Source organism: Terasakiella brassicae (genome assembly GCF_014641495.1).
Lineage (GTDB): Bacteria > Pseudomonadota > Alphaproteobacteria > Rhodospirillales > Terasakiellaceae > Terasakiella > Terasakiella brassicae.
The window spans coordinates 114874-172251 of sequence record NZ_BMHV01000005.1 but is presented as its reverse complement, the minus strand read 5'-3'; the positions used below and the strand labels follow the sequence as shown (position 1 = coordinate 172251).

General features: G+C 47.8%; 53 protein-coding genes, 2 tRNA genes and 1 pseudogene (2 of these 56 cut by a window edge). 37 read left to right on the top strand and 19 right to left on the bottom strand.

Features of this window, described 5'->3' with window-relative positions; all coding sequences use genetic code 11:
- Together IEW74_RS05025 and IEW74_RS05020 are read left to right on the top strand one after the other, a co-directional pair.
- On the top strand, window positions 1–522 hold the 3' portion of the coding sequence (locus IEW74_RS05025) for an ABC transporter ATP-binding protein (RefSeq protein ID WP_188662287.1). The gene continues 198 nt to the left of window position 1, outside the view; only the last 522 of its 720 coding nucleotides appear in the window; its start codon lies off the left edge, out of view; it ends in the stop codon at window positions 520–522.
- Entirely contained in the window at window positions 506–1222 is a 717-nt protein-coding gene (locus tag IEW74_RS05020; protein ID WP_229734243.1) for an ABC transporter ATP-binding protein, read from the top strand. The genes IEW74_RS05025 and IEW74_RS05020 overlap by 17 nt, the downstream gene beginning before the upstream one ends.
- Before the next feature lie 112 nt (window positions 1223–1334).
- On the opposite strand, the gene IEW74_RS05015 is transcribed toward IEW74_RS05020, so the two are convergent.
- Both IEW74_RS05015 and IEW74_RS05010 read right to left on the bottom strand, forming a co-directional pair.
- The gene (locus IEW74_RS05015) at window positions 1335–1898 is read right to left on the bottom strand and encodes a transporter substrate-binding domain-containing protein (RefSeq protein WP_188662285.1); all 564 of its coding nucleotides are present in this window, start codon (window positions 1896–1898) and stop codon (window positions 1335–1337) included.
- A 184-nt stretch (window positions 1899–2082) separates the two neighbouring features.
- On the bottom strand, window positions 2083–2853 hold the full coding sequence (locus IEW74_RS05010; protein WP_188662283.1) for a FadR/GntR family transcriptional regulator: 771 nt from the start codon (window positions 2851–2853) through the stop codon (window positions 2083–2085).
- A gap of 318 nt (window positions 2854–3171) precedes the next feature.
- Between IEW74_RS05010 and IEW74_RS05005 the strand changes: the two genes are divergently transcribed.
- From IEW74_RS05005 to IEW74_RS04945, 13 genes are all read left to right on the top strand, one after another.
- On the top strand, window positions 3172–3915 hold the full coding sequence (locus IEW74_RS05005; protein WP_188662280.1) for a FadR/GntR family transcriptional regulator: 744 nt from the start codon (window positions 3172–3174) through the stop codon (window positions 3913–3915).
- A gap of 99 nt (window positions 3916–4014) precedes the next feature.
- Window positions 4015–4803 (top strand): ABC transporter ATP-binding protein, encoded by a 789-nt coding sequence (locus tag IEW74_RS05000; protein WP_229734242.1) that lies wholly within the window; start codon window positions 4015–4017, stop codon window positions 4801–4803.
- A 3-nt stretch (window positions 4804–4806) separates the two neighbouring features.
- Entirely contained in the window at window positions 4807–5685 is an 879-nt protein-coding gene (locus tag IEW74_RS04995; RefSeq protein ID WP_188662275.1) for a branched-chain amino acid ABC transporter permease, read from the top strand.
- Window positions 5686–5690: 5 nt separating this feature from the next.
- On the top strand, window positions 5691–6734 hold the full coding sequence (locus IEW74_RS04990) for a branched-chain amino acid ABC transporter permease (protein WP_188662273.1): 1044 nt from the start codon (window positions 5691–5693) through the stop codon (window positions 6732–6734).
- A 56-nt stretch (window positions 6735–6790) separates the two neighbouring features.
- Window positions 6791–7966 carry an ABC transporter substrate-binding protein gene (locus IEW74_RS04985; RefSeq protein ID WP_188662270.1) on the top strand — a complete coding sequence of 392 codons (1176 nt, stop codon included), beginning with the start codon at window positions 6791–6793 and terminating at the stop codon, window positions 7964–7966.
- A gap of 10 nt (window positions 7967–7976) precedes the next feature.
- Window positions 7977–8792, top strand: a complete 816-nt coding sequence (locus IEW74_RS04980; protein ID WP_188662268.1) for an ABC transporter ATP-binding protein — start codon at window positions 7977–7979, stop codon at window positions 8790–8792.
- Window positions 8793–8820: 28 nt separating this feature from the next.
- Window positions 8821–10632: an AMP-dependent synthetase/ligase gene (locus tag IEW74_RS04975; protein WP_188662266.1), complete on the top strand. Its 1812-nt coding sequence runs from the start codon at window positions 8821–8823 to the stop codon at window positions 10630–10632.
- Between the two features lie 21 nt (window positions 10633–10653).
- Window positions 10654–12432, top strand: coding sequence for an acyl-CoA dehydrogenase (locus IEW74_RS04970; protein WP_188662264.1), 1779 nt, complete (start codon window positions 10654–10656; stop codon window positions 12430–12432).
- Window positions 12433–12460: 28 nt separating this feature from the next.
- Window positions 12461–13648 carry a beta-ketothiolase BktB gene (gene bktB / locus IEW74_RS04965; RefSeq protein WP_188662262.1) on the top strand — a complete coding sequence of 396 codons (1188 nt, stop codon included), beginning with the start codon at window positions 12461–12463 and terminating at the stop codon, window positions 13646–13648.
- Window positions 13648–15918 carry a 3-hydroxyacyl-CoA dehydrogenase/enoyl-CoA hydratase family protein gene (locus tag IEW74_RS04960; protein WP_188662260.1) on the top strand — a complete coding sequence of 757 codons (2271 nt, stop codon included), beginning with the start codon at window positions 13648–13650 and terminating at the stop codon, window positions 15916–15918. Before bktB ends, IEW74_RS04960 begins: the two co-directional genes overlap by 1 nt.
- Before the next feature lie 71 nt (window positions 15919–15989).
- Window positions 15990–16982, top strand: a complete 993-nt coding sequence (locus IEW74_RS04955) for an NAD(P)H-dependent flavin oxidoreductase (RefSeq protein ID WP_188662257.1) — start codon at window positions 15990–15992, stop codon at window positions 16980–16982.
- Window positions 16983–16984: 2 nt separating this feature from the next.
- A complete protein-coding gene (locus IEW74_RS04950) occupies window positions 16985–17656 on the top strand; it encodes a crotonase/enoyl-CoA hydratase family protein (RefSeq protein ID WP_188662255.1) in 672 nt (223 codons plus the stop codon).
- A 3-nt stretch (window positions 17657–17659) separates the two neighbouring features.
- Complete coding sequence (locus IEW74_RS04945) at window positions 17660–18088, top strand: acyl-CoA thioesterase (protein ID WP_188662254.1); 429 nt, start codon at window positions 17660–17662, stop codon at window positions 18086–18088.
- A gap of 12 nt (window positions 18089–18100) precedes the next feature.
- On the opposite strand, the gene IEW74_RS04940 is transcribed toward IEW74_RS04945, so the two are convergent.
- On the bottom strand, window positions 18101–19816 hold the full coding sequence (locus tag IEW74_RS04940; protein WP_188662252.1) for a Na/Pi cotransporter family protein: 1716 nt from the start codon (window positions 19814–19816) through the stop codon (window positions 18101–18103).
- 176 nt (window positions 19817–19992) lie between these two features.
- Here IEW74_RS04940 and IEW74_RS04935 point away from each other — a divergent pair, with 176 nt between their 5' ends.
- The 3 genes from IEW74_RS04935 to IEW74_RS04925 all read left to right on the top strand — a co-directional run bounded on the left by IEW74_RS04935 (window position 19993) and on the right by IEW74_RS04925 (window position 23656).
- Window positions 19993–20829: a sulfite exporter TauE/SafE family protein gene (locus IEW74_RS04935; protein ID WP_229734241.1), complete on the top strand. Its 837-nt coding sequence runs from the start codon at window positions 19993–19995 to the stop codon at window positions 20827–20829.
- A 127-nt stretch (window positions 20830–20956) separates the two neighbouring features.
- The gene (locus IEW74_RS04930) at window positions 20957–21886 is read left to right on the top strand and encodes a DHH family phosphoesterase (RefSeq protein ID WP_188662248.1); all 930 of its coding nucleotides are present in this window, start codon (window positions 20957–20959) and stop codon (window positions 21884–21886) included.
- A 159-nt stretch (window positions 21887–22045) separates the two neighbouring features.
- Window positions 22046–23656, top strand: a complete 1611-nt coding sequence (locus tag IEW74_RS04925; RefSeq protein WP_188662246.1) for a S41 family peptidase — start codon at window positions 22046–22048, stop codon at window positions 23654–23656.
- 2 nt (window positions 23657–23658) lie between these two features.
- Here the strand turns inward: IEW74_RS04925 and IEW74_RS17495 are convergent, their stop codons facing one another.
- On the bottom strand, window positions 23659–26148 hold the full coding sequence (locus IEW74_RS17495; protein ID WP_188662243.1) for a FecR domain-containing protein: 2490 nt from the start codon (window positions 26146–26148) through the stop codon (window positions 23659–23661).
- A gap of 558 nt (window positions 26149–26706) precedes the next feature.
- Between IEW74_RS17495 and IEW74_RS04915 the strand changes: the two genes are divergently transcribed.
- From IEW74_RS04915 to IEW74_RS04900, 4 genes are all read left to right on the top strand, one after another.
- Window positions 26707–29727, top strand: coding sequence for an ATP-binding protein (locus tag IEW74_RS04915; RefSeq protein WP_188662241.1), 3021 nt, complete (start codon window positions 26707–26709; stop codon window positions 29725–29727).
- Between the two features lie 38 nt (window positions 29728–29765).
- Window positions 29766–30836, top strand: a complete 1071-nt coding sequence (locus IEW74_RS04910; RefSeq protein ID WP_188662239.1) for a response regulator transcription factor — start codon at window positions 29766–29768, stop codon at window positions 30834–30836.
- Entirely contained in the window at window positions 30826–31176 is a 351-nt protein-coding gene (locus IEW74_RS04905; RefSeq protein WP_229734240.1) for a TraR/DksA family transcriptional regulator, read from the top strand. Before IEW74_RS04910 ends, IEW74_RS04905 begins: the two co-directional genes overlap by 11 nt.
- A gap of 67 nt (window positions 31177–31243) precedes the next feature.
- Window positions 31244–32275, top strand: a complete 1032-nt coding sequence (locus IEW74_RS04900; protein ID WP_188662237.1) for an NUDIX hydrolase — start codon at window positions 31244–31246, stop codon at window positions 32273–32275.
- Window positions 32276–32277: 2 nt separating this feature from the next.
- Here the strand turns inward: IEW74_RS04900 and IEW74_RS04895 are convergent, their stop codons facing one another.
- The 3 genes from IEW74_RS04895 to IEW74_RS04885 all read right to left on the bottom strand — a co-directional run bounded on the left by IEW74_RS04895 (window position 32278) and on the right by IEW74_RS04885 (window position 34969).
- Window positions 32278–32886, bottom strand: coding sequence for a hypothetical protein (locus IEW74_RS04895; protein ID WP_188662236.1), 609 nt, complete (start codon window positions 32884–32886; stop codon window positions 32278–32280).
- Complete coding sequence (locus IEW74_RS04890) at window positions 32887–34407, bottom strand: sulfatase-like hydrolase/transferase (protein WP_188662233.1); 1521 nt, start codon at window positions 34405–34407, stop codon at window positions 32887–32889. It abuts the gene before it with no gap.
- Between the two features lie 67 nt (window positions 34408–34474).
- Window positions 34475–34969, bottom strand: a complete 495-nt coding sequence (locus IEW74_RS04885; protein ID WP_229734248.1) for a VanZ family protein — start codon at window positions 34967–34969, stop codon at window positions 34475–34477.
- Between IEW74_RS04885 and IEW74_RS17310 the strand changes: the two genes are divergently transcribed.
- Entirely contained in the window at window positions 34881–35168 is a 288-nt protein-coding gene (locus IEW74_RS17310; RefSeq protein WP_229734249.1) for a hypothetical protein, read from the top strand. The two genes, IEW74_RS04885 and IEW74_RS17310, sit on opposite strands and share 89 nt — an antisense overlap.
- Before the next feature lie 102 nt (window positions 35169–35270).
- On the opposite strand, the gene IEW74_RS04880 is transcribed toward IEW74_RS17310, so the two are convergent.
- Window positions 35271–36428, bottom strand: coding sequence for a glycosyltransferase family 4 protein (locus IEW74_RS04880; RefSeq protein WP_188662229.1), 1158 nt, complete (start codon window positions 36426–36428; stop codon window positions 35271–35273).
- 300 nt (window positions 36429–36728) lie between these two features.
- Between IEW74_RS04880 and nadA the strand changes: the two genes are divergently transcribed.
- The 4 genes from nadA (at window position 36729) to IEW74_RS04860 (ending at window position 40553) form a co-directional block, all read left to right on the top strand.
- Entirely contained in the window at window positions 36729–37748 is a 1020-nt protein-coding gene (gene nadA / locus IEW74_RS04875; RefSeq protein WP_188662227.1) for a quinolinate synthase NadA, read from the top strand.
- A 16-nt stretch (window positions 37749–37764) separates the two neighbouring features.
- Window positions 37765–39345 carry an L-aspartate oxidase gene (locus IEW74_RS04870; protein ID WP_188662225.1) on the top strand — a complete coding sequence of 527 codons (1581 nt, stop codon included), beginning with the start codon at window positions 37765–37767 and terminating at the stop codon, window positions 39343–39345.
- Window positions 39327–40187 (top strand): carboxylating nicotinate-nucleotide diphosphorylase, encoded by an 861-nt coding sequence (gene nadC / locus IEW74_RS04865; protein ID WP_188662223.1) that lies wholly within the window; start codon window positions 39327–39329, stop codon window positions 40185–40187. Before IEW74_RS04870 ends, nadC begins: the two co-directional genes overlap by 19 nt.
- Window positions 40188–40253: 66 nt before the next feature.
- Window positions 40254–40553 carry a rhodanese-like domain-containing protein gene (locus IEW74_RS04860; RefSeq protein WP_188662221.1) on the top strand — a complete coding sequence of 100 codons (300 nt, stop codon included), beginning with the start codon at window positions 40254–40256 and terminating at the stop codon, window positions 40551–40553.
- Here the strand turns inward: IEW74_RS04860 and IEW74_RS04855 are convergent, their stop codons facing one another.
- From IEW74_RS04855 to IEW74_RS04845, 3 genes are read right to left on the bottom strand one after another with little or no spacing between them, the layout of a single operon-like run.
- The gene (locus tag IEW74_RS04855; protein ID WP_188662219.1) at window positions 40554–41588 is read right to left on the bottom strand and encodes a threonine aldolase family protein; all 1035 of its coding nucleotides are present in this window, start codon (window positions 41586–41588) and stop codon (window positions 40554–40556) included.
- A 20-nt stretch (window positions 41589–41608) separates the two neighbouring features.
- Window positions 41609–42004: a M67 family metallopeptidase gene (locus IEW74_RS04850; RefSeq protein WP_188662217.1), complete on the bottom strand. Its 396-nt coding sequence runs from the start codon at window positions 42002–42004 to the stop codon at window positions 41609–41611.
- The gene (locus tag IEW74_RS04845; RefSeq protein WP_188662215.1) at window positions 42001–42426 is read right to left on the bottom strand and encodes a hypothetical protein; all 426 of its coding nucleotides are present in this window, start codon (window positions 42424–42426) and stop codon (window positions 42001–42003) included. The genes IEW74_RS04850 and IEW74_RS04845 overlap by 4 nt, the downstream gene beginning before the upstream one ends.
- Before the next feature lie 26 nt (window positions 42427–42452).
- On the opposite strand from IEW74_RS04845, the gene IEW74_RS04840 reads away from it, so the two are divergent.
- Together IEW74_RS04840 and rpoH are read left to right on the top strand one after the other, a co-directional pair.
- The gene (locus tag IEW74_RS04840; protein WP_188662213.1) at window positions 42453–43418 is read left to right on the top strand and encodes an RluA family pseudouridine synthase; all 966 of its coding nucleotides are present in this window, start codon (window positions 42453–42455) and stop codon (window positions 43416–43418) included.
- A 133-nt stretch (window positions 43419–43551) separates the two neighbouring features.
- Window positions 43552–44457 (top strand): RNA polymerase sigma factor RpoH, encoded by a 906-nt coding sequence (gene rpoH, locus IEW74_RS04835; protein WP_188662211.1) that lies wholly within the window; start codon window positions 43552–43554, stop codon window positions 44455–44457.
- A gap of 234 nt (window positions 44458–44691) precedes the next feature.
- Here rpoH and IEW74_RS04830 read toward each other — a convergent pair.
- The 4 genes and pseudogenes from IEW74_RS04830 to IEW74_RS04815 form a co-directional block, all read right to left on the bottom strand.
- Window positions 44692–44768: transfer RNA gene (locus tag IEW74_RS04830), tRNA-Arg, on the bottom strand.
- Between the two features lie 98 nt (window positions 44769–44866).
- A pseudogene (locus IEW74_RS04825) lies at window positions 44867–45777 on the bottom strand (IS110 family transposase).
- A gap of 478 nt (window positions 45778–46255) precedes the next feature.
- Complete coding sequence (locus tag IEW74_RS04820; RefSeq protein ID WP_188662209.1) at window positions 46256–47833, bottom strand: alkaline phosphatase; 1578 nt, start codon at window positions 47831–47833, stop codon at window positions 46256–46258.
- Between the two features lie 157 nt (window positions 47834–47990).
- A complete protein-coding gene (locus IEW74_RS04815; protein WP_188662207.1) occupies window positions 47991–48893 on the bottom strand; it encodes an N-formylglutamate amidohydrolase in 903 nt (300 codons plus the stop codon).
- Window positions 48894–49094: 201 nt separating this feature from the next.
- Here IEW74_RS04815 and IEW74_RS04810 point away from each other — a divergent pair.
- The 3 genes from IEW74_RS04810 to IEW74_RS04800 all read left to right on the top strand — a co-directional run bounded on the left by IEW74_RS04810 (window position 49095) and on the right by IEW74_RS04800 (window position 50494).
- Window positions 49095–49171: transfer RNA gene (locus IEW74_RS04810), tRNA-Val, on the top strand.
- Between the two features lie 109 nt (window positions 49172–49280).
- A complete protein-coding gene (gene ykgO, locus IEW74_RS04805) occupies window positions 49281–49406 on the top strand; it encodes a type B 50S ribosomal protein L36 (protein WP_069189558.1) in 126 nt (41 codons plus the stop codon).
- A gap of 152 nt (window positions 49407–49558) precedes the next feature.
- Window positions 49559–50494 carry a proline dehydrogenase family protein gene (locus IEW74_RS04800; RefSeq protein WP_188662205.1) on the top strand — a complete coding sequence of 312 codons (936 nt, stop codon included), beginning with the start codon at window positions 49559–49561 and terminating at the stop codon, window positions 50492–50494.
- Window positions 50495–50553: 59 nt separating this feature from the next.
- On the opposite strand, the gene IEW74_RS04795 is transcribed toward IEW74_RS04800, so the two are convergent.
- Window positions 50554–50799, bottom strand: coding sequence for a DUF2312 domain-containing protein (locus IEW74_RS04795; protein ID WP_188662202.1), 246 nt, complete (start codon window positions 50797–50799; stop codon window positions 50554–50556).
- A gap of 207 nt (window positions 50800–51006) precedes the next feature.
- Here IEW74_RS04795 and IEW74_RS04790 point away from each other — a divergent pair, with 207 nt between their 5' ends.
- From IEW74_RS04790 to IEW74_RS04780, 3 genes are all read left to right on the top strand, one after another.
- Window positions 51007–52092 carry a response regulator gene (locus tag IEW74_RS04790; protein WP_188662200.1) on the top strand — a complete coding sequence of 362 codons (1086 nt, stop codon included), beginning with the start codon at window positions 51007–51009 and terminating at the stop codon, window positions 52090–52092.
- A gap of 331 nt (window positions 52093–52423) precedes the next feature.
- On the top strand, window positions 52424–52906 hold the full coding sequence (locus tag IEW74_RS04785; RefSeq protein WP_188662198.1) for a carboxymuconolactone decarboxylase family protein: 483 nt from the start codon (window positions 52424–52426) through the stop codon (window positions 52904–52906).
- Between the two features lie 107 nt (window positions 52907–53013).
- Entirely contained in the window at window positions 53014–53496 is a 483-nt protein-coding gene (locus IEW74_RS04780; RefSeq protein WP_188662196.1) for an RrF2 family transcriptional regulator, read from the top strand.
- Window positions 53497–53503: 7 nt separating this feature from the next.
- Here the strand turns inward: IEW74_RS04780 and IEW74_RS04775 are convergent, their stop codons facing one another.
- Window positions 53504–54640 carry a carboxylate-amine ligase gene (locus IEW74_RS04775; protein ID WP_188662194.1) on the bottom strand — a complete coding sequence of 379 codons (1137 nt, stop codon included), beginning with the start codon at window positions 54638–54640 and terminating at the stop codon, window positions 53504–53506.
- A gap of 8 nt (window positions 54641–54648) precedes the next feature.
- Window positions 54649–55461: an N-formylglutamate amidohydrolase gene (locus tag IEW74_RS04770; RefSeq protein ID WP_188662190.1), complete on the bottom strand. Its 813-nt coding sequence runs from the start codon at window positions 55459–55461 to the stop codon at window positions 54649–54651.
- A gap of 126 nt (window positions 55462–55587) precedes the next feature.
- On the opposite strand from IEW74_RS04770, the gene IEW74_RS04765 reads away from it, so the two are divergent.
- Both IEW74_RS04765 and IEW74_RS04760 read left to right on the top strand, forming a co-directional pair.
- On the top strand, window positions 55588–56349 hold the full coding sequence (locus IEW74_RS04765) for a FadR/GntR family transcriptional regulator (RefSeq protein WP_188662188.1): 762 nt from the start codon (window positions 55588–55590) through the stop codon (window positions 56347–56349).
- A 181-nt stretch (window positions 56350–56530) separates the two neighbouring features.
- Entirely contained in the window at window positions 56531–56806 is a 276-nt protein-coding gene (locus IEW74_RS04760) for a hypothetical protein (protein ID WP_188662186.1), read from the top strand.
- Window positions 56807–56865: 59 nt separating this feature from the next.
- Here IEW74_RS04760 and IEW74_RS04755 read toward each other — a convergent pair whose 3' ends face one another.
- Window positions 56866–57378 carry the 3' portion of an SDR family NAD(P)-dependent oxidoreductase gene (locus IEW74_RS04755; RefSeq protein ID WP_188662184.1) on the bottom strand. It continues 198 nt past the right edge of the window, so the window shows 513 of its 711 coding nt (coding positions 199–711); its start codon lies beyond the right edge, outside the window — the gene reads right to left on this strand; its stop codon occupies window positions 56866–56868.

Here is a 57378-nt window from a genome sequence, read left to right as displayed (position 1 = left end):
AAGTCTTCCATGCATCAGCGGGTGACGTTCGGGATTGGGCGGACATTTCAAATTCCCCAACCCATGCATGAACTGAGCGTGCGTGAAAATCTTATTGTTGCCCAACGTTTTGGCCGTCCCGATGGCAAGGTCAAGCAAGAGCGAATTGATGAAATTTTGGAATCTGTCAATCTGCTGCATAAGGCAGAGGCAGACGCGGCAACTGAACTGGCCTTGACGGAGCGTAAAGCCCTTGAGGTTGCCAAGGCGTTGGCAACAGAACCGACTTTGTTAATGCTGGATGAAGTTTTGGCCGGTTTGGAGACGACCAGTAAAAAGCTGTTCATGCAAACCCTGAAGAACATTCGCGAGAAGTATTCCCTGTCCATGATTGTGATTGAACACGATATTGAAACAATTATGAATATGTGTGACCGCGTTGTGGTCTTTAACTTTGGCAAGGTTATTGCCGATGGCGATCCCGAAGAAACATTCCGCAACCCCGAAGTAGTAAGGAGTTACACCGGTGAAGTACCTGCTTGAGACTGAAAAATTAAGTGCCGGTTACGGGGCGATGGAAGTCTTTTGGGATTTGTCGCTGACGTTTGAGGCCGGACGGACCACAACAATTGTTGGTCCGAACGGTGCCGGGAAAAGTACGTTTTTGAAAACCCTGATGGGACTGATTGAACCGCGCGCAGGCGATATCCGTTTTAAGGGACAAAGCTACGTTAAAGAACCGACATGGAACCGGATTAACGATGGTTTGGTTATGATCCCGGAAGGGCGTTTGCTCTTTTCTGATTTAAGCGTGGAAGAAAACCTTATTATGGGGGCTTATCCGAAGAAAACACGCAAATCGATGGAAAAAAACCGTGATCATGTTTTCCAGTTGTTTCCACGTTTGAAAGAACGGCGTAATCAGGAAGCCGGAACCCTGTCAGGGGGCGAGGCGCAAATGCTGGCCATTGGCCGTGGATTGATGGAAGAACCTGAAATCTGTCTGGTTGATGAACCTTCGCTTGGCTTGTCCCCGGTGATGACCAATGAAATTTTTTCAATCTTTCGGGAGTTGAAAGAAGATAAGATGACAATTGTGTTGGTGGAACAAAACACCAATCAGGCTTTGAAAATTGCCGATCATGTTTATTTGATGCAGGCCGGTAAAGTTACTTTGTCCGAACCGCGTGAAGCTGTGGACTTACAGCGTCTTGAAGATCTGTATTTTGCAAGAACGGCATAAATTACGAACTTAGACCAAATAATCCCTAGATTTGGTTTAATGCCCTTATTTAATAAGGGATACTGGCTCTGTCATTTTTAATGATAGGGCCGTTTTTTTATGGAAAAGTCGATTAACGATTGGAAATGGATATATTGCGGCTGACGATCGCTACATTGCGGGATAGCTGGTCCCAAATGAGTGTCTTCTGTGGGGATTTTTTGCTAATACCGATGTAAAGCGGAATTTCATCAATGACGCTGATACTGAGGCCAGCGGTGTTGCGGTCTTCGATGAAATTGCCCGGCATGAGGGAATAATCGGCGCGGCCGTTTCGGATAATTTCCAAAATGTTGCGGATGTGTGAGGTTTCTGAAACACGCATGGATTTAGTCGTATAGTCTTTTATCAGAGACGTACCGCGTAAGAAAACCCCGTGGAAATCCTTGATGTTACCAAGGTGGATATCCTGCCCGTCTCGTCGAACAAGGATAACCGGCAGCATGGCAATCGGGCCATAAAGGTCCAGAAAGGTTTCGCGCTCAGGTGTTTTGAAGATGCAAGGGGTTATATCGGATTTGCCCAATTTCAGGGACTCAACAATCCGTTTCCACGGCATATCCTGCACAGATACATTATGAAGTGTTTCTTCAACCCGTTCCAGACAGCGCGCATTTTGAGGAAGGCCTTTTATCATTTCAAAAGATACCGCGACTTTCAGGGAAGAGTGATCTTCAGAAAATGCAGGATTGATATAGCCTCCAAGGATTGCAACCAGGCAACATATCAGTGTTCGTTTACTTGAGAGCACGGTGCTGTGGTTTCCTGTTTTAGTGAGTTTCTCGTTTCAAGAGAAGAATACCACAGAATACGTCCAGGTTTTAGAGATAAGTATCCAGGCTGAATAAATGTTCCAGATGCGGCTTGGCGATGGGGCCATCCAGATCGACACCGGTGCGTATCAGGCCTTTCACAAAATCCCGCACATGTTTATACATCCATGATTTAGCTTCTACCACATCATGCTTGCGCAGTGCATCAAGCATGATTTTATGGGCTTCCAGCAGGCGGGACGGGGCTTCGGGTACCGTTTCGAAAATATACTGGGTTGCCGGATAAATCAGCAAGCCGGAGGGTTCACGCGCCAGAATAAAGACGCGGTTTTGTGCGGCTTCGGCTATTATGCTGTGGAATTCGGTATCAAGGCGGGCGAGTTCGTTTTTATCGTTCAGTTTCTCTTCGGTTTCACGCACATTGCGTTCCAAACGGTCAAGCTGGTCATCGGTGATATGTTTTGCAGCCAATTCAATGGTTTTAGGTTCCAGAATTTCCAGTGATTCCACCAGTTCGCGAAAGGTAACTTTATGCAGGACCAAGGAACGGCTGATGCGTGTTGCCAGTTTGTCATACCCGGGAAGGGACACATAAAGGCGGCGTTTTTCACCCCGGCGCAACATACCGCTTTGTTCCAACAGGCGGATGCCCTCGCGAACCGTGGATCGGTTGACACCGAATTGTTCAACAAGGTCGGCTTCTGTACCGATGGGTTCTTCGGGTTTGATCAGGCCTTCCATGATTTGCTGTTCGATTGCATCGGCGACCTGACGATAGGCAGGTAAGATTTCAAGCTTTTCGAATTTTTGTTTTTTCATAAGAAGTACGAGAGTCCCGATTGAGCCTTTGAACAAAGGCGTGCTAATTCCCGCGAATATAGTGGAGATAGGCGGACTTGTCATTAGGGTTGTTACCTCGAATCTTTTATGCATTTGCTCTTCATTCTCATTCTTTACCGACTGAATGTGTCAGGCTGTGTAGTGCTTGACGCAGGGGATATAAGGCATCGCTGCACTGCACATAATAAAATTTCAAAAAATGCTTGATTGGCGAACATAATTTTATAAAGTCCTATTGTCCGACAATGCGAAGATCCAAAGATCATTTAAACCAATAATTATAAGGGAGGCTGTTGGATGTTTGAGAAATTGTCCCTTCAACCTGCCTTTAATCAGGTGGTTGAAGCGATTGAAATGAAAATCATGCGCGGGGAGCTTTCCCAAGGCGACCAAATTGGTACGGAAGCGGAATTGGAAAAACAATTCGGTGTCAGCCGTAACACCATTCGCGAAGGGGTGCGCGTTCTGGAATATCTGGGTTTGTTGACGCGTCGAAAAGGGCGCAGGCTGAGTGTGGATCGTCCCAAAAGCAATTTGATGAGCGCACAGATCAAGCGCACCCTTTTGATGCAGCGTGCGACCTACCGCGATCTTGTGGAATATCTCAGCTTTGTTGAAATGGCGTCCATTGAAAATGCCTTGCAGCATGATAACGCGGTGTTGTTTAGCGCGCTGCGTGAAAATTTGACGCAGACCCGTATGTCCATGACGGAGCCGGAAACGCTGGCGCGACTGGATATGGAATTTCACACCACATTGGCGCGTGCCACGGAAAATGCGGTGATGGTTATGGCTTATGAACCGGTTGGTCAGCTGATTTATGCTTCTACTCAGCAGATTTTTGAAAAGGCACCGATCGGGGCGCAACGTCTTTATGACGCGCACCGTATCTTACTGGAGGCGTTGGAAGCCGGTGATCGGGATAAGGCGCTGAGTTGGATGAAGAAACATATTCTCGATTTTGAAAAAGGCCTGCTGGGCGTGGGTGTCAATTTCGATGATCCGGTGACGTCGAAATACTGGATCGATAAAGAGCATTAACAGGGAAACTTCAAAAAGAAGAAAGCAATGCAGATGAGGCAAGTATCACAGAGCGCGCGGTCGATAGAACCTCCGCTCTTAAATCAGGAAATATTGGCGGTGGATCGTGTCAGCCTGTCATTTGGCGGGGTCAAAGCATTGTCCAACGTGTCTTTCAGTGTGAAAGAGGGATCGATTACATCCGTGATCGGGCCAAACGGGGCGGGAAAGACGTCTTTGTTTAATTCCATATCCGGTTTTTATAAACCGAGTGAAGGCGATGTGCGTTTCTTAGGCGAGAACGTGAATAAAATCACGGCGCCGGAGCGAGCTGAACGCGGCATGGCGCGAACCTTTCAAAATATTGCCCTGTTTAAAGGGATGACGGTTTTAGACAATATCAAACTGGGTCGTCACGCCCATTTGAAAACCAATGTTCTGGATGCCTTGTTTTATTTTGGGCGCGCCCGGCGTGAAGAATGTGAACTGCGCCGTGAAATCGAAGAACGTATCATTGATTTTTTGGAAATTGATCATATCCGTAATCAATCCGTTGCCAATCTGTCTTATGGGTTGCAAAAACGGGTGGAACTGGCGCGTGCCTTGGCCATGCAGCCGAAAATCCTGCTTCTGGATGAACCTGTCGCGGGCATGAACCGCGAAGAAACCGAAGATATGGCCCGTTTCATTCTGGATGTGAAAGAAGAATGGGGCGTGACGGTTTTAATGGTGGAACACGACATGGGACTGGTCATGGACCTGTCTGATCATGTGGTCTGTTTGAATTTTGGCAAAGTCATTACCGAAGGTTTGCCCGGTGATGTTCAGGCGCATCCCGATGTGATTTCCGCTTACTTGGGTTCCGGTGATGTTGCGGCCCTTCGCAAAAAATTCAAGGAGGGAAAATAAGCTATGGATTGGTTGTTTTTCAGCGAAATCGGATTAGCCGGGGTCGGCAGTGGCGGTCTTTATGCCCTGACCGGTTTGGCCCTTGTTCTGATTTATAAGGCGACCCGTGTTGTCAATATGGCAATCGGCGAGATATTGATGTTCGGTGCTTATGTTTTCATGGGGTTCAGCGCGGGACTAGCCTTGCCGATGTGGGCGGCCATTCCGTTGGCTATTCTCGTTACAGGCCTGATGGGTGGCGTGATTGAACGTTTGATCATTCGCCCGATGTTGGGTGAAAGCGCAATTTCCATCTTTATGGTCACCATCGGTTTAGGCAGCGTTCTGGTGGGTTTGGTCGAGATTATCTGGGGGGCAAACCCGCAGCGTCTGGTCGAATTTATGCCATCTGATCCGATCTTTATCGGGGAAGCTTATTTATCATCCAAAGTTGGTTATGCCTTTGCTATTGCAGCGGTTGTTCTGGGCCTGTTCCTGATTGTTTTTCGCACATGGCGCGGTGGTGTTGCCTTGCGCGCCACAGCAGGTGATCAAGCAGCGGCCTATTCAATGGGGATTAACGTTCCCGGGGTTTTTTCCAGCGTTTGGGTCATTACGGCGATGATTTCTGCCGGGGCAGGCATTCTGGTCGGGTCCATCGGCGGAATTTCACCCAACATGGGGGTGTACGGCCTGTCTGTTCTGGTCGTCGTGATTGTCGGCGGTTTGGACAGCTTGTTGGGTGCCCTGATTGCCGGGGTCTTGGTCGGCATAATCGAAACCTACGCCGGGGCTTATTTGGGTGGAGAATACAAGATGCTGGCGACCTTCTGTCTGCTGGTTCTGGTTCTCGTCGTTCGTCCTTATGGGCTTTTCGGTACACATGAAATTGAACGGTTGTAAGTGATATGCGTATTGGTACAGCAAAAGAAAATTATCTCCATGATGCAGCCCTGTTCGACACGAACGTGCAGCGCGCATGGATGGTAGCCTTGGCAGCAGCCTTGTTGGTTCTGCCGTTTATCAGCGGACAATATATCGGTTATCTGGTTTGTCTGGTTTTGATCAATATTGTCAGCACCACCGGATTGAACATTTTAACCGGATTTACTGGCCTGGTGAGTTTAGGCCAAGCTGCCTTTATGGGCGTTGGCGCCTATACGGTCGCAATCCTTGAAATCAACGCCGGGACACCGTTTTTGTTAAACTTGCTGATTGCAGGTGGAGCGGCCTCTTTGGTTGGTGTCGTCGTTGGATTACCGAGCTTGCGGGTTAAGGGCTTATATCTGGCGATTGCAACGATTGCTGCGTCTGTCATTTTGCATTTTGTTTTTGCAAACTGGACAAGCGTAACAGGCGGTGTGTCCGGTCTGACCATGCCGCCTGCGTCTATCTTCGGGTTTGAACTGGTGCAGCCCAATCAGGTTTATTGGATCATCATGCCGATCACCGTTGTCATGTTGTTTGGGGCGGCGAACCTGTTTCGCACCCGCATCGGGCGTGCCTTTATCGCCATTCGGGATCGGGACATTTCTGCCGAGGTTTTGGGTATCCGTCTGTTGCGTTATAAGTTGTTGAGCTTTGCGATCTCGTCTTTTTACGCTGGTGTTGCCGGGGGCTTATGGGCTTATTTCTTCCGTGTGATTACGCCGGAAAGCTTTCCCTTGATGATGTCGATCTTCTTTTTGGCGGCCATTATCGTTGGTGGCATGGGCTCAATCCTCGGCGGTATTTTGGGCGCAGTCTTTATGACGATGGTGCCGGAAATTCTGAAAATGATGGTGGGCGTGTTATCCCCGATTTGGCCGGATGCGGTTGCGGTGATGTCACCTGTACGGATCATCGTTTTTGGCGGGCTGATCATCTTTTTCCTTATCTTTGAACCGGACGGTTTGGCCGAAATTTGGCGCAATATCCGGCGGTTCTTCCATCTCTGGCCGTTTCGGACCTGAGACAATAAAAAACTGTCAAATTTTAACTTAAACACGATCCTAACAGGGAGTAATCAATGTCTATTTTTCACAAGATAGCAAAACGAGCCACAGCCGTTGCACTGGGTGCCGGTCTGATGGTTGGTGCAGCACATGCGGCTGATAAAAAGGATATCGTTCTCGGCGGTTCCATTCCGTTGACAGGTGTCTTTGCCTTTGCCGGTGTTGGTATTCATGCCGGTATTCAGGATGCGGTTAAAATCACCAACGACAATGGCGGTATTGAAGGTCACAAGCTGGTCTATGTACCGGAAGATACAGCTTACAAGGTGGATGCGTCCGTTGCGGCCTTTAACAAAATTACCAGCCAGCATGATGTAAACCTTTATTATGGGGATTCAACGGCTTTTTCCAAAACCATCGCACCGGAACTGGACCGTTCTGGAAAAATGTTGATGGCAGGTGCATCCTTTGCATCTGAGTTGGATGATCCGAAGAAATACCCGAATATCTTTATTCCGGGGCCGAGCTATACCGACATGGTTGGTATTTTGCTGGAATATATCGCCAAGGAAAAACCGGGTGCGAAAGTTGGGTTTGTACATTCTGATACAGAATTCGGTCGTGATCCGGTTGAAGGGGCCAAAGCAAGTGCCAAGGCACTCGGCCTTGATATGAACCTTGTGATTTCCACCGCACCGGGTGGTGTGGATGTATCTACCGAAGTTTTAAAAATGCGCCGTGCACGTCCTGATTTTGTAATCTTCCACGGTTATGTTTTGGCACCGATCCCGGAATTTATCACACAAGCACGTTCTATGGGCCTGAAGACCAAATTCATGGGTACATTCTGGTCTATGGACAATTCAATGGTTGGCAAAATGGGTGATGTTGCCGATGGGTTCATGGGCGTGATGCCGTATAACTATTATTACACCACGGCGGATAATGCACCGATGCTGGATAAGATCCGTTCCATGCGTAATACCTATCAAAGCAATGCCTATATGCAGGGTTTCTTCAGCACCATGATGATGGCGGAAGCGGCGCGCAATACGGTGAAAGCAGGCAAAGAACTGAACGGGGCGAACCTGAAAGCCGGCCTGCAAGCCATTAAAGATTTTGATACCGGCGGGGTGATCGGTGTGCCTGTTTCCGTGAAAGGGAACTCAGTCCCGGTTGGTCGGGTTTATCAGTACGATGCTGCGAAAAAACAAATGGTTGCAGCTTCCGACTGGATCAATCTGGACTAAGGAAAAACTTATGACAAGCGAGTCACCCATTTTGGATATCCGCAACATCGAAGTTGTTTACAACAACACTGTTCAGGTGTTGCGGGGCTTGTCACTGTCTGTGCCGAAGGGGGCGGTTGTCGCCCTCCTCGGTTCAAACGGGGCAGGGAAATCCACGACTTTAAAAGCCATTTCACGACTGTTGGAACTGGAAAAAGGCGAAGTTAAATCCGGCGAGATCATGTTTGATGGCAAGGCCGTTCGTGAAGATAGCCCACATGGTCTGGTGCGCCGTGGTTTGTTTCATGTCATGGAAGGTCGTCGTGTTTTTGAAGATTTAAGCGTTGAAGAAAACCTGACTGCCGCCACTTACGCCGATGATCTGAATAAGGCCAAAAAACGTTTTGAGCTGGTCTATGAATATTTCCCCCGCCTTTATGAACGCCGGGACGGTCTGGCAGGCTATCTATCCGGTGGGGAACAACAAATGCTGGCTATCGGGCGGGCCTTGATCGCCAATCCGAAAATCATCTTGCTGGATGAACCGTCCCTTGGTTTGTCTCCGCTGTTTACCGAAGAAATTTTCTCCATTATTGCGCGGATCAATAACGAGCAGGGAACCTCCATGCTGTTGGTGGAGCAAAATGCGGCAATGGCCTTTGCCGTTGCGGACTACGGCTACATCATGGAAACGGGCAAGATCGTTCTGGATGGTCCGACAGACGTGCTGACCAGCGATTCAGACGTTCAGGAATTCTATCTGGGCATGGGCGGGCACGGTGAAGGCGAAAGTAAATCCTTCCGTGACGTCAAACATTATAAACGCCGCAAACGCTGGCTTTCCTAAAAGAAAAAGAATACGGGACGTTTTAAGAATGAATGCAAACATATCCTTACCGGAATTGACCATCCCGCAAATGTTGCAGGCCCATGCCCGCGATATTCCCAACGAGGTTGCCTTGCGTCAAAAAGATCATGGTATCTGGCAACCGATTACGTGGCACGATTATTATATGCGCAGCTGTCATTTTGCGCTGGGTTTGCAAGAACTGGGACTGTGCAAAGGCAGTCACCTCGGCATTTTATCGGAAAATCGCTGGGAATGGGTGACATCCCAAATGGCTGCGAATATTTTAGGGGCCATTTCAGTCGGGGTTTATCCGACCAGCCCCGCCGAAGAGGTCGCCTACGTTCTGGAACACGGGGATGTGGAAGTTATTGTCTGTGAAGATCAGGAACAGACAGATAAAATTTTGGAAAGCTGGGACAGCCTGCCCAAAATGAAAAAGATCATCGTTTTGGAACATAAAGGTTTTCGTAGTTATCCGGCAGATAAGGTTCTTTTGTTTGATGATGTGGTCCAAGCTGGTGCCAAACGGGCAGAGGCTCATTTAAGCGCACTGGAAGAAGGGCTGGCACAACAGACGTTATCCGATATTGGTTTGATGGTTTACACATCCGGTTCGACCGGACGTCCCAAAGGCGCGATGCTGTCTTATAAAAACATGCGCGCAGAAGGCCATGCCGTGTTGGAAACATTGGGTGTTAAACAAGGCGAACGCTACCTTTCTTATTTACCCTTGTGCCATGTGGCAGAACAGCTTTTGACCGTATATGGCGCGATTTGCGGGGCTTATCAGGTGAATTTTGGGGAATCTATTCGCACCGTGCAGCAAGATGTACGCGAAGTGGCACCGCATTTGTTTTTGGGTGTGCCGCGCATTTGGGAAAAATTGCAATCTGCCATTCATATCAAAATGGTGGAAGCTGGCGGCTGGCGTTATGCCCTTTATCAAAAAATGCTGAAAATATGTGAACCGTTTAATCTGAAACCGGCCCATGAACGCACATTGGGCGAGAAATTGAAATTCCAGTTGGCTTATTGGCTGTTCTTTCGCGCGTTACAGAATTTTGTCGGTTTGCGTCGCGCCCATACGGTGATGAGTGGTGCGGCCCCGGTTTCGCCCTTTATCCTTAATTTCTTTCGCACAATCGGTTTGCCGTTTATCGAAGTGTATGGACAGACGGAAACCACCGGGATGGTTACGTCACAAACCCTGCAAGATATCCGGCTTGGTACAGTTGGCCCCGGTGTTTTCAATGCCGAACTACGCGCAGATGAAGAAACCGGCGAGTTGCTGGTGAAATCCGATTTGGTTTTTGCCGGATATTACAAAAATGAAGAAGCAACCAAACAGACCATCGTGGATGGTTGGCTGCACACAGGGGATGTGGTGCGCATCGAAGACGGGCATGTGCGCATTGTTGATCGTTTGAAAGATATTATGATCACCGCCGGGGGTAAAAACCTCAGCCCCACAGAAATTGAAAATACAATGAAGGCCAGCCCTTACATCAAGGAATGTATTGTGATTGGGGAAAAACGCAAATTTGTCTCTGCCTTGATCCAGATTGATCCTGAAACGGTTGGTCAATGGGCGGAAAGCCAGCAAATTCCTTATACAAATTTCAAAAATTTGGCAGAAAACCCCGCTGTTCGGGAATTGGTGGAAAACGAGATTAAGACTCAAAATGAGAAAATGGCAACGGTTGCCCATATCCGCAAATTCCACCTGCTGACCAAAGAACTGGACCATGACGATGGCGAAGTCACCGCAACCATGAAGATCAAGCGTGCAAGCATTACGCAGAAATATGAAACAGAAATTGAGGCCCTTTACGCCTGATCTGTGACAAGGAATAGAGAAATGACGACTTATAAAGCACCGTTGGACGACATTCGTTTTGTCGTGCGACATATGGCGAACTACGATCAAATTTTTGATAAAATCGGTAATGACGACCTGTCTTGGGATATGGTCGAGGCCGTTACTGAAGAAGCCGCAAAACTGGCGGAACAGGTTCTCGCCCCCTTAAATGAAACCGGGGACCAACAAGGATCAAAACTGATTGATGGCAAGGTCGTCACGCCAGAGGGCTGGCAAGCGGCCTATGATGCGGTGGCGCAAGGCGGCTGGGTCGGTCTGGGCAGTTCAACGGCTTATGGCGGGCAAGGCTTCCCCGAAGTTGTTGCAGGCAGTGTCGCTGAAATGTTTCAAAGTGCGAACCTTGCCTTTTCCCTTTGGCCTTTGTTGAACCAAGGGGCCGGGGATGCGATTTTACGCCATGCCAGTGATGCCTTAAAAGAACGCTACCTTCCCAAGCTGATCAGCGGGGAATGGACTGGCACCATGAACTTGACCGAACCGCAAGCTGGCTCGGATCTGGCCGCTGTTCGAACCAAGGCGGTACCAAATGGTGATCATTATCTGATTTCAGGTTCGAAGATCTTTATTTCTTATGGGGACCATGAACTTTCAGACAATATCGTTCATCTTGTTTTGGCACGCACACCGGACGCACCGGAAGGGGTCAAAGGGATTTCCCTGTTTATCGTCCCGAAATATCTGGTGAATGCAGACGGTAGTCTGGGGGCACGCAATGATCTGCGGGCGATTTCGCTGGAACATAAGTTGGGGATTCATGCCAGCCCGACATGCGTTATGTCTTATGGGGATGAAGACGGTGCGGTTGGTTATCTGATCGGCGAAGAAAATCGCGGGCTGGAATATATGTTCGTGATGATGAACCGTGCGCGTTTTGAAGTTGGTTTGCAAGGTGTATCCTTGGCGGAACGGGCCTATCAAAAGGCCGTGGCTTACGCCAAGGAACGGATACAAGGCGTACCGTTTAACGGACAACCCGGTGATACAATTATCAAACATCCCGATGTGCGGCGTCTGTTGATGCATATGAAAAGCCAGACCCAAGCCATGCGTGCCTTGACCTATTGGGGCGGGGCACAGCTTGATCTAGCGCATTATGAAGACAATAAAACGCGCCGTCAGTCTGTACAGGCGGATGCGGAATTTTTAACACCGATTATCAAAGCATGGTGTACCGAACGCGGGGTGGAGATGACCTCGCTTGGTCTTCAAGTTCACGGCGGTTTGGGCTTCATCGAAGAAACCGGGGCAGCACAATATTACCGCGATGCCCGTATCATTACGATTTACGAAGGCACAACGGCCATTCAAGCCAATGATTTTGTTTTTCGCAAGACATTGCGTGACGAAGGTGCGACCGCGCGCCGTTTGCTCGCGCAATGGAAAGAAGATGTCATCGGATATCAGGACGGGCGTTTGCAAGATGGGAAAGCCAAGGTTTTAAAATCACTGGATCATTGTGACGCGGCCTTGGATTTGATGTTGAAACGGGCCAAATCCGGCCCGGCAAACGTGGCGGCAACCGCTGTTGCTTATCTGGATGTCTGGGGATACGCCATTGGTGGTTATCTGATGTTGAAGGCGGCCTCTATTGCGATGGCGCAGCAGGGACAAAGTGATGCGAATACGGATTTTCTCAAAGGGAAAGTCGCCTGCGCTGATTTTTATATCACTCACATTTTACCGCAGGTTGAGGCCTGCCTCAGTATCGTTCTGGATGGCACGGATGCCGTTTGGGGACTGAGCGACGATCAATTCTAAGAAATTCAAAGAAAACGGAGAGACAAAAATGTCCAACCTTGAAAATGTAGTTATTGTTGATGGTGCAAGAACCGCGATCGGTGGTTTTGGTGGCAGCCTCAGTGGATTTAGTCCGGCGGACCTTGGCACCATTGCAGCCAAAGAAGCGATTTCAAAATCCGGCGTTCCGGCAGAAGATATCGAACATTCTGTCTTTGGGCATATTATCACGACCGGGGCGCAGGATGCTTATCTGTCGCGCCATATTGCCCTGAATGCCGGGATGAAAGAAAGCTCGGTTGCCTTTCATATGAACCGTCTGTGTGGATCATCCATTCAGTCTTTAATCTCAGCCGCGCAAATGTTGATGTTGGGTGATTGTAAACTGGCTTTGGCCGGTGGGGCTGAGGTCATGAGCCGGGGCGTTTATTATTTGGAAAGTGCACGTTTTGGTCAACGCATGGGTGATGGTCGTTTGTATGATATGACAACAGGTGTTCTGGCAGACCCGTTTGACAGTGGTCATATGGGCATGACAGCCGAACGCATTGCCGAACAATATGGCTTAAGCCGCGAAGAACTGGACGAATATGCGGTGGAAAGTCATCGTCGCGCCCAAAACGCAACGGAAAAAGGTTATTTCAAAAGCCAGATTGTTCCGGTTGAAGTTAAAAAAGGCCGCAAATCGTTTACCTTTGATACGGATGAACATATCCGCATGGATGCAACAGTTGAAGGCATGGCAAAATTACCGCCTGCCTTTAAAAAAGAGGGCATTGTCACGGCGGGGAATGCTTCCGGCATTAATGATGCGGCTTGTGCAATGGTTTTAACAACCGAAAGCGAAGCGGAAAAACGCGGCCTGAAACCTCGTGCGCGCATTGTATCATACGGTTTTGGTGGGGTTGCCCCCAATGTTATGGGCCTTGGCCCCATTTGTGCGGCACCTGCAGCCTTGCAACGTGCCGGGTTACGTGTTGCTGATATGGATGTGATTGAATCCAACGAAGCATTTGCAGCACAAGCAATGGCAGTTTCACGCGAACTTGATTTCGATCCGGCAAAAGTTAATCCCAACGGCAGCGGTATCAGTCTTGGTCATCCGGTTGGTGCGACAGGATCGATCATTACCTTGAAAACATTGTATGAATTAGAACGCATCAATGGACGTTATGGTTTGATGACCATGTGTATTGGTGGCGGTCAGGGTATCGCAATGATCGTGGAGAAACTGTAATGACGCAGGATATTAAAAAAGTTGGCGTCATTGGGGCCGGTGTTATGGGCGCAGGCATTGCCGCCCAAGCGGCCAATGGCGGGGCCGAAGTTGTCTTGCTGGATATTGTGCCCGATGGGGCAACGGACCGAAATGCCATTGCCCAAGGGGCGGTGGAGCGTTTTATCAAAGCCGGGGCCAATGGTGGGTTTATGGGGCAGGAGGCAGCCAAACGCCTGAGTGTCGGCAATATTGAAGACGATCTCAACCTTTTATCGGATTGTGACTGGATCGTTGAAGTTATTGTTGAAAAGCTTGATATCAAACAAGACTTATTTCAAAAGATCGAGGCGGTGCGCAAAGACGGATCGGTCGTATCGTCCAATACCTCGACCATTCCGTTGGCGACATTGATGCAAGGGATGCCTCAGCGTTTGCGCGAAGATTTTATCGTGACGCATTATTTCAATCCACCGCGCCATATGCGTCTGTTGGAAATTGTTAAAGGAGACGAGACCAAACAAAGTGCGGTTGACCGCGTTGCTTCTTTTAATGATATCCAGATGGGGAAAACGGTTATTCATTGTGCGGACCGCCCCGGTTTTATCGCCAACCGCCTCGGCGTGTTCTGGATGCAGGCAGCGGTTTATGAAGCTGTGCGCAATGGACTGAGCATTGAAGACGCGGACGCGATCATGTCCGGTCCTTGTGGATATCCGAGCACCGGGATTTTCGGCCTTTGGGATCTATGCGGGATCAATTTGATGCCGGATGTGACGGCCAGTTTGGGTGGGTTATTGCCTGAAACCGATGCGTTTGCGCCTTATCGGGATGTTTTGCCGCAAATCGTTGGCATGGTGGAACGGGGCTATCACGGCCGCAAAGGGCGGGTTTATCAGGGCTTTTATCGCCTGAGCCGTACCGATGACGGTAAAAAAATCAAAGAAACGATCAATCTTCAAAACCTTGAATATCGGAACTTCGAGAAATCCGAACTAGCCAGTGCACAGTTGAAGAAAGGCCAGTTGGCAGAATTGTTGGCAAGTCCTGACAAGGGCGGTGTGTATGGTTGGAAAGTTCTGTCACAGGTTTTGAACTACGCCACAACCTTGGTCCCCGATGTTGCCGGGGAAATTACATCCGTCGATCAGGCCATGAAGCTTGGTTATAACTGGCAGTTCGGGCCGTTTGAAATGATCGACTTGATCGGGACGAAAGAATTTGTTGCCCGTCTGGATGCGGACGGTTTGCCGGTTTCTGATTTCTTGCGCAATGCTGATGGTCGTAAATTTTATATTGAAGAAAACGGTGTTGAAAAATGCTTGAATGCCAAAGGGCAATATGTGGACATCGCACGCCCCGATGGTGTGTTGACCTTGGCGGATTTGAAACGCCGCAAGGCTTGTGTGATGGAAAGTGAAACCGCAAATGTCTGGGATTTGGGCGATGATGTCTGGGCGTTGGAATTTCGCACAAAAATGAACACCTTGCCCAAAGAATTGCTGGAAAATATTGATCAAATCCGTGAACGCGCTGAAACCGAGAACAAGGCACTGGTCTTATATAACGAAGGACCGTTGTTTGCCGCCGGGGCCAATTTAGCGGATTTGATCGAAAAGGTCGAAGATCAAGCTTATGTGCGGGACTATATCGCCTATGGTCAAGAGGTCTTTATGCGTTTGAAATATGCTTCAATACCGGTTGTCGGGGCACCTGCCGGGCGGGCTTTTGGCGGTGGTGTGGAAATCTTGATGCATTGCCATGCCGTACAGGCCCATAGTGAACTTTATATCGGGCTGGTGGAAAATAATGTCGGTATTATTCCGGCATGGGGTGGCACGAAAGAATTGTTGGTTCGTTCACAGGAAATGTTGGGTTCAGACAAGGCCATTGAAAATGCCTATCGCGTCATTTCCGGGGCAATGGTGTCCGGTTCTGCCATGCATGCCAAGGAATTGGGGTATCTGCGATCCACAGATGGTGTGACCATGAACCGGGATCGTTTGTTAATGGATGCGAAAAAGCGCGCCCTTGCCCTTAAAGAAACACCGTTTAAGCCAAAGGCGTTGAGTGCCTTATCACCTGTGGCGGCGCCGTCCTTTAGTGAAGGCTGTCATCAGGAACTGGTGGAACGCACGACATATGAAACCATGTTGGCGGCCTTGTCTGATGATTGGGAAAAGTCATTATTGGCGGCTGAGTTGGAAAACGTGCTTATACTGTGTGCGAAACCAGCCGCGATTGAACGCATGCAACATATGTTGAAGACGGGCAAGCCGTTGAAAAATTAAGACACAAAAGATCGGGTCTGTTTTATTCGGGGTGAAACAGGCCCGTTTTATTTTAGGAAGGAAAGAAGGCTATGACTTTACCGCAAAATTTTAACGATAATCTGAAATTGCCGGTTGTTGCAGCGCCGATGTTTTTAGTGTCCGGCCCCGAACTGGTCATTGAAACCTGCAAATCCGGTGTGGTGGGCACGTTCCCCGCCTTAAACCAGCGTACAAGTGATGGATTTGAAGATTGGGTTATCACCATTAAACAACAATTGGCCGAATTTGAATCTCAAACTGGCGAAAAGGCAGCACCGTTTGGGGTAAACTTAATTGCCCATCGCAGCAATCCCAGACTGGAGGCCGATCTTGACATCTGCGTTAAGCACGAAGTTCCCTTGATTATCACCTCCTTGGGGGCCGTTCCCAGCTTGATCGACAAGGTTCATGGCTATGGCGGTCTGGTTTTCCATGATGTAATTAATCTGAAATTTGCCAAAAAAGCAGCAGAGGCCGGGGCCGATGGTTTGATTTGCGTCAGTGCCGGGGCTGGTGGTCATGCAGGTGAGATGAACCCCTTTGCACTGGTCGGTGAAATTCGCCAATTCTACGATAAAACCATTTTGCTGGCAGGTTGTTTGTCATCGGGGCGCGATGTGGCAACGGCACAAATGATGGGCGCGGACCTCGCCTATATCGGGACACGTTTTATTGCGACCAAAGAAGCGATGGCTCAATCGGATTATAAAGACATGATTGTTAAAAGCCGGGCGCAAGATATTGTCTATACGCCTAAAATTTCCGGTGTTTATGCAAACTTTTTACGCCCCAGTCTGGACCGTGCCGGGATTGACTTGGCGACAACGCCTTATAAGACCGAGATTGATTTCGGGTCTGAACTGACAATGGATGAAAAGGAGCAAGGCGCGTGGAAAGATATCTGGTCGGCGGGGCAGGGCGTTGGGTCCATTGATGATGTCCCGCATGTTAAAGACTTGATCCATAACATGAAAAAGGAATATGTACAGGCTGTCACCCAACAGGCTGACCAAAGTAAAAAATTTATGGAAGAGGAAAAATAACAATGTCCCAGATCGTCACATTTGAACAAAAAAATAAAATCGGCGTGATTAAAATGGATGATGGCAAAGCCAATGCCATGTCTTTTGAAATGGCGGCGCAGATGAACGCAGCCTTGGATGAAGCTGAAAAAGATAGTGACGCGATTGTTTTGGAAGGGGGTGCGAAATGTTTCTGCGCCGGTTTTGATCTTGAGATTATGAAAGCCGAAGGCCCGGATCGTGATCGTTTATTAAAAACAGGTTTTGCCCTTTCTTATCGTTTGTTGAATGCAGACCGTCCCGTGATTGCCAAAAGTGCCGGTCATGCCTTGGCAATGGGGGCGATTTTGCTGTTGTCCTGTGATTATCGCATTGGGGTGCATGGTTCTGCAAAAATCGGTTTGAATGAAATTGCCATTGGCGTGGAAATGCCGGATTACGGCATTGATCTGGTTTCAGACCGCCTTGCAAAACCCGCACAAATTCCCGCCCTTGCCAACAGCGTTATCTATACCCCGGATCAGGCGGTTCATGTTGGTTTTCTGGATGAAGCCGTGGAAGCAGATGTTTTGGATCGTCGCGTCAATGATGTTGCCGGATATCTCGCAAGCCTGAATATGCCCGCTCATCAAAAGGCCAAACGTGCTTTGCGAGCTGATTTTTTGGCAAAATATAAAGAGATGTACGGAGCGTGAACCATGTCAGAAGATCAAGTTAATTTGACGGATCGTGCGAATTTTAAATTTTGGACTCCGGAAATCTTTCGGTTTGCGGATATGGATGCGCTCAATCACCTGAACAATATTGCATCGGCTGTTTATTGTGAAACCGCACGGGCAGATTTTTTTGTGAAAAATCTTGGGCATGATTTCAGTGCCAAGGTGAATTGGCTTTTGGCAAATATCAACGTTAGTTATCTCGCCCCTGTGCATTATCCCAATGAAATTGAAATCGGTACACGGGTAAAACGTATCGGCAATAGCTCGGTTACTTTGCAACAAGGCCTGTTTTGCCAGCAAGGATGTTTTAGCACGGCTGAAACCATTCTGGTTTTTGCCAATCTGGAAACGGGGAAAAGCACGCCTCTATCAGATGATGTGAAAGAAATTTTTGCCAAGTATAACTGAGAATAAAAAGAGTTACTCTGCCGTTTGTGCTTGAACGGCAGGGTGGTCTTGATCGTCTTCGTCCCAGTTTTCCAGTTCATGTGAATCTGCCTTGGCAATGACGCCTTTGGCGATACGTTTGGCGAAATAATAAATACGTTGCAGACGTTCCATCGTCTCCATTTCGCGTGAATAGGTATGATGGCGGTTTTCACCTTCCGCCAAAAGACGGGTTGCCCCAAAGGCTGAAATGGCGGTGGCATCACTGGCAATGGTATGTTTCATGTCAATGACTTTATGGGCAATTTCAACATCTTCGTTAATCAAAGCTTCCAGTGCCAGTTCAATGGAATGGTCAACTTTATTGTGGAAAGATTTCAATAACCGGGTTGTTTCCGGGCTGACATGGATGCGTTCCTCAATCCGGCGTCGTCCGATTTGGACAAGGTCGGTTTCGATTAAATCGCCGATGTTTTCAATATGATTGGCTGCCGACATCAGGCGGACAACTTCGCGCATATCTTCTTCACCCAGGGACTGCGCCCCGATTTTACGAACATATTTCAAGATTGCCATATGCAGGCTATCCACATTTGAATCCATGTCGGCGACCTTATCCAGTGACGCATTGGTCCCGGTCAGGGTTGCGGGCAAGATGGCCTGCATCATGCGTTGAACATGTTTGCCCAGTTCCCCGATTTCCAGTCGCACAGCATTTAAGGCAATGGATGGTGTGGAAATTAAGGGTTCATCCAGATATTTTGGTTTTGTAGAGATTTTGCCGGTTTCGCTTTCCAAGGGGACAAGGCGTTCTACCAGCTTGGCAAAAGGGGTAACAAACCAGATAAAAATGAACGCATTGGCAATGTTGAAGATGGTATGTGCATTGGCGATGTCACGGGCCGTACTGTTTGCAACGCCCCCAATTTTATGGACAAAGCTTGCGAGTTGATCGACGAAACCGATCCATAAAAGGACACCGGCCACATTAAACAGAACATGGACGACAGCAGCGCGCAGGGCTTCGCGTGGTTTGCCAATTGCGGCAAGAATTGCGGTGCCACAGGTACCGACATTTGCCCCAAATATCAGGGCAATCCCACCGGGAAGAGACAGCAACCCTTGTGTTGCCAAGGCGATGACAATCCCGGTTGTGGCAGCAGATGACTGGACAAGAGCTGTAAAAGCGGCCCCAACCAGCAAACCTAAAAACGGGTTTTCCATGCTGACCATGAGGTCTAGAAAGGGCTCGTAGCTACGTAAAGGGTACATGGCATCGGACATCAAATTCATGCCGAGGAAGACCAGCCCAACCCCCATGATCATATTGCCGTACAGTTTAAACTTATTTCCGCGTCCGAAGAAAAGCATGAAAAAACCAATAGCGACCATAATCATGGCAAAATGGGTGATTTTAAAGGCGATGAGCTGGGCTGTAATGGTTGTCCCGACATTTGCACCCATGATGATGCCGATGGATTGGGACAGCTTCATAAGACCGGCACTGATAAAACCGACGACAAGGACGGTGGTGACGGAAGACGATTGAATGATGGCGGTGACAAAAGCACCGGTAGCCATGCCTAAAAATCGGTTGGAGGTCAGTTTGGCGAGAATGGTCTTCATTTTTTCGCCTGCAACCGCTTTTAATCCTGCAGAAAGCTGTTCTAACCCAAAAAGAAAAATTGCCAGACCACCACCTAAACCCGCGATGATGGTGAAAATGTCCAATTCTGCGCCGTTTGACATAATATATCCCTGTTTTTTACTATTTCATAAAACTGTAATCTAACAACAGGATCGAAGCAAATGACAATTTATCAGATGGTTATGAGAACGGTCTCATTTTCGGTTCTGGCTTGTTCGGTGACAAAAAACTGTTTAAACCAAATATCCACAATCTTCATCAAATGGATGGTTATGCAGTGAGCCAGCTTTTAAACGATCCTCTTTTTTTACTTCAAATTATTGCAGCTTTGGGGACAACAGGATTTATTGCCGGTGTTTTGGCCGGGTTATTGGGGGTTGGTGGCGGAATTGTCATTGTACCTGTGCTGTATTTTCTATTTCAATTATTCGGTACGTCTGCGGATGTCGCCATGCATGTTGCTGTGGGAACTTCTTTGGCGACGATTATAGGCACATCCATTTCGTCGGTGCGTTCCCACCATAAAAAAGGCGGGGTGGACTGGTTGCTTCTGAAAAGGTGGGCACCGGGTGTGGTGATCGGCGTGATGGCAGGGACAATTCTGGCCGCCTTTTTAAAAGGGCAGGTTTTGACCATTATGTTTTCCATTTTGGCCTTGTTTGTCGCGATCCAGATGTTATTAAGCAAAGTCGGCGGGCATTTGAGCGAAGGCCTGCCCGGTCAACCACTGGAATTTATTTGCGCTTTTATTATCGGGTCTATTTCCGTCATGGTCGGTATCGGCGGGGGATCTATCAGCGTTCCCATTCTGACAGCATTTAATTATCCCATACGCAAGGCGGTGGCGTCTGCATCCGGGTTTGGTTTGATCATTGCGGTGCCGGGGGCAATCGGCTTTATGATATCGGGTTGGGGGACAGAAGGCTTGCCCGTGGGGTCGATTGGGTATGTCAATCTATTGGGATTTGGCTTGATTGTACCGATGACGGTTGCCTGTGCACCCTTAGGGGCGAAAATTGCCCATTCTGTCAATCCGCAGTATTTAAAAAAAGGATTTGCGGTTTTTTTGTTTGTGACCAGTTTAAAGATGATGTACAGCGCGCTGGGGTTATAGAAAAAATATGTTTTTCCACCTGAAAGCTTTGAAACTCTTTCACAATTAGGATAACTTGTTATCTATATGTGGAGTGTCCCACGCGGGTGGTCATGCCCTTGCCGATAACAAATAAGGAGAAAATATCATGGGGGAGAAGTTTCGTTTAGTCACACGAAGCGACTTTGACGGTTTGGTTTGTGCAGTCCTGTTGAAAAAAATGGACCTGATTGATGAAATTACCTTTGTTCATCCCAAAGATATGCAAGACGGTAAGGTTGCCATTACGAACCGCGATATTACGACCAACCTGCCTTATGTTGAAGGGGTTCACTTGGCCTTTGACCACCACCTGAGCGAAACGTTGCGATTGGATGACAGCCCTGCCAATCATATTATCGACCCGGATGCGCCATCTGCGGCACGCGTGGTCTGGCGTTATTACGGTGGGCATGGTGAATTCCCGGCAAGCTGGGACGAAATGATGGAAGCGGTTGATAAAGGCGATGCCGCACAGTTCAGTCGTGAAGAAATCCTGAAATCGGAAGATTGGGTTCTTTTGAATTTTCTTATGGATGCGCGTACCGGGCTTGGACGTTTCCGCGATTTTCGCATTTCCAATTATCAATTGATGATGGATTTGATCGATTGTTGCGCCAATATGTCGATTAAAGAGATTTTGGAGATGCCGGACGTCAAAGAACGCGTCGAGATGTACAAGGAACATGAACCGAAATTTATTGATCAACTGAAACGTTGCACGCAGGTTCATGGCAATGTGGCCGTACTGGATTTACGCAACGAAGATATTATTTATACGGGCAACCGTTTTATGATCTATGCGTTGTTCCCCGATACAAATATTTCCATTCATGTTTTATGGGGCTTGAAAAAGCAAAATACGGTATTCGCTTGTGGGAAATCCATCCTCAATAAAACATCGAACACAAATGTGGGTGAGTTGATGTTGAGCTATAACGGTGGAGGGCATCAAAATGCCGGAACCTGTCAAGTGGCCAACGACAAGGCGGTTGAAACGCTGGAGGCTCTGATTGCAAGTATGAATGCCGATGGTTGATGCATTTTAATTATGCAGCAATAAAATTTCGATTATAATAAATATTCCCGCGTTTGGCGGGAATGCTTATATGTCGTATCTTGCTTTGCAACGCAGGATACCCCACATATTTGTAAGTTATCTGCGTTATAGACTGAATAAAAGAAGCTGTGTAAGAAAATGAACTTTTGGCCCCGCCTTCCGTCCCTTTTAATGATTGTTCTGGCTTTGGCTGTGGCAACGGTATTTTTGCCATCTCTCAGCGGTTGCGCCTTGCAAACGGCGCAAATGGAACGCTGGATGTCTTCATTGACGGGAACGCGCGGTTTGCCAAAAGACGCGATGGCTGAATTGGCCCGCTTTAAAGATGTCTATTTGCAAAAGGCCGTTGAGACGGATAAACGTGACGATCAATTTGACCAGTTTATTGATGCCTTTAAAGTGGTGCGCAGTCATTATGTAAAACAGATATCGGATCAGGATTTGATCACCTACGCGATTGATGGATTAAAGGCGGATGAAGACGACTGGCTGAACCAAACGGATGATGGAACACCGCGCGGCAAGGCCAAGCCGGAAAAAGTGGTCGAGGTTGCCGTTGACGCAATGCTGGCAAAGTTAGATCCGCATTCCGGTTATATGACCCCTGCGGAATTTCAGGAACTGATGGTCGATACCAGTGGTGAATTCGGTGGTTTGGGTATTGAGGTTCAAAAAGGCGATGGTTTTCTGAAGATCGTTTCCCCGATTGAAGATACACCTGCTGATCGGGCCGGGATCAAGGCGGGTGACCATATCACCCATGTGGATGGCGCCTCCATCAAAGAATGGACCATGACAAAATCGGTTCGCGCCTTGCGCGGTAAACCGGGAAGTTCCGTGACTGTCACGATTGAGCGTGAAAATACAGCCCCGTTTGATTTGACGGTTGTGCGTGCCATTATTCAGGTACGTGCGGTGCGTTCTGCCCTTTACAACGGATATTTACACATCCGTGTGGTTTCTTTTTCAGAACGTATGGAAGCGGATGTTTTAAAAGCCTTTGAAAAAGCGCGCCGTGAATTGGGGGCAAAACCCAAAGGGATTGTTCTGGATTTGCGCAACAACCCGGGCGGGTTGTTAACGCAAGCCGTGGCGTTAAGTGATATGTTCCTGGAAAAAGGTAATGTGTTGTCGATCCGGGGACGCAAGGCCGAAGACGTTCGTAATTTTGGTGCGTCTGTTGGGGAAGTTGCCGCTGGTGTGCCGCTTGTGGTCTTGATCAACGGTGGGTCTGCCTCAGCATCGGAAATCGTCTCAGGTGCTTTACAGGACCATAACCGGGCAATCCTGATGGGACGTCGCACATTTGGTAAAGGATCCGTGCAAACGATTATGCCGTTGATGCGTGAAGGTGCGGTTCGTCTGACGACTTCGCTTTATTATCTGCCGTCAGGGCGCACGATTCAGAAGGTCGGTGTGGCCCCGGATATCCGCCTTGATTTGCCGGAAGTGCCAGTTGCGGCAAATGATAATAAGGACGAAAATGTTGAAAACACCACAACAGAGGGTGGTGCAAAAGATAAATATCACGCCCCGCGCGAAGCTGATTTACCTAATGTGTTGAACGCAAAGAAATTTATTGAAGACGACCTTCATAGCAAGGAAGGTGTCTTAGGTAATACTTCGGTTGAAAGTTGCCCTGAAATTGGCGAGAAGAAAGACAAAGAGCTGGGGTGTGCACTGGAATTTTTAAAAGCCGGCACAGCTAAGAAATTTTTGGCTGGTCTTGTTGCGAAAGGTCGCGGGTAAAATTAAACACCAGCCGAGTTTATCACATTTATACTGTCATTGACGGCAATGCTGAACGTATTTTGTTGATTGTCCATATAAACATAGCTCGTATATCCATTGGCACTGCCGTAATATGACCAGTCATTATTCAGGTCCAACGTGTTCGTTGAGCTACCATTGATGTAGGAAATTCCGGTAGAGCTAAATGTACTATTAATATCAACAGTGTTTGTTGACGAAGATAGATTGAGGATATCAAAGTTTGTAATGTTCTGGGCACCTGTTGCGGTAAAATCATAGGTGCTGGTTTGAATATTCAATGTATCCTGACCCGAACCGCCTTGTAGTGTGGGGCCATTGCTTCCTGCGGAGAAAGTGTCGGCGAAATTAACGGTATTTGTTTTGTTGTCCAGAATGAAATTTTCCACGCTGTTAAATATGTCATTTCCTAAAGTGGTTTGGCCTTCGTCTTTGTAAGTAATTGCTCCGGTGGAATCACTTTGGAACGTCAACGTTACATTGGTATCGACATCAACATCATCTTTTAGATTTAGGGTATCTGTACCTGCACCGCCGGAGTAGGTGTTTTGTGATGCATCGTCATGGGCATAAAATGTGTCATTCCCATCTTCGCCGAGAAGTGTATCTTTACCAGCCCCGGCATATAAACTGTCGTCACCTGTCCCGCCTAATAGCGTGTCATTGCCTTCACCACCTTTTAGGATATCGTTTCCGGCATCGCCTTTGAGGGTGTCATTCCCTGTTCCGCCTTCCAGTGTGTCGTTACCATCGCCACCTTCCAGTGTGTCGTTATCGCCATCGCCTTTTATCCAGTCATCACCGCCACCGCCGGAGATGGCATCATTTCCGGCGCCACCTTCAATGACATCATTGTCATACCCGCTATCATCTCCAAGGAAGCTCAGGATATCTTTAAACGAATTTCCTGTTGGAATGTCACCATGAATAAAGTCGTCGCCATCGCCGCCGTAAACGGTGTCTTGTCCTGAACCACCACTGATGACATCGTTTCCGTCATAGCCATATATCGTATCATCCCCTGCGAGACCCACGATGCCATCGTTAAGGCTACTGCCTTCAATGTAATCGTTACTTTTACTGCCACCGATTGTATTATCAATGTCTTTAATCGCATCTTTAACTTTTTCTTCGATTTCTTGTTGTGCGATTTCAGTTTGTGCCTGTATTTCGCTTGCAACGACCTGTTCAATCGTTGTGCTTAGTTTCGCAACGTTTGTCTGGATGTTTTTAAGGATATCGGAAACGCCTGTCTCGTCCTCTCCCGCATCGTTAGTATTGGTAAAGATGTTTTGAAGTTCTTGTGTGAGTTGTTCCAGACTTTGTTGTATTTCGGAGATAGCGGATTCAAATGCCAAACCGGCTTCAATAATATTTTCCAACTGTGCTTCGGCCTGTGCGGCTTCTGTTGCAGCCGCTTCAGCGGCAGCGGCAATTGCAGCTGCTTGGGCGAGCAAGGCTTCAGCCTCGGCTCCTTCCAATTCGGCAGCCTGTTGTTCAAGGGCTTCAGCCTCGGCTGCTAAAGCTTCTGCTTCTTCTTTTTTCTGGTCGGCTTTACGTTGGGAGGCAGCGCGACGTGTATTATTCAGTATGCGAATACTGGTTGTGCCAAATGATCCGGTGATTTGTGCTAAATTGAGAGTAACGGATTGGCCCGGCGCTGTATTAAACGATAGAACAGCGGAATATTGATTAGGCTGGTTCAAGGTAATGGAACCAACAGAGTTTGTCAGGATCAGTTCGCCGATAAAACCACCGGGTTCTTCCAAAAGTGCAGCCTTTAATTCACCGCCACGATTTTGTTGCAGGACACCTTGTGTACCACGGATACCAATTGTTGCCACGGGGGTGTTAAGGGTCATTGCATCGGGGTTTGTCTTTGCAATTTGGCCGGAAACAAAGGAGAAAACCCCGCTTACAAGGCTGGTGCTGAAGCTGCCTTCACCGCTATCTGGATCATAAACCATTTCGTCAAGAATCATTTCGCCATTTTCATCGAGTGAAAATGCGCTTTCATCCTTAAACGTTATCCCGACATTTGCCTTATCTGAGGTTCGTATGACGTCCCCTTGAAAAACCGGATCTCCAACTTTTAAGGTGATGGCTATGCCGTCTGCACGTACGGCACTGACGGAACCTTCTAATGTTTCAATCTGACCGATACTTTCACTCAGTCCGGCAGGGGCGGTTACCTGAGCATATTGCCCGGGGGCGAGGGGACCGCTTAGGGTTTGCACCATTTGGAAACCAAGAGTACCGGTTTGTGAAATAAGTGCATCAGGTTGATGGATAAAATAATCCTGCACGAGGCCGTGTTGTCCATTTTGATTGGTGAGGATCAAATCATTACCAGCTTGCTGGTAACCGTTACTGCCAATGGTAAATGTATCGGGAAGCTTGATGTCGTTTGTTTGTGCTGCATTGACAACAAACTCAAAATGATCACTTGCGTGTGATGGTGCATAAACCATGACATGCCTCAATTATATATATGGAAACAGATCATGGTATTCTAACGATAAATTCTAATGTAGCAAACAATTTTAAAGTTGTTTTCCTGCCGTTAAATACAGATTTGGAAAGTGTTTTTTGGCATTGTCACAAAAAAAGATAATACCTTCACCCATTTGGGTGAAGGCAGGGTGAATAGTGTCCGTCATTATACTAAGCAGTTCTCCATATTGGGGTTCTGAGTACGACGTAGTTTCTCGGCGGACTTGGGGTGATAAGTTTCTTATCACCCTTTTTTTTGGGTATAGATCAGAACTTATTCAAATAAATAAATAAAAATTATTCTAATTCACCCATATGGGTGAAGGCAGGAAAACTCGCATCCGTCATTATCATAAACAGTTCTCCATATTGGGGTTCTGAGTACGACGTAGTTTCTCGGCGGACTTGGGGTGATAAGTTTTCTTATCACCCTTTTTTTATATATCCTTTCAGCATACGGGAAAGTGTTTCAACTTTTCTGTAAAAAGCCTAAACTGTTGAAACAAAAATTATTAACTGGATGGTTTGTGTTTCGCATGGGCAGGTTTCGTTTCGGTGTTTTTGCTCAATTGATAACGAGTTTTACGCTCGCCGTCCTGTTTACGGTTATTGCAGCCGGTGTCGGCATATTTTCTATTCAAAAAATCAATTCAGGTATCAAGCAAGTTGTTTTGTCCCGCGTTCCTGCCATGACGCAGGCCTATCAGTTGGGACAACAGAGTGAGGCAATCGTTGCAAGCGCGCCCATGCTTGTCCGGGTCAGTTCCCAAGCCCAACGCGAAACAATTTCGTTTCGCATCGCAGATCGTGTGCGCTGGCTTCAGGAAATTATTGAGTCGTTGCGAGACTATCAGGTTGATGATGATGTTCTGGAAGTGATTAACCAGACACGCCAACAGTTGCTGAACAATTTTGGGCGACTTGATCTGTTGATACAAAATAGAATCGATATCAATGTGCGAATAAACCGACGCTATACGGAACTATTGGATATTTTTCAGGCAAAAAAAGATCTGGAAAATGAAACAAACCAAAAATGGTTTACCGTTTTCAGTGATTTACTGGACCAATTGTTACTTATGCAACGCGTCACGGAACCTGTCCGGTTTGAAACATTACGCGAAAATGTGCTGATTGCATTTAAGCGCATGCCCCCTTTAGAACAAGAAATTACGACCCCGCAGGAACGCGAATTGCTGGCGCGGTTGTACGAAGTCGCGATGGGCACGGAAGGATTGATTGAACTGCAAGGCCAACTGGGCGAAGAATTACAGAAAATCTCCGGTATCCTTGCGGTCAATGAACGTTTGTCCAGTCGCTTTGTTTACTCTGTCAATGACCTTATTCGTCGTATGCGCGAAGATATTGAAGAAAATAGCCATGAATTTCAGCTTTTGGTCGATAGCCGAACGGCTTTGTTGACGAATATTGTGTTAGTCGCGGTCGTTGTGTTGGGATTTATTTGTGCGATATTTGTATGGCGTATTCTTACCCGGTTGAACATGTTGAAAGAAAGTATGCGCGTTCATGCTGAAGGCGGGGAGTGCGCGATCGAGATTGACGGCGCAGATGAGATTTCGGACATGGCCGATGCCTTGCGTTATTTGGTGGATGAAATCAAGCAACGCGAAGAGATTATGAAGCTGAGTGAAGCGCGTTTTCGCGATGTGGCCGAAGCAACATCGGACTGGCTTTGGGAAACGGACTCCGATTTGAAATATTCATTAATATCGGATCGTTTTTTCGACATTACCGGTTTTACCCGCAATGATATTTTGGGAACAACCCCTATGGGGTTTGCGGCTTTGGCGCGCAGTGAAGAAGATGATCCCGAAAAATGGCTGCATCATGCCAACGATCTGAAAAACCGACGACGGTTTCGTGATTTTTCTTATTCCATTCGTTGCCCGGATGGGGTTTGGCGTCAGACAAAAGTAAGTGGTAAACCCATCTTTAACAGTGACGGTGTGTTTAAAGGATATCGGGGAACCGGGGCCGATATCACCGCAGAAACACAGGCCCGCAGCCGTTTGATGGCAGCGAATGAAATTATGCCGGGGGCCTTCGCCCTTTGGGACCACGAAAACCGTCTCGTTTTATGTAATCGAAAGTATTATCAGTATTACAAAACGTTAAATGATCGCATTCGCCCCGGTGTCACCTTTGAAGAACTCGCCCTTTTGATGGAGGAACGCCACGGGGTGCGTGACTATGAAGGGTACGGGGAACGCCGCAAACGCTTTCGTAAAAAACCCAGCGGTGTCTTTATGGAAGCCCTGTCCAACGGTCATTACCTTCAGGTCAGCGAAGCACCGACACTGGATGGTGGTACGGTATCATTGGTTATTGATATTACCGAACGCATTAAAACGGAAACCCGTCTGGAGCAGGCCCGACAGGATTCAGAAAATGCCAATAAAGCCAAATCGAAATTTTTGGCGGCCGCCAGCCATGATTTACGCCAGCCTTTACATGCAATCGGTATGTTTTTATCAGCATTGGAAGATCGCCGCAGTAAGATCGACAATGAAAATGCCCGCGCCGACCTTAAAATCATTAATAATATTTCCGACAGTCTGGAAGCGTTACGTGGATTGTTAAACGCGCTTTTGGATATCTCCAAACTGGATGCCGGTGTGATGAAGGCGGAAAAAACATCTGTGATGTTACGCCCTTTAATTGACCGCTTGTTAAAGCAATATAATGGACGGGCACAGGAAAAAGGGCTGGTTCTGAAATCATTTTGTCCCGACCTTGCCGTTCATAGTGACCCGGTTTTACTGGAACGTATCTTATCAAACCTGATGTCCAATGCGGTGCGTTACACCAGAGAAGGCGGTGTCTTGCTGGGGGTGCGCCGCCGTGGTGAGAATGTTGCAATTCAAGTAAGTGATACCGGCGTAGGGATTCCACAAGATAAAATCACGGATATTTTTGTGGAATTTCAACAGCTTGAAAACCCTGCACGGGATCGTCGTCGGGGGTTGGGGCTGGGGTTGGCTATTGTGGACCGGGTTATTTCCTTGTTGGGGCATCGTCTTGAGGTCAAATCGGTTCTTGGCAAAGGAACGACATTTAGTCTGGAAGTCGAACGCGATGAAGTTCAAAGCCATACAGGGGACGAAAAGCCGGTTGAAGTTGCCTTAAGTGGCAATCAGGTGCCGTTGGTTCTGGTCATTGATGATGAACCGGACATTCTGGAGGGAATGGAGCAACTGATTTCCGGTTGGAAGTACGATGTGATTGCGGCGTCTTCGACACAAGAGGCCTTGAGGCGGGTGGAACAATCAGTAAAAAAACCGAATTTGATTTTGGCAGATTATCGTTTGCAGGAAGATTTGACCGGGGCGCAGGCCATTCGTTTAATTCATGAACAATTGGGGCAAGAGATCCCGGCGGCGATTATAACAGGGGATACGGCGCCGGATCGAATTCAGGAGGCAAAATCAAGTGGTTTCATTCTACTGCATAAACCGTTGCGACCTGCTAAACTACGTCAAATCATTCGAACCGTTCATGCCGGAACTTTTCCTGTCCATGACGGGGCGGAACAATGAAAACCCAAAAAAGATAAAGAAATGAACGGGGAATAAGAATGAAGACTACTTTTGTCGTTGCCGATGATCATCCGCTGGTGCTGGAAGGTGTTAAGGGCGTTTTGCGCGAAATTGAACAAGGGGCTGATATCCTGCAAGCGACAAGCTATCCCGATCTGTTGCAGGTTTTATCGCAGGACATCGATTTTTCATTGGTGATTGCAGATTTGAATATGCCCGGTATGGCGGGGCTGGATGGTATTCGTGCCGTGCAAAGCAAACGCCCGGAAGTGCCGATTGTCATTATATCGGCAACGGAAAGCCGCAAAGCCATCAACAAGACCTTACAATGCGGTGTTGCAGGCTATATGTTCAAGTCCTTCAGCCAGTCTGAAATGCGCCATGCCTTAGAACAGGTTTTGCAAGGTGAAACGTTTGTGCCCGAAGCCAACAATGAAATGTTTAGCTCGGATGAGTTTTCAGAAGAACCAACACGTGATTTCGGCGCGGCGGCACTGAACCAACTGCCAATGGGGGTGGTTATTGTGGATCGTTCTGCGCAAGTGGTTTTTATGAATAACAACGCCAGTGACCTGTTTGCCCAAAATGATGGGGTTGATGTCGGGCCAACCGGTATTTTCAGGACGGCAAAAGTTGCAGAAACAAAAAATCTTCATGCCTTGATTGGCGATGCGGCGGTTGATTTGGGGGATGGCGATCAACGTGAAGGCGGTGCCATGACGGTCTCGCGCCCGTCTTATCGACGATCTTTTTCCCTGTTGGTTGTCCCCCTGCCGGATGAAGATGTCAGCCGGGATCATGGCAATGTGGCGGTTTTTATCAATGACCCGGAAAGACATAATGAACCACCGACAAACGTTCTTGCGCGTCTTTATGGTTTAACGGAAGCCGAAGCCCGTTTGCTGCAAGCCCTTATTGTCGGTAAAAAACTGGAAACCTTTGCCGCTGAGGTTGGCGTATCCATGAATACGGTGCGCAGTCATCTGAAACAGGTTTTTCGCAAAACAGGGACCAATCGCCAACCCGAACTGGTCAGTCTGGTGATGAACAGTTCGGCTTATCTGGCATCTAATCCGGTATGGGTTGAAGAAGACGCGTATGATGACTGATCTTGATTTAAAGACTTTTGAAAAACGATTACTGTCCTTAAAGGCAGAGTTGCTATCCTTGGAGGCAGCATCAAAGGAAGGGCGTGCGCCTGTTGAACTGGATCAAACCAAGGTTGGCCGGTTATCACGCATGGATGCGTTACAAGGGCAGGCCATGGCGCTGGAACTTGACCGTAGACGTAAAATCGAAATACAACGCATCGACAGCGCCTTGTCGCGCATTAAAAGTGGGGATTTCGGATATTGCGTTTCCTGTGATGAAGAAATCGCACCCAAGCGCCTTGAACTTGACCCGGCTGTACCGACTTGTATTGCGTGTGCCGAACAAAAAGAAGGATAGGCACGATGGGTGATCAAACATGCTTGGAGTTAGAAACTGCAACTTTGATTGAAGGACTGGATTAAGGATGAGTGGCTTTTCCGCCAGCAGTATTGAAAATGAAGGCAGCGTTCAAATCGGCTTGACGGCTGTTATTGTTGCGGTCACGGACGCCGAACCCCGTATTTTGGTGGTCCGCCGGGTGGATCACGCCTTGGCCTCAACCGAAGAAGGCGCGGCGCGCCAAGGTGAAGCACTCAGTGAAAATACATTGGAAGCATTGCCTTATGGTCCGTTTTATCCGGGACGACACCGGACACTGGATATGGGCTTGCGTTCCTGGGTGGAAGAACAGGCGCAGCTGGATCTTGGATATGTTGAACAGCTTTATACCTTTGGGGACCGGGGGCGTGACCCGCGCGAACGCGAACTCGGCGGGCGTATTCTCTCCATTGGCTATTTAGCCTTGGCACAAGAAGCAAAACCTGCCGGGGCCGGGGAGGCTTTGTGGCAAAACTGGTATCGTTATTTCCCGTGGGAAGATTGGCGTGATGGCAAGCCGGATATTATCACACAGGAACTTGAACCCGGTTTGGAAGAATGGGCGGCAAAGGCGGAAAGCCCCTCTGAAATTCGCGAACGGTTTGCCCGTATTGATGCCTGTTTTGGCTCTGAAGAAGTCCGTTGGAACGAAGACCGCGTTTTGGAACGTTATCAGTTGTTGTACGAAGCGGGTTTGGTGACAGAAGCCGCGCGTGATCAGGACTTAAAAACAGAGCCGAACGACCCCAGTCACGCAATGGTTTTGGATCATCGCCGTATTTTGGCAACCGCAATGGGCCGTTTGCGCGGAAAATTGAAATATCGCCCGGTGGTGTTCGAACTCGTCCCGCCAACCTTTACCTTGTTCGAACTGCAAAAGGCTGTTGAAGCCATTACGGGTAACTTGCTGCATAAGCAGAATTTCCGCCGCATGGTTGAAAAAAGTGGCCTGGTGGAAGGCACCGGAAAATTTGAAAGCCGCACAGGCGGTCGCCCGGCGGAAACCTTCCGATATGTCCGCGACATCCTCGCCGAACGCTTAACCGCAGGCCCCCGCTTACCGGTCGGGCGGCGTTAAATTTATTTTTGGACGATTTCCAGCCATGTAAAACCAAGGCCGAGTTTGCGGGTATCTTCACTTTCCCCAACTTGTTTGGGTGATGTTGCATTGGGGATAGAGAAGGAAAGGCGCAAGTCTTGCGCTGTGTTCAGCAGATTTTGCGGGATTTCTATTTCTTTAATTTGCTTCCCCCGTTTGGTGAAAATCCAACTGGTGATCTTGTGGTTATTAAGGAAGACATCAACGACCTGTCTTTCCAGTTTTGGTGGATAGACATAGCCGTCAACAAGGGTTCGTAAAAACAGTGTTCCTTCTTTTGCTATATCTTTGGCGGGTAATTCAATAACCACCTGTGTATCGTCGGTCCAGCTTCCCCAAAACTCAGCGCCGGAAAAACCTGTTTTGAGAAATGCGTCATTGCGCAAGCCTTTTTCGAAACGCAGCCGGATCAGAGTGTTACTTCGCATAGAGTTATGCGGGTGCAGTTTTTCCAGATAAAGGGCATGATTTTGAGCTTTGTCAGAAAGCCAAGGACCATCTTTTGCCAGAAGGAAGAGCAACAGGCAGGAAAGGATAAAGAGAATACCGCCCAGAATATTACGTTTGCAAAAAAAGGATGATGGAGCCATTTAATCTTCCTCTTTTATCCCGAGTGTGAGCCATTTGCTCCACGTTGTTGTACCCGAGGGGGCAATGCGCAGTCGAACTTGTCTATAAGGGGTTATGAATGTCTTCCAGTAAAGATAACCTATATCACAATATTCGACCTTATGGTCTGTAACCGTGATATTACCATTTGTTGCAAGTGCACCGGTTCCGGCTTCAAATTCCAAGGTATAACGGCTTGCACCAACATCGCTCCATTGCAGGCGAAAACAAGTATCGGCGATATCGTCATATTGAAAGAGTGTATTGTCTTTTGGGGTTAGCCATTGTGGTGACTTAAATTCATTTTGTGTTTGAGGTTGGGTCGAAACATGCGTGAGATTGGCCGTTTTTAACCGTTGTTTAATTGTTTCTAAAAGCTGATTGCGAACATCCCGGTTTATGGTTGCAATGTCGTGCTTTTCGCCGGGGTCTGTTTGTAAATCATAGAGGGTGCTTGACCAATCCCCTTTTGTGTTTTGTTGTGCATGAAGCTTCCATCTGCCATCAAATGCAGCAAAACGATAACGCGAAATGTCATTTAAATCGTTTTCGGCAAAACCTGATTGGGTGGTGAGGCCCAGCCAGATGGTTTTATGTGTTTTCCATCCGTTAAAAGGCGGAAGTTCCAATTGCTTGAAGAGGAAAGGCATTACATCTGTATGTGTCGTCCAATTGCGTGTTTCTCCTTCTAAAAGGGGAGATTGTTTGTTTTGAGGTGTCCAAATCATCAAAGGAAGGCGAATAAGTTCCTCATACAAATGTCCGTTTTTGGTCGTTGAGGCATGACCCACATTTCCACGTTCCCCGTGTTCATCGCCATGATCAGCTGTCAAAATCAAGATTGTATTATCAATAAGACCCGATTTAGTGAAAAAATCCCAGAACTTGGCAAACCATGCATCAAATTCACGAACTGATGCAGCGTGCATTTCAGTAATGATTTTGTTGTCTTGTGCTTCAAACTGAAAAGATTTTGCCGGTATGTTGGGGTAAGAGGCGACAGCTTCAATCTTTTTGAGGCGTTCTGGCGAAGCACTTTTTAAGGCGTTCCGCCAGTCAAATTGCCATTTAGGGTCGCGTTGGCGATAGGGTAAATGTGTATCCAGATAGTGATACCATAACAAGAACGGTGTTTTTTGTTGCGCGTGTTGCGAGAGCCAAGGGGTAAGATCCCTATCCGTTTGAATGTCTAATCCCAGATTTCCGAATGTTCCAACGTTCATAAAAGGTTGCAGGCCTGCAACCTCCCAACCTTTTTCTTTCAGTATATTCAAGGGGCTTGGTTGTTTATAGGCATATGGGGTTTTGCCGGAATTAACATGATGATCAAACGGGGAAAGCCCCGTTAACAAGGATACAATACCTGCCCCTGTCCATGCAGAAGTGCCGCGATGATGTGGGTAAATGGCTGCTGTTTTTGCGGCTTTTAACAGGGTGGGGGCGTTATGACTGGTTAGCAAATCAGCACGCAGGCTCTCAACACTCAGGATCATGACATTCATTTTGTCATTTGTCCGCCATAGCTTATCCGTGCTCATAAAAAGAAAGGAGATGAACGCGAGAAGCAGGCTAGTTAAAGCTAAGCGATAAAGCATGGCCCCCCACAAGATAGAGTCCGATAGACATAGAAGAAAAAACAAATAGATTGAAAATCAGATGTGTGTCGCGTTTGACAAAAACAGGTTTAGGGGAAATAAGTAAGGCCAGAACACTTCCGCAATAAGGCAATATTGCCCACGCCGGAATATAAAGCCCCTTATAACGCCCCAGAATGCTGAGAAAAAGGAGTGTGGCAACGGTGCAATAACTGATGAGTAGATAAAATTGAGGTCGCGCATTCCATGAAAGTTTTTCATCTCGTGCAAGTAAACGGTCACCAAGCCAGCAACCGACAGCGCCTGACCCAATATTGACGATGATATCCATATATCCAAAATAACGCTCAGGGTGAAAACCTTGCAGGATTTCGTCGTGAATGCCTAGAAAGGCAACCATAAGAAAACTACCCAAGCTGAGAGAGCGTGAATTTTGGAAAAAAGGGGTTAAGGCCCAACGACAAAGCAACGCGATAAAAATATATTCAGGAACATGGATTTTTTTCGCCGCAAATTGGGGATCGGGTAGCCAGAAGAGACATGTCAATAAAAGCGATATGAAAAATGTTTGTTTGCAGACCAGTTTTTTTAAATCAAGTTCTATCCATTTTGCCCATATAAGAAAAACTGTTGCCAATAGCAATGTCGTTAAAAAAACAGCGAAATGATCATCCATACGCGCGGATAGGTTCCGCCAAACATCGACACCGTTTTGAAAACTAAGGGTGATGATGATGGGGAGGAGTGGTCTGGTATATATTAAATATGATTTAAGAATGAGCAACTTCCCGTAAGATATCATAAGTTTGTCTGGCCGTTTGATCCCATGAAAAAAAGGCAGATCGTACCAGCCCGGCATTACAACGCATTTGATAGTCTTCTTCCAACAAATCCAGCACTTCGATCAGGCGCTCAGCCCAAATTTTGTCATCTAGCGGCGGTGCATATAAAGCACCTTCTTCACAAACTTCCTGTAAAACGTCGATTTCACTTGCAATAACCGGGGTGCCACAAGCCATTGCCTCAATCGGCGGGATACCAAAACCTTCGTAAAGAGCAGGGTAGGCGAAAACTTTTGCACCAGCATAAAGGGCGGGTAAGTCTGATGAAGGGACATAACCTGTAAATATCAAATTGCCACCGGGACAAAGTTTTTCATAAAAATCATTTTGACTTTCCTTTCCCCACCCACTTCCACCAGCTAAAACCAACGGCATGTGCGCTTGAACGTTTTTGGGCAGTCGATTATAAGCACGTAATAAAGTTTCCAAGTTCTTGCGCGGTTCTAACGTGCATACAGAAAGAAAATAGGATTTATATTTTAAGCCGTACTTGTGTAAGAGGTTGGTATTCTCTTCTTGGATCTGCAGTTGAAACTGCTTTCCGGCCCCACAGTACGTTACTTCGATTTTGGTCGGGGGGGTACCAAATATATCTATGATCTCTCGTTTGGAAAATTCAGAAACGGTAAGGATTTTTTGTGCACGTTCAATGGCATTGGGAAGCCCATCCATCCATTTCAAACGAGATTTGGGGTGAAATTCAGGATATCTGATATGAGATAGGTCATGCACCGTTATGATCATCGGGTCCATTTGACCGGGGGGGACGAAGCAGGGTTCCCAAAATACATCGGCTTTGATATTTTTTGCACCAGCTTCAAAGCGATTTTTTTTAAATGCGTTCCATAAATTACGTGCACCGGGGATGGTTTTTGCTTTTTCTTTTAAAGTGCTTTTCAAGCTATTTGATCCACCTCCACCGTCATGTGCAAAGTGAACGTCGCCTTGTTGCCAGTTTGTCCCGATGAAATGGGAGATCTCAAGCTTGGCTTCAAAGGTAGTCAACCTGTTTAGAATTTCACGTGTATAAATACCAATGCCAGTATGTGGGGTAATGAGGACGCTACTGTCAATGACGAGGTGCATTCTTTTATCTTAGCTCTTGAAATATGGGAGGTGAAAATTTCAAATCGGATCTTACCGCAATAGATGCAAGAAGGGCTAGAATAACTTTATAAAAAGAATTTTGGAGCTTAATGTCAAAAAACTTTAATGAATATCTTGAACATATTCAAATGGATAGCTTCTTTAGAGTTGCAAACGAGCAGAAAAATCTTGACCCTTTGGGGAAGCAGTCCTACCTTATGCTCAAATGGAGGTTAAGGATTCAGCCTCCGAAAATTTTTAAAAGATATATGCTCAATTTGAGCATAAGGAGTCTTGAAGATGACAGCCGTAGCCCAACGGGTAAATGACGATTTTGAATATAGCGCCGATGTTGCCGCGCGTATGGCACCTGTTTATGAGCGTGTGAAAGACCATATCACAGCCGAAGAATGGCCGGTTATCGCCCCGTATGTGGATGAAATTCTACGCCTGAAAAAAGAGCGCAACGCTGTTATTTTGGCACACAATTATCAAACTCGCGATATTTTCCATTGTGTGTCCGATATTGTAGGCGACTCTCTGGCCTTGGCGGTTAAGGCAAAAGAAGTAGATGCCGATGTGATGGTCGTCTGTGGCGTGCATTTCATGGCGGAAACAGCCAAACTGTTGAACCCGTCTAAAAAGGTTTTAATCCCGGACCCGGAAGCGGGTTGTTCGCTGGCAGAATCCATTACGGGTGCGGATGTGCGTAAACTGAAAGCGGATAACCCGGGGGTTCCGGTTTGTACCTATGTGAATACCTCTGCCGAAGTGAAGGCGGAAGTCGATATCTGTTGTACCTCAGCCAATGCCAAAAAGATTGTTGAATCGTTGGGCAGTGACAAGGTTTTGTTGATCCCGGATGAATTTCTGGCGCAAAACGTTGCCAAAACAACGGATGTTGAAATCCTGACATGGGCCGGGCGTTGTGAAGTTCACGAACTTTATAAAAAAGAAGATATCGAGCAGATCAAAAAAGATCATCCTGAATGTGTCGTTCTGGCCCACCCAGAATGCCCGCCGGATGTTTTGGATGCAGCAGATTTTTCAGGTTCCACCACAGGGATGGCGGATTTTGTCAAAGAGAAAAAGCCCGAGCTGGTCGCCCTGATTACAGAATGTTCCATGAGTGATAACATCCGCGCGGACTGTCCAGATAGTGAATTTATCATGTCCTGTTCCATGTGCCCGCATATGAAAAAGATCACCTTGCAGAAGATTGTCGATTGTTTGCGTGATTTATCCAACGAAGTCCATGTGGATGAAGCAATGGCAGAACCCGCCCGTGCGTCGATTGAGGCCATGATCGCGGCGAGCTAACGGAAAAAGCAATGCGATGAAAAGTGTAAAAACAGATGTGCTGATCATTGGGGCCGGTGCGGCCGGTCTGGTCAGTGCGCTTGAACTGGAAGGTCTGGACGTAACCGTCTTGGCCAAAGCACCGGTTGGTGAAGGGTCTAGCAGTTCGTGGGCACAAGGCGGTATTGCTGCGGCTGTGGGTGAAGATGATCATCCCAAGGCACATCTGAAGGATACACTGGATGTCGGGGTTGCTCTATCCTGTGATAAGGCAGCACACGTTATCACCCATGAAGGACCACAATTGATTGAGGCCCTGATTGCATGGGGGGTCAATTTTGACCGGGATGCAGAAGGTAAGCTGAGCTTGGGTCGCGAAGCTGCGCACTCTTTTCGTCGTATTTTACATGCGCAAGGGGACAGCACGGGTAAAGAAATTATGCGTGCCCTTGGGCAAGCTGTGTCGCATACGCAGAATATCCACGTCATGCAAGATTTTACCGCCCATGATTTGATTGTCGAAAATGCCTGCGTTAAAGGGGCGTTTGCCAAAGGTAAAGATGGTTCTGATCTGGCGATTATCGCCAAGGCAACCGTTTTGGCAACTGGCGGGATCGGCAGTTTGTTTGCTTATACGACCAATCCGGCAGAATCAGGCGGGGAAGGTATCGCGATGGCGGCGCGTGCCGGGGCACGATTGGCGGATTTGGAATTTGTGCAATTTCACCCCACGGCTATTGATGTTGGCGTAACGCCCATGCCCTTGGCAACCGAAGCCTTGCGCGGTGAAGGGGCACATTTGATTGATGCCCGTGGCGTACGTTTTATGCCATCGGTTCACCCTGATGCGGAACTGGCCCCACGTGATGTGGTTGCCCGGGCCATTTGGCGCCGTGTGAAAGCGGGGGAGAAAGTCTTTCTTGATGCCCGTGACGCGGTTGGGGATGAATTTCCAACACGGTTCCCCACCGTTTGGGGATATTGTCAGGATGCCGGGTTAGACCCGCGTGTTCAACCGATCCCGATTACACCGGCGGCCCATTACCATATGGGCGGGGTGGACGTGACACTGGACGGGCAAACCAGCATTAAAGGATTGTGGGCTGTGGGTGAAGTTGCCTGCACAGGTGTGCATGGGGCCAACCGATTGGCGAGCAATTCCTTGTTGGAAGCTGTGGTGTTTGGGCGCCGTGCGGCACAGGATATTCTGGAAAATCTGGACAATGAACCATTGGCTAACCTGCCCGCACTCGGCCTGACCGGCGGGATTGATCTTGGGGCGCAATTGGCAAACCTAATGTATGCGGCCTGTGGTGTGGAACGTAATGAAGCCAGCTTGTTTGACGCGCTCAGTCAAATTGTGGAATGGGAACAAAAATCTGAACTTTATAGCCGGGAATTTTGTAACCGTTTGATCAGTGCCAAGATGATTTTGGTTTGTGCGCTGGAACGTTGCGAGAGCCGGGGCGGGCATTTCAGAAGTGACTATCCGGAAACAGACGAGAAACAGGCAACACGCAGTAAAACAACCTTGCGTGAAGTCGATGCATTTATAAGGGGCCTCAATATCGGGGCTGATATTCAAGGGACTGTAAACACATGTCAGACGCCGGCGTAAAAGTAGAACCGCTTTCTCCCATTTTGATCGAACCTGCGGTGCGCAATGCACTGGCGGAGGATTTGGGCCGTGGGGGTGACCTGACAACCGATATCGTCATTGATGATGATGCGTGGGTGAAGGCTTCTATCAACGCGCGTCAGGTCGGTGCGTTATCCGGCATCGATATCGCGGAAATGACGTTTGCCTTGTTGGACCCGCGTGTGGATATGGAAGTCTATATTGCCGATGGCGGTCGTGTGGCCCCCGGCGATACGGTTGCCCTGTTGGAAGGCCCCGCTCGCGCGATCCTGACGGGTGAGCGGGTTGCGTTAAACTATATGGGGCACCTATCCGGTATTGCATCTGAAACACGTAAAATCGTGGATGCCGTTGCAGGAACCAAGGCGCGCATCACCTGTACACGCAAAACAACGCCGGGCTTGCGGGCTTTTGAAAAATATGCCGTGCGTTGTGGTGGGGGCTTTAATCACCGTTTCGGTCTGGATGATGGCTTGATGATCAAGGACAATCATATTGCGGCCTGTGGCGGCATTACACAAGCGATTGAACGGGCAAAAAGTAAAGTCGGTCATATGGTGAAAATTGAACTGGAAGTCGACAACCTTAATCAGCTTGAAGAAGGGTTGAAGGCGGGTGCCGATGTTATTTTGCTGGATAATATGGGACCGGACCTGTTGAAAGAAGCGGTCAAGATGATTGATGGTCGCGCGGTGGCTGAGGCATCTGGTGGGGTGACATTGGAAACAGCACCCGCCATTGCCGCCAGTGGCGTGGATGTGATTTCAGTCGGTTGGTTGACCCATAGTGCACCTTGTTTGGATTTAGGACTTGATTTTTAGTTGAATAATTCAAAATTAAAAGATATGTCTGCGGAAAATCTTTAATATTATAAAAAGGTCAACTAAATGCTGCCATATGAAATTGATGTCACAACCCTGAAAGAATATCGTGAAGCCGGGCTGGATCATATTGTTCTGGATGTACGTGAACCAGCGGAAACCGCTTCGCATGCCTTTGACGGGGCATTGGAAATCCCGATGCACGAAATCCCACAGAACCTTGATAAAATCCCGGAAGATAAGACCGTTGTTGTCCTGTGCCACATTGGCGGACGTTCTATGCAAGTCACAGGTTTTCTGCGCCAGCAAGGCTATGAAAATGTGACCAACCTGCGTGGCGGCATTGATGCCTGGTCGCGTAGCTGATTATTCTGTTTGGGCATTCAGGGCGGTTTGAATAAAACCGTCCACGTCTTTTTCATTCGTGTTGAAAGACGTCACAAGGCGGATGACAGGGCAATGGGCGTCATGCCAACGATAGAAGGCATATCCGGCGCTTTCCAGTTTTTGTAAGATCAGTTCCGGCATGCTGATAAAAATTTCGTTGGCTTCGACCGGATAATAAAGTTCACACCCTGCGATACCTTCCAGACCTTTAACCAGTTTTTGAGCCATTGTATTGGCATGGGCGGCATTTTTCAGCCAAAGATCGTTTTCCAGATACGCATCCCATTGGGCGGCAATAAAACGCATTTTGGATTGTAATTGACCGGCGCGTTTGCGTTTATAACCAATCGATTTGCCAATTTTATCATTAAAGAAAACGACAGCCTCGGCATTCATAGTGCCGTTTTTGGTGGAACCGAAGCTGAGCACATCGACACCGGCTTTCCATGTCATGTCGGCAGGGCTGCACCCGAGTGTGTTCAGCGCATTGGCAAAACGCGCACCGTCCATATGTAAATAAAGGCCATATTCTTTAGCCACATGGCTGAGGTGATGAATTTCACCGGGGCCGTATACGGTTCCGGCTTCTGATGCTTGTGAAATACTAATGGCGGCAGGTTGGGTATGGTGAACCGCATCATCTGTTGCAGAAAGGGCAGCTTCGACTTCGCCTTGATGGAGTTTGCCGTTGGGGCCGGGCAGGGTGACAAGTTTCGCACCACTTGTATAAAATTCAGGTGCGCCGCATTCATCACAATTGATATGGGCATCCTTGTGACAATAAATACTGCCATAGGAGGGGGAAATCGCACCAAGGGCCAAGGCATTGGCGGCAGTTCCTGTTGTGACCAGATAAACAGAGGTTTCGCACTCAAAAAGATCGTTGAAACGTTGTTCGACCTTTTTCGTCAGCGCATCTGCACCATAGGGCATCGCCGTATCGACATTGGCTTTTGCGAGCGCATCGAGTATTTCTGGGGAGACACCTGCCGTATTATCGCTGCAAAAGTTCATTTTAGCCTCCATTAATGTACTCAGGCTTTTAGATTAACCTGAATGGGGATCTCTTCAAAGTCTTGTTTTGCCACAATAAAGCGGAAAGCCTTTATTTCTTTCAAAGTTAAAATAACCCAGATGAGTTCGGGTTCATAAACCATCGATTTATCGGTTTCAGATGGGTAAGGCGACCCGGTGGGGTGGGAATGATAAAGGCCGAGGACGTTACGTTCCCCCGTTTGTGCAATCAGGTCAAAACGAACCTTTGCATCAATTTCAAAAGTCTTGGTTTTATCCCCGGCACTGACGTTAGTGGCAGGATGAATATCACGAACCTGATCGTGTGCGCCACTGAGCAGGCCGCAACATTCCTCAGGATAGGCGTTGCGTGCCTGTTCAAACAGTTGGTCTATGTGATCCTGTGTGAAGATCATTCCGCAGGGGCGAGGGATAAACCGCCCAGCTTGGCCCCGCTGTTGATATCCAAAATCATCAAGCGGTTGATGCCTTGTTCATTGATCATACGCAAAACAAGACGTTGAGAATCCATATCTGTTTCTACGATTTTATAACCTTTGGGGATTTCTAGACGCATGTCCCCGAACGCTTTTGCAGGGGCTATGGCAGAAGGGGAAACCGTTGCTTGCGGGGTCGGTGTTGTGTCTTTTTTCTTGCCAACCAGTGGGACTTCAACCTCTTTTAAGGCTTGTTCCAGTTCCGGTGCTTCTTTGGCAAGGTCAAAAAATTTAAAATCAGGGTTGTCTGACTTCTGTATTAGGCCGTAAACCAAAGCAATCATACCGAGGATAATCAGAATTCCCATGCCGGCAACGGCAGAAACGAGTACAGTTCTCATAAATTTTAACTCTAGCTTTGGTGACAATGAGCGATACATTCACAGTAACAGCCCGCGATGAAGATCAAGGGATACGTTTGGATAAACTTCTATCCTTGGGGGATAGCGGCCTATCACGATCTCGACTGAAAGCCTTGATTGAAGGCGGGTCCGTTTTCTGTGCGGGGCAGACCATAACCGACCCATCGGTTCGGGTCAAACCCGGACAACAGTTTTCCATCGAAATTCCCGAAGCAGAGGACTACGAACCACAAGCGGAAAACATTGCGCTTGAGGTTGTCTATGAAGATGACGACCTGTTGGTGATTAATAAACCCGCAGGTATGGTGGTGCATCCGGCAGCTGGTAATTACACCGGAACCCTTGTAAATGCATTGCTTTATCATTGTGCGGGCAGCCTGTCTGGTATTGGCGGGGTGAAACGTCCTGGGATTGTTCATCGCCTTGATAAAGAGACCAGCGGACTGATGGTGGTTGCAAAAAATGATATCGCCCATGTCTCTTTATCAGAACAATTTGCCGCTCATTCCTTGGAACGGGCCTATCAAGCGGTTGTTTGGGGGGTGCCGAATCCAAAAGAAGGACGGATTGAAGGAAATATCGGGCGCAGTCCGCAAAACCGTAAAAAAATGGCAATGGTCAAGTCAGGGGGTAAGACGGCTGTGACCAATTACCGCTATATCAAAGCGGTTGGCACCTTTGCCTCGTTGGTTGAATGTCGTTTGGAAACGGGTAGAACGCACCAAATACGAGTACATATGTCAGAGAAAGGTCACACTGTTGTTGGCGATGCGTTATATGGGCGCACACCCTCGCGTGTGTTGCGGATGCTCAGTCACGAACAAAAGGCAGAATTCAGCCAGTTTACCCGTCATGCCTTACACGCATATATTATAGGGTTTTTGCATCCGCGAACAAATGAGCGGCTTCGATTTGAAAATAATTTACCTATTGAAATTAATAACTTATGTGAAATTCTCAAAAAAATATAAAAATGTTATATACCTGAGTATCTGAGTTAGGTACTATAAAGAGGAAGGGGATTTTAATTCTGAGGAGGGCATCCATGACGGATGGTTCTGCCGAACTGTCCGTGTAACCCATATCCGACAAGGGGGATGGCACATGGCGACAAATACCTTTGGACTTTCTTTTACACCCGAAAGTAATCTTTCGCGTTATCTGAGTGAAATTCGAAAATTCCCGATGCTGAGCGTCGAGGAAGAATATAGCCTTGCTGTAAGCTGGCAAGAGCGAGAAGATCACGAGGCCGCCCACAAGCTTGTAACCAGTCACCTACGCCTTGTTGCAAAAATTGCAATGGGCTATCGCGGCTATGGATTGCCGGTTGGTGAATTGATTTCAGAAGGCAACGTAGGCATGATGCAGGCCGTTAAACGGTTTGACCCCGAACGTGGTTTCCGTCTGGCGACCTATGCGATGTGGTGGATACGGGCCTCTATCCAAGAATATATTCTGCATTCATGGTCTTTGGTCAAAATGGGGACGACCGCAGCCCAGAAAAAACTGTTTTTCAATTTACGCAAATTGAAAGGCCAAATGCAGGCCATTGAAGAAGGCGATTTGCATCCCGAACATGTTGCGAAGATTTCCAAACAACTGGACGTGCCGGAAGATGAAGTTGTTCAAATGAACCGGCGTCTTGCAAGTTCGGACCATAGCCTGAATTCCCCCTTACGTATGGATGGGGAAGGCGAATGGATTGATTGGTTAGTGGACGAAAAAAGCAATCAGGAAAAAGAACTGGCACAAAAAGAAGAACTGGATAACCGCCGCTTTATGCTTGAAGCCGGTTTGAAAGTTTTAAATGAACGCGAACGTCATATCTTGCAAGAACGCCGATTGAAAGATCGCCCGACAACCTTGGAAGATCTGTCGCAGGAATATGGTGTTTCACGTGAACGTATCCGCCAAATCGAAGTGCGTGCTTTTGAAAAACTGCAAAAATCGATGAAAAATGCAATGATTGAACAACGCATGCATGAAAAAGAAATGCGTGAAAATTTCTAACCTGTCTTGCACTACAGAGCGATAAGAAAAAAGCAGCGGTATTAGCAGTCAAGCGTAAAAGTGGACCCGTCCCCTAAAACTGGAGAGCGCCTTCTGTTAAACTGAGATTTACAGGAGGAATAAATGAGTCTCAAAAAATCTGATGAATTTAGACGTGAAGCCGTTCATCTTGCTCTGACAAGCGGACTGTCACGCAATTTGAGATTTGAGTTAATTTTAAGATAGAATGAAGAGTGGCGCACCCGACAGGATTCGAACCTGTAACTTCCACCTTCGGAGGGTGGCGATCTATCCAGTTGATCTACGGGTGCCCATGTAATTTTTCGAGAACATACAAGACAGATGAAACCGGGTAAAGCCCGTAATGCATCTCGTTACGTCTTTTTTTATTTCCTAAAAGATTTAACTCCTATGATGTTTGTCCAGCGGGAACTTTATTCTCCGCCAGTGTAAAAGTTGTAAAATCCTTGAATATCCATCCGTTTTTCAAGGTATCGTAAATAATTTTCAGGAGCTTGCGGGCTGTGGCTATGATGGCTTTTCCGCTGTCTCGGCGTCCTTTTATGCGATGGTAGTAACTGTTGAGGTAACCGGAATAGCGAATGGTAATCAGAGAACATTGCACCAGTGCCGTCCTGACCAGCTTGTTGCCCCGTTTCGTAATTCGACCACGATGGTCTGTTTCGTTGGACTGACTAACCCGTGGAACGATACAAAAATAGGCAGCCAGTTTGTTCTCGTCTTCAAAATCATTCACATTCCCGATTGCAGACAAGAAAATGGCCGCCGTACGCGAACCGATCCCTTTGATACTCAGCAAACCTTCAAACCCGTCCAAAGAAGCCGCAAATCGTTCAATTTCGACATCCGCATCTTTAATCGCTTGTGTCAGGCTGAGGGCCTGATCGCGAACAAGGGTGATTTCAATGTGTTCGACTTTTGAGAACACATCCATATTTATACGTTCCAAAGAGCGTTTCGAGGTGAATTTCTCTTTCTTGATTTTGATGCCGTGACGATTGAATAAGGCATGAACTTTGTTCAACAGACGGGTGCGTTGCTTGACCAATAAATCCCGTGTTTGCGTCGCCGGGGATTAACCACAACGATGCGACCAACGCACGAGATGACCTCGTCGCGGAAATAGGCGGAATTGCCGGTTGCCTCAATCGCGAGTTCGTCGTCTGCCGACAGCCTGAGACAGAACCGTTCCAAATCGTTTGCACAAAGCTGGAAGGTTTCAAACTGTTCTGAACCATCTGTTTCCAGACGGCAAATGGTAAAAAAATTGGTATGAAGATCGACACCGATATAAGCCATTGCTATACTCCCTGTGTTGGGAAGCGGAAACCCCGAAAGGCTGTGAACGGCCAAACCAAACTCCTATACGAGGTCATCGGCACAAACCGAGCCTCACGATGGTCGTTCGGTGATAGGTGCGAGTTAATCTCCTCAACAGGGTCAATCGCCCTACGTGACATATCCACCCTGAAACCTATCCGCTTCTCCCGAAAACTATACAGCAACGAGATATTTGACCGCTCACAAGTCATTCATGCCATCTCCTTCCTTTGAAATCTTACTGAGCCTAGGCAACCCATCGGGCGAGGCAACTAGGTGATGGTGACTGTCTAATCATTTGGCACCGCCTTGAGTAATGTCGCCTTCAATTGTTCCAATGAATTTCAAAGGCTTAGTCAAAACGGGTTGAGCCTTTTGCTTTTTCCGCGATATAGGAAAAAGAGGAAAGGCCTCTCGGTTTTGAGAGAAACCTTCCCCTTTTCAACGGCTGGACACTTTATTTGATTTGATCGATCATATATTGCCCCAGAACGGAGTGATGCATGATCTTGGCAACGGGTAAGATGGTTTCTGCCGGACCCCAGGCAAAGACATTGACAGGAACCGCTGTATGAGTACCCGTGCCCCAAACGATGTTTTGTTGGGTGGCCTGTTCGCGCGCCAGTACGTTGCCCCGGTCATTATAGGGGAAGTAGGCGTCGAAATCGTGGATGGCGGGAACCTGTTTGGCTTTTAGATAGCCGTGGCCTTCTACATGGTACGGGTTTTCTTTATCCGTCAGGACGCGTGCGGCCTGTTGTTCGGTAATATCAAAATCGGAACTCTCATTGACCATTTTTGCAAATATGGCAGGTGTTTGGTCTTTTTTATCAAGTTTGCCGAACTTGGAAAACAGGGTGCCATAGCTCATATTCTGGTTATAAAGACTGTCCAGAATATCAAAGCTGCCGAAATTGAAGTTTGGCTTGTAGTCGTGGTTTTCAAATGCTTTGCTCGGACGTTTCTGTGCCTTGGGCAGGTTGGCAGAAGAATAGCTGAAACCAAAGGAACCTGTTTCATGGTCAGCAGTGATGATCACCAAGGTATCATCGCGGCCCTTCGCCCAGTCATGGACGCTGGCAACGGCTTCGTCGAATTTAACCATTTCATTGAGCATGGTGCCCGCATCGTTGGAATGACCGGCCCAATCAATCTGGCCGCCTTCGACCATCAGGAAGAAACCGTCTTTGTCTTTTTCCAGAACGCTCAGGGCTTTTTGTGTCATTTCAGCCAAGGTCGGTTGTGTGCGTTTGGCGTTATTTTTTGTCTGACGGTATTCAATACCATCGGCCATACCGGAATAAGCAAACAACCCGAGAACTTTATCCCCTTTTGACTGAGCCAATTGGTCTTTGTTAAAGGCGAGGCTATAGCCTGCTTTTTGTGCTTCCTGCAACAGGTTGCGTTCGTCTTTGCGTTTGGATTTCAGTTTGACGGAACCACCTGTCAATTCCACCAGTTGATTGTAAACGTCGCCCTTGTCATTGGTGGATTTCGGGATGAAATGGCGGATACCGCCGGATAACATGACATCCACATTTGTATGTAACATATCAACGGCAATGTCGTTTTCCAGTGAACGATGCGGCTGATGGGCGGCAAAGGCGGCGGGTGTCGCATGTGTGAGACGCGTATCGGAAATGATCCCGGTTGCCTTGCCCAGACGTTTGGCTTTTTCCAGAATGGTTTCAACATGGTTGCCGTCTGCATCAATGCCGATAACTTCTGCACCGGTGTATATCCCGGTTGCCAGTTGCGTGGCGGAACAGGCGGAATCGACAACGATCGCATCTGTCGGGTTGGTCAGAGACGACCCGATGACACCTTCTTCGGCGACTTTATAAATAGCGGTGTTTTTCCCTTTATAGATGGAATTCGGGGCATATTGGGCATAGGTTTCCAAAAGCCCGACCTGTTGTGGCCCCATGCCATCACCGATCATCAGGATAACATTTTTAATGTTGGCAGCCTGTGCCATTGTCGGCAAGGAAACTGCAAAAGTGGCCGCAATAAGGGCACGTTTAAAGGTTTTCATTTTATCCTCTGTCTGGATTTAAATTAGAAAATTAGAAACAGAGGTGAAGGCTAGCATGAGCTGTATGACAGGATTGTGATGCTTATGTGGTTTTTTATCAAGTTATAGAAAACCGTGTAAGCCCGCGATTTTTATTACAAAAGGGAAGGTGAGGTCTCTACAACGATGCTATGGCCAAAGCGTTCAGGTCTTCTATGGCAGTCTGTAAACGCCTTTTGACATCGTGTAATTGTGGTAAAGGGGTGATGCGATCCTCGTCCATATAAAGGGCGCGGTTGAGTTCGATTTGCAAAACATGGATATGGCGGGCAGGCTCGCCGTAATGCTGTGTGGTAAATCCACCGGCGTAGGGGCGGTTTCGTTTCACGCTGAAGCCTTGTGTTTCCAACAGGTGCTGTGTGCGTTCTGTAATCCAGCTGTCACAGGAGGTACCAAAACGGTCCCCTAAAATGATATCGGCCTCAATGCGTTGAAAGTCCCCGTTCGGTGTGGGGGAACCGGATGGCATGGAATGACAGTCAATCAATAAACAGGTGCCAAACCGCTCCCGCGTTTCTTCGATCAGGCGGCGCAAGGCGGCATGATAGGGGTGGTACAGGCGTTTGATACGTTCATCAATTACGGGGAAATGCAATTTGTTGCGATAGATATCGGCCCCGTTCGTCACGATTTTGGCGATGGTGCCCAAACCGACCTGTGCGCGTGGTGAGTCGGTATTGACGAATGATGGCAGGGGAGAATCGAACATATCGGGGTCCAGTTCATATGGTTCCCGATTGACATCTATATAGGCGCGCGGATAGACGGCCTTCAGCAAGGGGCTGCCGAATTTGGTGCAGACTTGGTAGATTTCGTCAATAAAAGCATCTTCGGAACGGCGCAACGCGGTCGGGTTCAAAAGAGATGATTCGATGAAATCCTGAGGGTAATAACAGCCGCTATGAGGTGAAGCATAGACGACAGGGGCGGTCTGTTTTTTGGGATGCAGAATGGTAAAGGATGCTTTGGCCCCTGTTGTCTCGTCTAAACGATCATATGCTTCTGTTGTGGAAGCGCCCATGATTTCCGCCATTTCCTTACGATTCTATGATATCTCTATTGTTTGAGTACCGCGTCCAGAAAAACGGTGCAAGTAAGAATAATAAAACAAAAACTATAAAAAAACGAAAAAAAGGGGTTGCTTTGTACGGTTTGTCGGATTAAAAGCGCTCTCGCTTCCGGGGTAATCCTTCAGTTGCCGTATCGGGAGCGAGTAAAACATGGGTCGTTAGCTCAGTTGGTTAGAGTGCTGCCTTGACATGGCAGAGGTCACAAGTTCAAATCTTGTACGACCCACCATTTTTTTCGATCTGGAGATTGTTGTTGTTGACTCAACGCAGTGATCTCCGTATGTTCCCGGCTCCGCTCATCCAGAGGAGATGGGCAAAGCGTTTGAGGATACGAGATTATGAAAGTTCGCAACTCTTTAAAATCCGCTAAGCTGCGTGAAAAAGGCTGCCGTGTCGTGCGCCGCCGTGGCCGCGTATATGTTATTAATAAAAAGAACCCGCGTTTTAAGGCTCGTCAGGGCTGATTTAACACGGTCTTTTAATTAAGACGTTTCGACAAAAAGCCGCACCCGGTTGGGATGCGGCTTTTTGTCGTTCAAGCTATGATCAGACTTGCGCAAATCTAAACGGGGTCGTACCCTGATACAGAGAAATGCGGAAAAAGTTATATAAACCTATGAGCTTGAAGAAAAAAATAGCAGGCAGTTCTATTGTTCGGTTTCTGGCGCAAAATACGCCTTTGATGCATGGGATTGCAAAAAAACTTGTCCCTGCCACCACAGGCGTTGAAGCCGTGGAAGTGGCGGCAAAGTTGCGTGATATGGGGTATCATGTGTGTTTGCATCATCTGGGTAAAGCGTCGAAGGATATTGAGGTTATTCAGGAAAATGTTTCCACGGTGATTGAAACGTTGGAAATTTTGGATGAAGAACGTCTGGAAGTCTGTTTCAGTTTGATGCCGTCTGAAATGGGTTATCTGAAATCAGGAAAAAGCGGTGAGGTCCATTGTCGGCAAGTAGCCCAAGTGTTTGGCAAAAGAATTGCGGTGCGCGATGTTGAGGACCGTCAAGGGTATGGGGATGGTCACGGTGTGGGGGAACGCAATATGCTTATCCTGCATGCCGCAGAACGCATTCAGATGCAGCGTTTGCTGGCGTTATATGGTGGTATAAGCCGATCTGACGTTCCTGTCTGTGTGACCATTCCGGCAGGCTTGATGCGCAGTATTAACGATGTGAAGGCGATCATTTCCCAAGGGGGCAATATTCGCCTGTCCATGCATCCTTTTAAAGTGCACGATGCGAATTCTCTGGAATATGAAGATTTGATTCTGGATAATTATATGAAATTGGCGCGTATCTTGTTGTCCGAAGATGCGATGATCCAGCAAGTGACTCCGGTTTTTGCTCTGGAAGATAATCAGGTGGCCGAACAGATTATGATGATAGCCAATCTGGAAGGTTGGAGCGCAGATAGCTTCGAGTTTGAAATCCCTTACGGGGTGAACAATACGCTTAAACGCAAATTGCGTGATGATGGGTATAAGGTGCGTGTGCTGGTTCCTTACGGCAAGGAATGGTGGCCTTATTTTAGGAAGCGCAGCGAGAGCTGAGACGCAAAAAAGGGCACAAGTCAAAGACTGTGCCCTTTGTTTTTTAGTCTGGGTACAGGCTATTCCATACCCAATGCGCGTTTATAAAGATCCAGAATCTCTTCTTGTTCCGTGCGATCATGGTCTTCCATTTTGCGCAGGCGGACAAGTTGACGCATAATTTTAACGTCGAATCCTGTTCCTTTGGCTTCTGCATAAACATCCTTGATATCGGCGGCGAGGGCCGCTTTTTCTTCTTCAAGGCGTTCGATCCGTTCAATGAAAGAGCGCAGGTGATCGCCTGCAATTCCGCCGACTTCAGCCATAATTTGATCCCTTGTTGGTCTGTGTAATAAATCTGTTGAGGCGAAGATAAACAGCTCGCTTGCGACATGCAAGTTTGTTCGACATATACGAAAGGATAAAAAAAATCGCTATTCGGGCTGTGAACCGACCTCTTTCGCTTGCGTCAGGCTTGGATTTTGTGCAATCAATCAAACGAGATAAGGAAAACAAAACGGGGTTGAAGTCCAGTGGCTCGTTATCATCTTGAACGCCTTTCCGTCATGTTGGTGGAAGACAATGCATTTGTGCGCGATACAATGGCGAATCTATTGCGCTCATTTGAAATTCGCAAGCTCGTCACCTGTGAAAACGGGGTGCAGGCGATTGACTTTCTGAAGTCGGCAGGGGGACCAAACAATCCGGGTGGTGTGGACCTGATTATTTCCGATTTAATCATGTCACCGGCAAACGGTTTGTTGTTGTTGCGCTGGGTACGTGCTGCAAAAGAATCGCCCAATCGGTTTATGCCTTTTATTATGATGAGTGGGGCGGCTGATAACGATTATGTCAATGCGGCCCGGGATATGGGCGTGTCGGAATTTCTCGCCAAGCCTTTTTCCGTAGATAGTGTTTATAAGCGCTTGATGGAGTTGATCGACTTTCCGCGCCAGTTTGTCACAACACATAACTATCATGGACCGGATCGTCGTCGCCGTAATGAACCCGCACCCAATAATGTGGAGCGGCGCGAAACCACGGATGACGATATTACAATCGTTTATTCCGGTGAAAAGAAAAAAGGTAAAACGGATTCCGGTGTCTGGTATTTCCGTCTTCCCAACCGTTTGAAAGATAAAGTTGGTGGGATGGGGATGAAAGGTGGCGGTTCCCTGCCACAAGATCTGCTGGATCAGGCCGAACAGGAATTGGAACGGTCTTCCGCAAGCTTCCATGATTGGGCACTGGAATATCTGTCTCAATTATCCAACCTTTGTACCGAGGCCCTTCTGGCACCGGGGGCACGGGGGGACCATTTCCATAAAATTAACCTGCTTGCCCACGAATTGCGGGGACAAGGCGGGACCTTTGGCTATCCGCTGATTTCAATTTTCGGCAAGATGCTCTACGAATGTACGGTGGAAGGCTGTAAGGAAACGGATGCGGCCGTTGAAGTGGTCAAAGCCCATATTGATGCCATGCGTGCTGTTTTACGTGAAAAAATCATGGGTGATGGCGGTGTCTTGGGCCGTGAATTGTTGCAAGGTTTACAGTTAGCGGTCAAAGAGAAAACCGGACAAATCCTGAAAGTGGATGATCAGAATCAAGGCTGGTAAACAATATTTTAATTGATTGAAAAGAGTCGGAGGTTTCTCCGGCCTCAGGTTATTGACAAAGCCCCTAAATTGTCATCCCCGACTCTGATCGGGGATCCATCTTTGTCCAATGAGTGATATCTAATCTATTGATTTAACTGGGTCCCGCATCAAGTGCGGGAAGACGGTTTATTTATTAAAAACACTTTGTCAGCAATCTGAGGTCGGAAGTTTCTCCGGCCTTTTTTTACTCATCACTCAAATTTTGATTGTGAAAAAAGGCAGGGTTGACAGTAGGATATTAATTAAGGATAAATTATATCCGTAATTAATATTTAAAAGGATCCCCCCTATGTCTAATCGACTGAATCATTTTGAAACCTCTCCGGCAATTTTGGAAAAGATGGCGGCGTTTTCTATGGCAACCAAGCAGGAAACCTCCATTGATCAAACTTTGCTGCATCTCGTGGATATTCGCGTTTCCATGTTAAACGGCTGCGCGTTTTGTCTGGATATGCATGTTAAGCAAGCCAAAATTCAGGGTGAGCGCGAATTGCGTTTATATCATTTGAGTACATGGCGAGAGTCAGGGCTGTTTACGGAGCGCGAACGTGCCGCCTTGGCGTGGGCGGAAGAAGTAACCCGATTACCGGACGAGGGTATTTCTGACAGCCTTTATGGCGAAGCACGCAAACATTTTTCAGAGAAAGAATTATGTGATCTGAACTTTGCGGTTATGGCGATCAATAGCTGGAATCGCTTGGCTGTCCCCTTCCAAGCTGCGCCGGGGTCAGCGGACGAGGCATTCGGTTTGACAAAGGCCGGTTTGGTTTAACGCATTCTATGGAATGGACGATCCCCAACGAAATGGGGATCGTCTTTCTTTTGCATTGAATATTAGGTACAAGGAAGGAGTCTTTGATCGGAAACGGGAAAACAGCAATGATTTTAAAGAATCAAGTGGAATGGGCGTTACATTGTTGTGCAGTCATTGCCGTCTTACCGGAAGGTAAACGCATTTCCACTAAAGCGTTGTCCGAGTTCCACGGTGTGCCGAAAGAATATTTGTCCAAGGCCCTTCAAGCGGTTTCGCAAGCTGGTTTGGTCGAAGGCACGCTTGGTCCAAAAGGGGGATATCGGCTGGCTCGCCCCGCCCAAGAAATCAGTTTTCTGGATATTGTCGAAGCTGTGGAAGGTCAGCGTAATACGTTTAACTGTACTGAGATCAGAGGGAATAACCCCTGTCTTGAAGACAAAAGCCAGCCCGCCAAACCTTGTGCGATTGCACGGGTCATGTGGGAGGCAGATGAAGCGTGGCGCGATAAATTGCGAAAGGTCAGCTTGATGGATTTACAACAGACCTTGCTGCGCGATATCCCCCGTGAAGAGCTGGAAAAAAGTGCGAAATGGCTCCTGTCACAGTAAGCCGTTTTTATAATCCACGCACGGTTTCGGTTTTTAACCAATGGGCAACGGCCCGGCAGGCTTCCAGATCATCTGCACCGTCTTCCTTGGCTTGGTTAAAGACTTTTATCTGGCGATGTGAACTGGTGCCCCGTGTCAGAATATCGCGCAAACTATGCAATTCTTCTGTGCAATTGAGGGCTTCGGCATCGTCTTTGAGCATTTCTATCAATTCTTCCAAAAGATCTTTGAAATCAACCAAAGTCCCTTTACCAAAATCCACCAGCCCTTCATCCAATCCGTAGCGCTGGGCCCGCCAGCGATTTTCATCGATTAACATTGTACGATAGGTGCGCCAGCGTTGGTTATTGCGGCGCAGGCGATAGAGCATGCGCAACAGGCATTGGAAAAGACAGGCAATAGCAATGGCATCATCCAATGTGGTGCAAACATCGGTGATGCGCATTTCCAGTGTGGGGAATTTTACGGCCGGGCGTACGTCCCACCACAGCATGGTTGCATCCTTGATTATCCCAACGTTGATCAGCGCATCGACATGTTTTTGATATTCACTGTAACTGTCAAACAGTTCCGGCAATCCTGTGCGCGGCAGTTCGTCAAACACGCTGAGACGATAACATTTTAAACCCGTATCATGGCCCCGCCACATGGGGGATGAGGTGCTGAGACACAAAAGATGCGGCAGGAAATAAGATACCTGATTCATCAGGTCGATGCGCAAATCATCATCATCGATCCCCACATGGACATGCATGCCGGAAATAATTAAACGGCGCACGACCGCCTGCATATCTTGGGCAAAGGTGTGGTAACGTTCGGCGTCCGTATGGGTTTGTTCCCCCCATTCCGCATGGGGATGGGTTGAGGCTGCAATGGGGGCGACACCAAATTTTTGTCCGATATCGGCAACACTTTGACGAAGCCATGCCAATTGGGCGCGGGCTTCTTTGACATCTTTGCAGACACGCGTGCCGACTTCGACTTGGGATTGCAGGAATTCAGGTCGCACCAGATCTTTTAAGTCTGTTTGCAAAGCGGCCATGAGATCATCCAGTGACCGGGTCGCAAGATTACCTGTCTCACAATCGACCATCAGATATTCTTCTTCTATGCCAATGGTCCAGCTGGGTTCACGAACGGACATCAGTTGCCTCAGTAATGTTTAACGTTGAAAATGGAACGATCTTTAAAAATTTCCAAGAGGGCGTTACTTAAGATATCGCCCCATTCCTGTTGTTTCTTGGGTGTGTCGATTAAATCCTGTCGCAATTCGATGGCACAGTAAGGCAAGCCGGGGGCCGCGCCGTGTAAATCGATGGAATAGGCATCTTCCCAACCGGAATAAGGGACATTGTCCCCGACAATCAAGCCTGTTTCGCGGCTTAGAATTTCAATCAACGGACTGGCAAGGCGGGGATCGCGTTTCCAAAGAATGGCGATATGCCACGGGCGCTCTTCTGCGCGTGACATTAATTCCGGGGTGAAGCTGTGAATGGAAAACAAGGCAGGCGGTGTGCCTTTTCGCCACAGATGGGCACCCGTTTCGGTAATGGCATGGTGATAGGGCCAGAAGACGGCTTCGCTGCGCTCGACTTGTTGGCTTTCGCTCAGGCAATGGTTGGCAGGCACCGTGATCCCATCACTGATTTCCGGGATGGAGGACGGGTCACCGGGTTGGCGGTTACAATCGATCACAAGACGGGAATAGTTACAAAGCACAGCCGGTGCATTTAGTTTTTCAGACATCGCACGTGTGACACCGGCCGCACCGATATCAAGGGCAATGTGGTAACTCAGTTCTTTTTCACTTAGTCCCATATTATCCAGCTTTTCAGGAATACGGTTGCTGGCATGATCGCAGATCAGCAACAAGGGCGTATCACTATCCTGATTGAGGATTTCATAAGGGCTCGGATCGTGCGCGCCGAGAAGCGGCTCGAAGGTAATGTCATTTTCGTTCTTCATTTTTCCAACTATACAGGACAGTGCTGTAAACTCATAAATATTGTTCGGTGAATTGACTGTTCTTTTGCTTTCTGCGCGAAAGTCGGTATATATAGGGCCTATGGGGAATAGATAAAGGAGAAAGTCATGGAGGAGAAATCGAATTCAGGTAGTGCAAAGGCAAAAAGCGGCCTGCTGTCCGATCGTGTTGCTGCCCGTATTATGGCTATGATTGCCGATGGTGATTTGTCTCCGGGGGAACGCTTGCCGGGGGAACGACAACTTGCTGAAAAAATGGGGGTTAGTCGGGTATCGGTGCGTGCGGCCTTGCAAAGTTTGAAAGCACAAGGTTTTCTGGAAGCCGTACAAGGTGGCGGGACGCGCATTCTGGCTGCTGCGGGTGATATGTCATCACCGTTGGGTGAACTGGCAAAAGTAAAAGAACAAAACCTGCATGATCTGGCTGAAATTCGCGCCTTATTGGAAGTCTGGGCTGCGCGGCGTGCTGCGGAACGGGCAACGGATGATCAGATTGCCGATTTAAGCAATGCCTTGGAAAAACAGCGCCAGCAAAAAGGTTCTGCCGCCCCAAAAGACAAAGCTTCGCAGGAGTTTAATTTCCATTATATGTTGGCGCGTGCGTCCGGCAGTGCGGTTTATATGCATATCATGGATGTCATCCGCGATATCATTGCCTCCAGTCTTGAATTTCACCAATATGACCTGTTTCAGGAACCGGCAGAGGATGGTTTGGCCCTTGCCCAGCATAAAGATGTGTTGGAAGCCATTAAATCACGCGATGGTTTGGCAGCCAAAGTGGCGATGCGGTCGCATTTGAGTTGGGTACTCGATTCCTATGAGAATGAGCGCGAACGCTTGAATTCCGAGGTCAGTAAAATCGATCAATAACGCATTCAGAACGTTGAAAAAAGAGGCTTTATGCGAGAGCCTCTTTTTTTAGGCTTGATTATTGTTGCGGTGCAACATATATTTATGCGGTGCAGCAATGGACAATAGAGCCATCATAAAAGAAAGCTGTCGTACACCAAGGGGAGTTTCGAAATCTGACTGTTTTACAGGAGGGTTAAACATGGCGAAACTCATGTTTACGGACGAAGAACTGGCCTTGTTTCAAGCCCGGTTTGAACAAAATAAAAACTGGTTACAGTGGGTGCGTGTCACCAATCGTGACGGTTTGGATATCTTAAGCCTCGACATTGGCGGTCAGGATAAGAAAACAGTGCGTATGACCAAAAAAGAAGGTCAGGGCTATCTTGCCAAATGTGTGGATGAATGGGGCCTTGCGGTCGCCAGCGATTTCGAAAGCCTGCTCGACAGCGTGGACGAAGGTAAAAACGCGCATTGAAATGAAAACACCCCGATCATGGATCAGGGTGTCCTCGCAATCTTATAAAATAAAAGCCTTTATGCTTCGTAACGAACCACTTCACCTTGTTTGTCACAGGTGGGAAGGGCAAGTTCGACGAACAGGTCTGTCAGGACTTCCGGTGATTTCAGGCTGTCCGGGTTTTCGCCGGGGTAGGCTTGCGCGCGCATGCGGGTGCGGGTGGCACCGGGATCAATCAGGTTGGCTTTGATATTGGTTTTATTAAGCTCCATAGACCAGGTCTGTACCATATTTTCAAGCGCAGCCTTGGAAACGGCATAAGCCGCCCAATAGGCCCGTGGCGCTTTGGTTGTGCCGCTGGACAGGAAGATGGCGCGCCCGGCATCGGATTGTTTCAATAAGGGTTCCATAGAACGAATGAGACGGAAATTCGCCGTCACATTGGTATCCATAACCTCGTTCCACATTTTGACTTTCAAATGGGACATAGGCGTGAGGTCACCTAAAAAGCCTGCATTGCCGACCAAAATGTCGATTTTGCCAAAACGATCATAAAGGGCTTGGCCCATCTGGTCGATTTTATCAAAGTC

What these genes read in the sequence shown, in the direction of transcription:
- IEW74_RS05015 (WP_188662285.1), bottom strand. Translation starts at nt 1,898, where the DNA reads ATGATAAAAGGCCTTCCTCAAAATGCGCGCTGTCTGGAACGGGTTGAA.
- IEW74_RS05010 (WP_188662283.1), bottom strand. Translation starts at nt 2,853, where the DNA reads ATGAAAAAACAAAAATTCGAAAAGCTTGAAATCTTACCTGCCTATCGT.
- IEW74_RS05005 (WP_188662280.1), top strand. Translation starts at nt 3,172, where the DNA reads ATGTTTGAGAAATTGTCCCTTCAACCTGCCTTTAATCAGGTGGTTGAA.
- IEW74_RS04995 (WP_188662275.1), top strand. Translation starts at nt 4,807, where the DNA reads ATGGATTGGTTGTTTTTCAGCGAAATCGGATTAGCCGGGGTCGGCAGT.
- IEW74_RS04990 (WP_188662273.1), top strand. Translation starts at nt 5,691, where the DNA reads ATGCGTATTGGTACAGCAAAAGAAAATTATCTCCATGATGCAGCCCTG.
- IEW74_RS04985 (WP_188662270.1), top strand. Translation starts at nt 6,791, where the DNA reads ATGTCTATTTTTCACAAGATAGCAAAACGAGCCACAGCCGTTGCACTG.
- IEW74_RS04980 (WP_188662268.1), top strand. Translation starts at nt 7,977, where the DNA reads ATGACAAGCGAGTCACCCATTTTGGATATCCGCAACATCGAAGTTGTT.
- IEW74_RS04975 (WP_188662266.1), top strand. Translation starts at nt 8,821, where the DNA reads ATGAATGCAAACATATCCTTACCGGAATTGACCATCCCGCAAATGTTG.
- IEW74_RS04970 (WP_188662264.1), top strand. Translation starts at nt 10,654, where the DNA reads ATGACGACTTATAAAGCACCGTTGGACGACATTCGTTTTGTCGTGCGA.
- bktB (WP_188662262.1), top strand. Translation starts at nt 12,461, where the DNA reads ATGTCCAACCTTGAAAATGTAGTTATTGTTGATGGTGCAAGAACCGCG.
- IEW74_RS04960 (WP_188662260.1), top strand. Translation starts at nt 13,648, where the DNA reads ATGACGCAGGATATTAAAAAAGTTGGCGTCATTGGGGCCGGTGTTATG.
- IEW74_RS04955 (WP_188662257.1), top strand. Translation starts at nt 15,990, where the DNA reads ATGACTTTACCGCAAAATTTTAACGATAATCTGAAATTGCCGGTTGTT.
- IEW74_RS04950 (WP_188662255.1), top strand. Translation starts at nt 16,985, where the DNA reads ATGTCCCAGATCGTCACATTTGAACAAAAAAATAAAATCGGCGTGATT.
- IEW74_RS04945 (WP_188662254.1), top strand. Translation starts at nt 17,660, where the DNA reads ATGTCAGAAGATCAAGTTAATTTGACGGATCGTGCGAATTTTAAATTT.
- IEW74_RS04940 (WP_188662252.1), bottom strand. Translation starts at nt 19,816, where the DNA reads ATGTCAAACGGCGCAGAATTGGACATTTTCACCATCATCGCGGGTTTA.
- IEW74_RS04930 (WP_188662248.1), top strand. Translation starts at nt 20,957, where the DNA reads ATGGGGGAGAAGTTTCGTTTAGTCACACGAAGCGACTTTGACGGTTTG.
- IEW74_RS04925 (WP_188662246.1), top strand. Translation starts at nt 22,046, where the DNA reads ATGAACTTTTGGCCCCGCCTTCCGTCCCTTTTAATGATTGTTCTGGCT.
- IEW74_RS17495 (WP_188662243.1), bottom strand. Translation starts at nt 26,148, where the DNA reads ATGGTTTATGCACCATCACACGCAAGTGATCATTTTGAGTTTGTTGTC.
- IEW74_RS04915 (WP_188662241.1), top strand. Translation starts at nt 26,707, where the DNA reads ATGGGCAGGTTTCGTTTCGGTGTTTTTGCTCAATTGATAACGAGTTTT.
- IEW74_RS04910 (WP_188662239.1), top strand. Translation starts at nt 29,766, where the DNA reads ATGAAGACTACTTTTGTCGTTGCCGATGATCATCCGCTGGTGCTGGAA.
- IEW74_RS04905 (WP_229734240.1), top strand. Translation starts at nt 30,826, where the DNA reads ATGATGACTGATCTTGATTTAAAGACTTTTGAAAAACGATTACTGTCC.
- IEW74_RS04900 (WP_188662237.1), top strand. Translation starts at nt 31,244, where the DNA reads ATGAGTGGCTTTTCCGCCAGCAGTATTGAAAATGAAGGCAGCGTTCAA.
- IEW74_RS04895 (WP_188662236.1), bottom strand. Translation starts at nt 32,886, where the DNA reads ATGGCTCCATCATCCTTTTTTTGCAAACGTAATATTCTGGGCGGTATT.
- IEW74_RS04890 (WP_188662233.1), bottom strand. Translation starts at nt 34,407, where the DNA reads ATGAATGTCATGATCCTGAGTGTTGAGAGCCTGCGTGCTGATTTGCTA.
- IEW74_RS17310 (WP_229734249.1), top strand. Translation starts at nt 34,881, where the DNA reads ATGCCTAGAAAGGCAACCATAAGAAAACTACCCAAGCTGAGAGAGCGT.
- IEW74_RS04880 (WP_188662229.1), bottom strand. Translation starts at nt 36,428, where the DNA reads ATGCACCTCGTCATTGACAGTAGCGTCCTCATTACCCCACATACTGGC.
- nadA (WP_188662227.1), top strand. Translation starts at nt 36,729, where the DNA reads ATGACAGCCGTAGCCCAACGGGTAAATGACGATTTTGAATATAGCGCC.
- IEW74_RS04870 (WP_188662225.1), top strand. Translation starts at nt 37,765, where the DNA reads ATGAAAAGTGTAAAAACAGATGTGCTGATCATTGGGGCCGGTGCGGCC.
- nadC (WP_188662223.1), top strand. Translation starts at nt 39,327, where the DNA reads ATGTCAGACGCCGGCGTAAAAGTAGAACCGCTTTCTCCCATTTTGATC.
- IEW74_RS04860 (WP_188662221.1), top strand. Translation starts at nt 40,254, where the DNA reads ATGCTGCCATATGAAATTGATGTCACAACCCTGAAAGAATATCGTGAA.
- IEW74_RS04855 (WP_188662219.1), bottom strand. Translation starts at nt 41,588, where the DNA reads ATGAACTTTTGCAGCGATAATACGGCAGGTGTCTCCCCAGAAATACTC.
- IEW74_RS04850 (WP_188662217.1), bottom strand. Translation starts at nt 42,004, where the DNA reads ATGATCTTCACACAGGATCACATAGACCAACTGTTTGAACAGGCACGC.
- IEW74_RS04845 (WP_188662215.1), bottom strand. Translation starts at nt 42,426, where the DNA reads ATGAGAACTGTACTCGTTTCTGCCGTTGCCGGCATGGGAATTCTGATT.
- IEW74_RS04840 (WP_188662213.1), top strand. Translation starts at nt 42,453, where the DNA reads ATGAGCGATACATTCACAGTAACAGCCCGCGATGAAGATCAAGGGATA.
- rpoH (WP_188662211.1), top strand. Translation starts at nt 43,552, where the DNA reads ATGGCGACAAATACCTTTGGACTTTCTTTTACACCCGAAAGTAATCTT.
- IEW74_RS04820 (WP_188662209.1), bottom strand. Translation starts at nt 47,833, where the DNA reads ATGAAAACCTTTAAACGTGCCCTTATTGCGGCCACTTTTGCAGTTTCC.
- IEW74_RS04815 (WP_188662207.1), bottom strand. Translation starts at nt 48,893, where the DNA reads ATGGGCGCTTCCACAACAGAAGCATATGATCGTTTAGACGAGACAACA.
- ykgO (WP_069189558.1), top strand. Translation starts at nt 49,281, where the DNA reads ATGAAAGTTCGCAACTCTTTAAAATCCGCTAAGCTGCGTGAAAAAGGC.
- IEW74_RS04800 (WP_188662205.1), top strand. Translation starts at nt 49,559, where the DNA reads ATGAGCTTGAAGAAAAAAATAGCAGGCAGTTCTATTGTTCGGTTTCTG.
- IEW74_RS04795 (WP_188662202.1), bottom strand. Translation starts at nt 50,799, where the DNA reads ATGGCTGAAGTCGGCGGAATTGCAGGCGATCACCTGCGCTCTTTCATT.
- IEW74_RS04785 (WP_188662198.1), top strand. Translation starts at nt 52,424, where the DNA reads ATGTCTAATCGACTGAATCATTTTGAAACCTCTCCGGCAATTTTGGAA.
- IEW74_RS04780 (WP_188662196.1), top strand. Translation starts at nt 53,014, where the DNA reads ATGATTTTAAAGAATCAAGTGGAATGGGCGTTACATTGTTGTGCAGTC.
- IEW74_RS04775 (WP_188662194.1), bottom strand. Translation starts at nt 54,640, where the DNA reads ATGTCCGTTCGTGAACCCAGCTGGACCATTGGCATAGAAGAAGAATAT.
- IEW74_RS04770 (WP_188662190.1), bottom strand. Translation starts at nt 55,461, where the DNA reads ATGAAGAACGAAAATGACATTACCTTCGAGCCGCTTCTCGGCGCGCAC.
- IEW74_RS04765 (WP_188662188.1), top strand. Translation starts at nt 55,588, where the DNA reads ATGGAGGAGAAATCGAATTCAGGTAGTGCAAAGGCAAAAAGCGGCCTG.
- IEW74_RS04760 (WP_188662186.1), top strand. Translation starts at nt 56,531, where the DNA reads ATGGCGAAACTCATGTTTACGGACGAAGAACTGGCCTTGTTTCAAGCC.